General features: G+C 51.5%; 54 protein-coding genes, 3 tRNA genes, 2 pseudogenes and 1 riboswitch (1 of these 60 cut by a window edge). Of the genes and pseudogenes, 17 read left to right on the forward strand and 42 right to left on the reverse strand.

The annotated features are described in order from the left end of the window. The first annotated feature begins 27 nt into the window (after positions 1-27). Together AB1I67_RS20785 and AB1I67_RS20790 are read left to right on the forward strand one after the other, a co-directional pair. Positions 28-586 (forward strand): annotated as a pseudogene (locus AB1I67_RS20785) (manganese efflux pump MntP family protein). Positions 587-719: 133 nt separating this feature from the next. Continuing rightward, positions 720-1121 (forward strand): VOC family protein, encoded by a 402-nt coding sequence (locus tag AB1I67_RS20790; RefSeq protein ID WP_367032150.1) that lies wholly within the window; start codon positions 720-722, stop codon positions 1119-1121. 2 nt (positions 1122-1123) lie between these two features. On the opposite strand, the gene AB1I67_RS20795 is transcribed toward AB1I67_RS20790, so the two are convergent. From AB1I67_RS20795 to AB1I67_RS20820, 6 genes are all read right to left on the reverse strand, one after another. Continuing rightward, positions 1124-1843: a hypothetical protein gene (locus AB1I67_RS20795; protein WP_367032151.1), complete on the reverse strand. Its 720-nt coding sequence runs from the start codon at positions 1841-1843 to the stop codon at positions 1124-1126. Positions 1844-1863: 20 nt separating this feature from the next. Further along, complete coding sequence (locus tag AB1I67_RS20800) at positions 1864-2679, reverse strand: histidinol-phosphatase (protein WP_367032153.1); 816 nt, start codon at positions 2677-2679, stop codon at positions 1864-1866. 4 nt (positions 2680-2683) lie between these two features. Further along, positions 2684-3373 (reverse strand): hypothetical protein, encoded by a 690-nt coding sequence (locus tag AB1I67_RS20805; RefSeq protein WP_367032154.1) that lies wholly within the window; start codon positions 3371-3373, stop codon positions 2684-2686. Next, on the reverse strand, positions 3366-4403 hold the full coding sequence (locus AB1I67_RS20810; RefSeq protein ID WP_367032156.1) for a DUF1700 domain-containing protein: 1038 nt from the start codon (positions 4401-4403) through the stop codon (positions 3366-3368). Before AB1I67_RS20810 ends, AB1I67_RS20805 begins: the two co-directional genes overlap by 8 nt. Next, positions 4396-4716 carry a PadR family transcriptional regulator gene (locus AB1I67_RS20815; RefSeq protein WP_367032157.1) on the reverse strand — a complete coding sequence of 107 codons (321 nt, stop codon included), beginning with the start codon at positions 4714-4716 and terminating at the stop codon, positions 4396-4398. Before AB1I67_RS20815 ends, AB1I67_RS20810 begins: the two co-directional genes overlap by 8 nt. A 194-nt stretch (positions 4717-4910) precedes the next feature. Next, positions 4911-5585, reverse strand: a complete 675-nt coding sequence (locus AB1I67_RS20820) for a hypothetical protein (RefSeq protein ID WP_367032159.1) — start codon at positions 5583-5585, stop codon at positions 4911-4913. Positions 5586-5936: 351 nt separating this feature from the next. Between AB1I67_RS20820 and AB1I67_RS20825 the strand changes: the two genes are divergently transcribed. Continuing rightward, positions 5937-6596 (forward strand): type II secretion system protein, encoded by a 660-nt coding sequence (locus AB1I67_RS20825; RefSeq protein ID WP_367032160.1) that lies wholly within the window; start codon positions 5937-5939, stop codon positions 6594-6596. Between the two features lie 117 nt (positions 6597-6713). On the opposite strand, the gene AB1I67_RS20830 is transcribed toward AB1I67_RS20825, so the two are convergent. The 20 genes from AB1I67_RS20830 to AB1I67_RS20925 all read right to left on the reverse strand — a co-directional run bounded on the left by AB1I67_RS20830 (position 6714) and on the right by AB1I67_RS20925 (position 26249). Next, on the reverse strand, positions 6714-7121 hold the full coding sequence (locus tag AB1I67_RS20830) for a VOC family protein (protein WP_367032161.1): 408 nt from the start codon (positions 7119-7121) through the stop codon (positions 6714-6716). 2 nt (positions 7122-7123) lie between these two features. Further along, entirely contained in the window at positions 7124-8092 is a 969-nt protein-coding gene (locus AB1I67_RS20835) for an ABC transporter permease (RefSeq protein ID WP_367032162.1), read from the reverse strand. 3 nt (positions 8093-8095) lie between these two features. Beyond that, entirely contained in the window at positions 8096-9628 is a 1533-nt protein-coding gene (locus AB1I67_RS20840; protein ID WP_367032164.1) for a sugar ABC transporter ATP-binding protein, read from the reverse strand. A 105-nt stretch (positions 9629-9733) separates the two neighbouring features. Then, positions 9734-10870, reverse strand: a complete 1137-nt coding sequence (locus AB1I67_RS20845) for a substrate-binding domain-containing protein (RefSeq protein WP_367032165.1) — start codon at positions 10868-10870, stop codon at positions 9734-9736. 54 nt (positions 10871-10924) lie between these two features. Beyond that, a complete protein-coding gene (locus tag AB1I67_RS20850; RefSeq protein ID WP_367032167.1) occupies positions 10925-11794 on the reverse strand; it encodes a sugar phosphate isomerase/epimerase family protein in 870 nt (289 codons plus the stop codon). Positions 11795-11842: 48 nt separating this feature from the next. Beyond that, on the reverse strand, positions 11843-12532 hold the full coding sequence (gene deoC, locus AB1I67_RS20855; RefSeq protein ID WP_367032168.1) for a deoxyribose-phosphate aldolase: 690 nt from the start codon (positions 12530-12532) through the stop codon (positions 11843-11845). Positions 12533-12556: 24 nt separating this feature from the next. Continuing rightward, positions 12557-14077, reverse strand: a complete 1521-nt coding sequence (locus AB1I67_RS20860; RefSeq protein WP_367032170.1) for an FGGY-family carbohydrate kinase — start codon at positions 14075-14077, stop codon at positions 12557-12559. A gap of 29 nt (positions 14078-14106) precedes the next feature. After that, complete coding sequence (locus AB1I67_RS20865; RefSeq protein ID WP_367032171.1) at positions 14107-15093, reverse strand: aldo/keto reductase; 987 nt, start codon at positions 15091-15093, stop codon at positions 14107-14109. Positions 15094-15192: 99 nt separating this feature from the next. After that, positions 15193-16209 (reverse strand): LacI family DNA-binding transcriptional regulator, encoded by a 1017-nt coding sequence (locus AB1I67_RS20870; RefSeq protein ID WP_367032172.1) that lies wholly within the window; start codon positions 16207-16209, stop codon positions 15193-15195. A gap of 91 nt (positions 16210-16300) precedes the next feature. After that, a complete protein-coding gene (locus tag AB1I67_RS20875; RefSeq protein WP_367032173.1) occupies positions 16301-17167 on the reverse strand; it encodes an RDD family protein in 867 nt (288 codons plus the stop codon). 617 nt (positions 17168-17784) lie between these two features. Further along, positions 17785-18009, reverse strand: coding sequence for a helix-turn-helix transcriptional regulator (locus tag AB1I67_RS20880; RefSeq protein WP_367032174.1), 225 nt, complete (start codon positions 18007-18009; stop codon positions 17785-17787). A 419-nt stretch (positions 18010-18428) separates the two neighbouring features. Further along, positions 18429-18501, reverse strand: a tRNA-Gln gene (locus tag AB1I67_RS20885). Positions 18502-18560: 59 nt separating this feature from the next. Further along, positions 18561-18632 (reverse strand) — tRNA-Lys (locus tag AB1I67_RS20890). Between the two features lie 4 nt (positions 18633-18636). Continuing rightward, positions 18637-18709 (reverse strand) — tRNA-Lys (locus AB1I67_RS20895). Between the two features lie 170 nt (positions 18710-18879). Beyond that, entirely contained in the window at positions 18880-19017 is a 138-nt protein-coding gene (locus tag AB1I67_RS20900) for a hypothetical protein (protein ID WP_367032175.1), read from the reverse strand. A gap of 146 nt (positions 19018-19163) precedes the next feature. Next, positions 19164-20378, reverse strand: coding sequence for an amidohydrolase family protein (locus AB1I67_RS20905; protein ID WP_367032176.1), 1215 nt, complete (start codon positions 20376-20378; stop codon positions 19164-19166). A 19-nt stretch (positions 20379-20397) separates the two neighbouring features. Beyond that, positions 20398-22299, reverse strand: coding sequence for a TRAP transporter fused permease subunit (locus tag AB1I67_RS20910; RefSeq protein WP_367032177.1), 1902 nt, complete (start codon positions 22297-22299; stop codon positions 20398-20400). Between the two features lie 44 nt (positions 22300-22343). Next, entirely contained in the window at positions 22344-23429 is a 1086-nt protein-coding gene (locus AB1I67_RS20915; RefSeq protein ID WP_367032179.1) for a TAXI family TRAP transporter solute-binding subunit, read from the reverse strand. Between the two features lie 149 nt (positions 23430-23578). Beyond that, positions 23579-24844, reverse strand: coding sequence for a nickel-dependent lactate racemase (gene larA, locus AB1I67_RS20920; protein WP_367032180.1), 1266 nt, complete (start codon positions 24842-24844; stop codon positions 23579-23581). Beyond that, positions 24768-26249, reverse strand: a complete 1482-nt coding sequence (locus AB1I67_RS20925; protein WP_367032181.1) for an MmgE/PrpD family protein — start codon at positions 26247-26249, stop codon at positions 24768-24770. The genes larA and AB1I67_RS20925 overlap by 77 nt, the downstream gene beginning before the upstream one ends. A 218-nt stretch (positions 26250-26467) precedes the next feature. Here AB1I67_RS20925 and AB1I67_RS20930 point away from each other — a divergent pair, with 218 nt between their 5' ends. From AB1I67_RS20930 to AB1I67_RS20945, 4 genes are all read left to right on the forward strand, one after another. Then, complete coding sequence (locus AB1I67_RS20930) at positions 26468-27349, forward strand: LysR family transcriptional regulator (protein ID WP_367032183.1); 882 nt, start codon at positions 26468-26470, stop codon at positions 27347-27349. A gap of 39 nt (positions 27350-27388) precedes the next feature. Further along, a complete protein-coding gene (locus AB1I67_RS20935; protein ID WP_367032185.1) occupies positions 27389-28294 on the forward strand; it encodes a GNAT family N-acetyltransferase in 906 nt (301 codons plus the stop codon). A gap of 89 nt (positions 28295-28383) precedes the next feature. Then, positions 28384-28956: an N-acetyltransferase gene (locus AB1I67_RS20940; RefSeq protein WP_367032187.1), complete on the forward strand. Its 573-nt coding sequence runs from the start codon at positions 28384-28386 to the stop codon at positions 28954-28956. Positions 28957-29015: 59 nt separating this feature from the next. Next, positions 29016-29609: a sugar O-acetyltransferase gene (locus tag AB1I67_RS20945; RefSeq protein WP_367032188.1), complete on the forward strand. Its 594-nt coding sequence runs from the start codon at positions 29016-29018 to the stop codon at positions 29607-29609. A gap of 59 nt (positions 29610-29668) precedes the next feature. Here AB1I67_RS20945 and AB1I67_RS20950 read toward each other — a convergent pair whose 3' ends face one another. Then, positions 29669-31942 (reverse strand): hydratase, encoded by a 2274-nt coding sequence (locus AB1I67_RS20950; RefSeq protein WP_367032189.1) that lies wholly within the window; start codon positions 31940-31942, stop codon positions 29669-29671. 22 nt (positions 31943-31964) lie between these two features. After that, on the reverse strand, positions 31965-33089 hold the full coding sequence (locus AB1I67_RS20955) for a PrpF domain-containing protein (RefSeq protein ID WP_367032190.1): 1125 nt from the start codon (positions 33087-33089) through the stop codon (positions 31965-31967). Between the two features lie 315 nt (positions 33090-33404). On the opposite strand from AB1I67_RS20955, the gene AB1I67_RS20960 reads away from it, so the two are divergent. After that, positions 33405-34538: a DUF362 domain-containing protein gene (locus tag AB1I67_RS20960; protein WP_367032191.1), complete on the forward strand. Its 1134-nt coding sequence runs from the start codon at positions 33405-33407 to the stop codon at positions 34536-34538. A 199-nt stretch (positions 34539-34737) separates the two neighbouring features. On the opposite strand, the gene rsmH is transcribed toward AB1I67_RS20960, so the two are convergent. Together rsmH and dctP are read right to left on the reverse strand one after the other, a co-directional pair. Continuing rightward, on the reverse strand, positions 34738-35808 hold the full coding sequence (gene rsmH / locus AB1I67_RS20965) for a 16S rRNA (cytosine(1402)-N(4))-methyltransferase RsmH (RefSeq protein WP_367032193.1): 1071 nt from the start codon (positions 35806-35808) through the stop codon (positions 34738-34740). Between the two features lie 26 nt (positions 35809-35834). Next, a complete protein-coding gene (dctP, locus tag AB1I67_RS20970; RefSeq protein WP_367032194.1) occupies positions 35835-36857 on the reverse strand; it encodes a TRAP transporter substrate-binding protein DctP in 1023 nt (340 codons plus the stop codon). 117 nt (positions 36858-36974) lie between these two features. Here dctP and AB1I67_RS20975 point away from each other — a divergent pair, with 117 nt between their 5' ends. Beyond that, positions 36975-37544 carry a hypothetical protein gene (locus tag AB1I67_RS20975; RefSeq protein WP_367032196.1) on the forward strand — a complete coding sequence of 190 codons (570 nt, stop codon included), beginning with the start codon at positions 36975-36977 and terminating at the stop codon, positions 37542-37544. Here the strand turns inward: AB1I67_RS20975 and AB1I67_RS20980 are convergent. Further along, entirely contained in the window at positions 37529-38437 is a 909-nt protein-coding gene (locus AB1I67_RS20980) for an AraC family transcriptional regulator (protein ID WP_367032197.1), read from the reverse strand. The two genes, AB1I67_RS20975 and AB1I67_RS20980, sit on opposite strands and share 16 nt — an antisense overlap. Before the next feature lie 257 nt (positions 38438-38694). Here AB1I67_RS20980 and AB1I67_RS20985 point away from each other — a divergent pair, with 257 nt between their 5' ends. The 4 genes from AB1I67_RS20985 to AB1I67_RS21000 are packed head-to-tail and all read left to right on the forward strand — an operon-like array spanning position 38695 to position 42484. Beyond that, positions 38695-39789, forward strand: coding sequence for a TRAP transporter substrate-binding protein (locus AB1I67_RS20985; protein WP_367032198.1), 1095 nt, complete (start codon positions 38695-38697; stop codon positions 39787-39789). A 23-nt stretch (positions 39790-39812) separates the two neighbouring features. After that, a complete protein-coding gene (locus AB1I67_RS20990) occupies positions 39813-40322 on the forward strand; it encodes a TRAP transporter small permease (RefSeq protein ID WP_367032199.1) in 510 nt (169 codons plus the stop codon). Then, the gene (locus AB1I67_RS20995) at positions 40319-41626 is read left to right on the forward strand and encodes a TRAP transporter large permease (RefSeq protein WP_367032201.1); all 1308 of its coding nucleotides are present in this window, start codon (positions 40319-40321) and stop codon (positions 41624-41626) included. Before AB1I67_RS20990 ends, AB1I67_RS20995 begins: the two co-directional genes overlap by 4 nt. A gap of 18 nt (positions 41627-41644) precedes the next feature. Beyond that, positions 41645-42484: a creatininase family protein gene (locus AB1I67_RS21000; RefSeq protein ID WP_367032202.1), complete on the forward strand. Its 840-nt coding sequence runs from the start codon at positions 41645-41647 to the stop codon at positions 42482-42484. Positions 42485-42874: 390 nt separating this feature from the next. On the opposite strand, the gene AB1I67_RS21005 is transcribed toward AB1I67_RS21000, so the two are convergent. The 7 genes and pseudogenes from AB1I67_RS21005 to thiC form a co-directional block, all read right to left on the reverse strand. Continuing rightward, positions 42875-44605 carry an oleate hydratase gene (locus AB1I67_RS21005; protein ID WP_367032204.1) on the reverse strand — a complete coding sequence of 577 codons (1731 nt, stop codon included), beginning with the start codon at positions 44603-44605 and terminating at the stop codon, positions 42875-42877. 163 nt (positions 44606-44768) lie between these two features. After that, the gene (tyrS, locus tag AB1I67_RS21010; protein WP_367032205.1) at positions 44769-45992 is read right to left on the reverse strand and encodes a tyrosine--tRNA ligase; all 1224 of its coding nucleotides are present in this window, start codon (positions 45990-45992) and stop codon (positions 44769-44771) included. A gap of 183 nt (positions 45993-46175) precedes the next feature. Further along, positions 46176-46355, reverse strand: a complete 180-nt coding sequence (locus AB1I67_RS21015; protein WP_367032206.1) for a hypothetical protein — start codon at positions 46353-46355, stop codon at positions 46176-46178. A 123-nt stretch (positions 46356-46478) separates the two neighbouring features. Beyond that, on the reverse strand, positions 46479-47267 hold the full coding sequence (gene thiD / locus AB1I67_RS21020; RefSeq protein ID WP_367032675.1) for a bifunctional hydroxymethylpyrimidine kinase/phosphomethylpyrimidine kinase: 789 nt from the start codon (positions 47265-47267) through the stop codon (positions 46479-46481). Between the two features lie 60 nt (positions 47268-47327). Next, positions 47328-48770 (reverse strand): annotated as a pseudogene (thiM, locus tag AB1I67_RS21025) (hydroxyethylthiazole kinase); the annotation flags it as partial. After that, the gene (gene thiW / locus AB1I67_RS21030; RefSeq protein WP_367032207.1) at positions 48767-49303 is read right to left on the reverse strand and encodes an energy coupling factor transporter S component ThiW; all 537 of its coding nucleotides are present in this window, start codon (positions 49301-49303) and stop codon (positions 48767-48769) included. The pseudogene thiM and the gene thiW, both read right to left, overlap by 4 nt. Positions 49304-49365: 62 nt before the next feature. Next, on the reverse strand, positions 49366-50676 hold the full coding sequence (thiC, locus tag AB1I67_RS21035) for a phosphomethylpyrimidine synthase ThiC (RefSeq protein ID WP_367032208.1): 1311 nt from the start codon (positions 50674-50676) through the stop codon (positions 49366-49368). Between the two features lie 121 nt (positions 50677-50797). Next, positions 50798-50909, reverse strand: a riboswitch (TPP riboswitch). A gap of 224 nt (positions 50910-51133) precedes the next feature. Here thiC and AB1I67_RS21040 point away from each other — a divergent pair. The 4 genes from AB1I67_RS21040 to AB1I67_RS21055 all read left to right on the forward strand — a co-directional run bounded on the left by AB1I67_RS21040 (position 51134) and on the right by AB1I67_RS21055 (position 53648). Then, the gene (locus AB1I67_RS21040; RefSeq protein WP_367032210.1) at positions 51134-51418 is read left to right on the forward strand and encodes a type II toxin-antitoxin system RelB/DinJ family antitoxin; all 285 of its coding nucleotides are present in this window, start codon (positions 51134-51136) and stop codon (positions 51416-51418) included. Next, a complete protein-coding gene (locus AB1I67_RS21045) occupies positions 51411-51677 on the forward strand; it encodes a Txe/YoeB family addiction module toxin (protein ID WP_367032212.1) in 267 nt (88 codons plus the stop codon). Before AB1I67_RS21040 ends, AB1I67_RS21045 begins: the two co-directional genes overlap by 8 nt. Before the next feature lie 211 nt (positions 51678-51888). Next, positions 51889-52725: an AraC family transcriptional regulator gene (locus AB1I67_RS21050; protein WP_367032214.1), complete on the forward strand. Its 837-nt coding sequence runs from the start codon at positions 51889-51891 to the stop codon at positions 52723-52725. Next, a complete protein-coding gene (locus AB1I67_RS21055; RefSeq protein ID WP_367032216.1) occupies positions 52722-53648 on the forward strand; it encodes a DMT family transporter in 927 nt (308 codons plus the stop codon). The genes AB1I67_RS21050 and AB1I67_RS21055 overlap by 4 nt, the downstream gene beginning before the upstream one ends. Here the strand turns inward: AB1I67_RS21055 and mgtE are convergent. The 4 genes from mgtE to AB1I67_RS21075 all read right to left on the reverse strand — a co-directional run. Then, on the reverse strand, positions 53643-54986 hold the full coding sequence (gene mgtE / locus AB1I67_RS21060) for a magnesium transporter (protein WP_367032218.1): 1344 nt from the start codon (positions 54984-54986) through the stop codon (positions 53643-53645). The genes AB1I67_RS21055 and mgtE overlap by 6 nt on opposite strands. 85 nt (positions 54987-55071) lie before the next feature. Then, positions 55072-55485: a C-GCAxxG-C-C family protein gene (locus tag AB1I67_RS21065; protein ID WP_367032220.1), complete on the reverse strand. Its 414-nt coding sequence runs from the start codon at positions 55483-55485 to the stop codon at positions 55072-55074. Positions 55486-55598: 113 nt separating this feature from the next. Next, complete coding sequence (locus tag AB1I67_RS21070; protein ID WP_367032221.1) at positions 55599-56561, reverse strand: Gfo/Idh/MocA family oxidoreductase; 963 nt, start codon at positions 56559-56561, stop codon at positions 55599-55601. A 251-nt stretch (positions 56562-56812) separates the two neighbouring features. Then, positions 56813-57671, reverse strand: partial view of a hypothetical protein gene (locus tag AB1I67_RS21075; protein WP_367032223.1) — the 3' portion only. The gene runs 65 nt beyond the window's last position; 859 of the gene's 924 nt are visible here — the last part of the coding sequence; its start codon lies beyond the right edge, outside the window; the stop codon is at positions 56813-56815.

The raw sequence follows: 57671 nt of genomic DNA on the forward strand, positions 1-57671 counted from the left end.
AAACTATAATACACGGAGGAATTTCACATGTCATTACTGGAGTTGTTTATTATTGCGGTCGGACTTTCCATGGACGCGTTTGCCGTATCGATCTGCAAGGGGCTGTCCATGTGCCGTTGGCGCGGCAGGGATGCGCTGATCATCGGCCTGTACTTCGGAGGCTTCCAGGCGATGATGCCATTTGCCGGCTATCTGCTGGGCAGCCGGTTCAAGCAGGCGATCACTGCTTATGACCATTGGATCGCATTTATCCTGCTTGGGGTCATTGGAATCAATATGATAAAGGAATCCCTGGACAAGGAATCTGAATCCTGCGACGCCTCTGTCCGAATGAAAGACATGTTGATCCTCGCCATAGCTACCAGCATCGATGCTCTCGCCGTGGGAGTGACCTTTGCATTCCTGCAGGTGCGGATCATTCCTGCCATCTCTTTCATCGGTCTGCACGACCCTCCTGCTTTCTATGGTTGGGGTGAAGGTGGGTACTGTCTTTGGATGTAAGTACAAATCCAGGGCAGAGCTTGCAGGAGGACTTATCCTGGTGTTTATGGGGTGTAAGATCCTGATTGACCATCTGTTTTTCTGAAATGAAAACCGGCGGTTCTTTTCCTCGCGCGTTAAATTAGGGGAAAATATATGTTCCGAATGGAATAGACTGGTGATATCTGTTCATCCTAAAAGGAATAGACTGATTCTATAATTTAAGGAGGACTGACACCATGATATCACCCTGTATCAATTTCCAAGGAAATGCAAATGAAGCAATCTCATTTTATGAAACTGTTTTTAACGGCACCGGCAAACAGGTCATGAAGTACTCAGACCTGCCGCCAGACTCCAATCATCCAGTCTCTCACGGTATGGAGGACTGGATACTCCACGGCCGGCTGACCATCTTCGGGACCCTGTTCTGCTTCAGCGACTCCCAGGAACCCGCGCAGCCGGGGACCATGTTTTCCTTCTCTGTCTGGTGCAAAACGCCGGAGGAGGCAGCCGATATCTATCACAGACTGGCGGACAGCGGGGAAATCCTGATGAAACTGGCGCCGCAGCACTTTGCCAGGGCATACGCCTGGGTCAGGGACAGGTTCGGCATAAGCTGGCAGTTAATCTGTGAGTAGCCTCACTGTTTTCTGACCGTATAGTCTCCATCGCCGAAATAACAGATATAGCGGTCGCCTTTGCCGTCGGTAAACAGGATAATGTGGTCTTCACGGTTGTTTTCTGTATCGATCCACTCTGCCCGGGCAGCCGATGCGGTGGACAGATCTATATCCGTTTCTTTCAGGGCCTCGGCTATCTGCTCACCATTCGCCCGCAGATCATACTGATACGGCGTAGTTTCATGCAGGCTCCTCTTAGATATATAAGGCCCTTCTGCGCCTTCTCCATATGAGACGATAATATAACCGCTTCTTCCATCATCTGTGGAGAAGGTACAGGTATAAAGTCCCTTGTCCGGCTGTGCAACCGGCTTAAAATCGTGGTCCAGGAGCAGGACAGGCGCCAAAGTATCATAGTTCCAGTGAGCCTCCGTCTCCTCGCCGGTCTGTTCTTTAAACCACATATCAAAAAACCTGCGGATGCTTTTGTTCTGCAGATAGGAATAGACTGGATTCTCCCTGGGCAGATAATACGAGTTCAAAAGGAACACCGGAAGAGGCCCTTCTTTTTCCATCTCTGCCGGGGATTCTATGCCCGCTAATCCTGCCGCAGCATTGCCTGTGTCCAAGACCACTCCCTCAGTCCTGGCCTCATGGTCTGCTTCTCTCGCATGATTTGACGATCCACAACCCGAAATCAGGATGCCCGCTGCAGCCAGAATCAATATCGTCCTTCTCATAACCACTCCCTCCGCTGTACTTACAGCTCAAGCTCCCGGAAACCACCGCCGGGTTTTAATATAGTCAGCCTGCGAAAACCGCATGCTCCGGCAATACGCAGTGCCTGGTCAAAGTGAAAACCAATGGTATCCGCATGGTGGCTGTCCGAATTGATCATGATCCTTCCGCCCATGCTGTGCAGCTCTCTCAGCAATATCCTGTTAGGATACGGCTCCGAGCGGTACCCCCGGGATATGGCGCCTGTGTTGATCTCAAACGGCAGGCAGGCGTCGTTTAATCTCCGCATCGCAGCAAGAGCCGGCTCCAGGTAATCGTCCCTCGTCTCGTCAAAATACCGGAAACCTTCATTAAATTTGGTCAGCAGATCAAAATGCCCGATAAAATCGCATCCGGTCCTGTCATATACTGTGGCTTCCAGCTCAAAATAATCTCTGGCGAACGCATACCAGTCACCGTCCCAGAGGCGCATAACCCCATCCTCCAGCTTTTCTGCCGTGTCGTCAACAGATATGTACTCCCCGCCCTTTTCTACACAATGGACTGAACCGATCGCATATTCCGCCTTCTGCACCGGCCCTAAGCAGTCCAGTTCGATGCCTATATAAATATTCATCTTCCCGGCATACTCTTCCCTGAGAGCCAAAAGCTCCTGCTTATATTGTTCCAGAATATCATCGGACATGCCAAATCCCGGATCACAGAAGGAATAATCCGCATGCCCGGAAATCCCATAATCCGTTAATCCTTTATGAAAAGCAGACTCTACCATCTCCCTCGGGCTGCTCTTTCCGTCACACCAGGTTGTGTGGGTATGAAAATCTGCTCTCAGCTTCATCGTATCAATACTCCCTTATCTCCTTAATATGCTCCATCGATGCCGGATTTACAAAAACCTTTACTTCCGTAACCGTATCCGCACGGTAACTGGCAAGCCTGCCCTGCTTCAAATCGTTCAGGATCTCATCCTTATTCTCCATCCAAAGGCCGAAATCATCGCGGTAGTGGGACCTTAAGTGAAGCTCCCCCTGATACCTTACAGGCTTTTTCCTGGAATCCACAGCATCTATAACGTTTAACCGTGACTCGTGTTCCTCGCCGCCGGTCATGCTTGAACGTTCCAGGCTACCGCTTTCATCCGGACCATCCGTATCATCGTAACCTGGGCCCATGTTCTCTTCCATCAGTTCTTCTTCCTCGTCCTCATCATACTCCGAAAAATACAGGCTCGGTGTAACCATCTTTTCGTTGTAGGTTATCCGGTAACGGACCGTATTCTCCGGCACCGTCTCATCCGTTTCCACATAACTCACCTGTCCATCATCATACCAGACAGGCGCAACCTTTACAATCCCCCTCTCGGAATCAAAGGAAAAATCCAGTTCTTTTGTCACCATGCTGTCTTGTCCGATCTTCTTCTCTCCGGCATAGGTGATGGAGGAGTACTCTACAAAAGCAACTCCTGTACCAATTCCTCCCAGCAATACCCCGCCAAGGAATATTCCCAGCAAAATTTTCTGCAATCTACGCATGTTCTTCTCCCTCCAATCCCAAAACTTCCACTGTCTGATCCACTGCCTGATCCGCCTCCTGCTCTGTCTTTTGCTGGTTCCCGGAAATATCTGCCGTGCGCGGGGATTCTTTTTTGTTCCTCCATATAAGAGTCATACCAAATCCAGCCGCCGCAAACAGGCAGAGGTTCAGTCCCAGGCATCCTATCACCACACCTGCCAGCGGATATCCCTGAGTCAGCAATACCGCAATCATCCCCAGTCCAAACAGGCAGAACAGTCCCATCACTCCGCAGAAAATGGAGAACCCTGCCCAGCAGAGATTCCACGCAGCGCGGATGCACCAGCCTGCCGCTTTCCAGCAGAACCGAAAAGCGCCTTCAGCCACTCCCAGCATCCCGGATACTACAGACTTTGCCATGTTCCTGCCGCTTTTTCGTCTTGATCTGGTCCCTGCGGCATAGATCCTGTTCTGGGGCTGCCCGGCACGTCCGGCGTCTGCTTCCTGCTGCCGCAACCGCTTCATATCCGCCGTCTGCTCTTCTTCTGTCATCATCTTCTCCTCTTCCGTCTGTTCCCATTCACACGCCTGCATCTGCGCGCTTTCTTCCCTCTGGTCTCTGTATGCCTCCAGCTTCTGCTTCATCCAGGCGATCGGACGGGATATCTGTGCTTTCCAGAACAGCAGCACTCCCCACAGCCATACTCCAACCCGCTTTAGTCCCCTGACTGTCTGCCGCCCGGTCTTCGCGCACAACTCCCCTGTCTGCTCCAGGATCTCTTTGCTGGCTTTCTCTCCTTCAGCGAAAGAAAAACGTTTGCCCTTCTCCTTTTCCGCCGCATAATCCGCGCGCACATGATACGCTTCCAGGATCTCAGCAGACAGCTGGCTCAGGCTGCCAAAATCTGCGATCGCTTCCTCTTCGGTCAGCCCGCTCTGGACCTTCATATCGATATGCTGCTCATATTCCCCCACAATATCTCTTAACTCATCCTCCTGGAGTACGGATAATGACCGTTCCAGTTCCTTTATAAATGTTTTCTTATCCATTCCGGCACTCCTTTAAAAATCTCGCCACCTTTTCTGTCAACTGGTTCCACTCTACTTCCAGGCTGTCCCGGTACAGTACCCCGGCCGCCGTCAGATGATAATACTTCCTCGGAGGTCCCTCTGTAGACTCCCTCAGATACGTCTCAAAGTAATGCTCATTCGTCAGACGCTTGAGCAGCGGATAGATCGTGCCCTCATTCACGTCCACAACCTTGGACACTTCTTCGACCAGCTCATACCCGTACATGTCCTTCTGCCGGACAGACTCCAGAACGATCAACTCCAGGACCCCTTTCTTAAATTGTGCATTCATATATGTACCACGCCTTTCTCTGGTATTATGCGTTTCTTTAATACTATATTATACATACTACTGTGTAATGTCAAGTACTAAATTTAAAAAGTAGACAGCCACCGGGTTTTTACCGATATGCGGCTGTCTATTCCTGAGCTCACTTTATGATCCTGCATACTCTGCCTGCGGCGGCACACAAGCTCACACCTGCCTTACTGTGTATCTTCTGCAAAGAGTACCAGTTTCTGCACGTTGTTTTCCGCATCACTCCACACAAGCAGCTTACGGGATTCCGTCACATCCTGAAGAGTCACCATGTTACGTGTGAGATATGGGATCACCGGGCATTCGCCAGGGACCTGATAGGTCTCGCCTGCTTCTGTAACCAGAACCCAGTCTCCATTCTCCTGCCAGGTCATGGACTTTACCTCCACATAGGACGGAGCTTTAAAATCAGCAGGAATCTTGCAGATGATCATCTCGGCGGTAGTCATCGGCGGAAGGCTCATGGTCATCGCCGGCCCAATGTATGCGTAGATGGTCTCTCCCACCTGAATATCGGAAAGCTGCACCGGGAATCCATTCTCCGCATCCAGCACTCTGCTGTACTCATCGGAAACATTCAGCACGATCTCTCCCTGAAATGACGTGCCTGACTGATTGTCAATGTGGACTCTGCCGTCCTCAACACTGATCACGGTACCCCAGATCTGTAACATATCCAGCTTCACAGCCTCCTCACCTGCGGATGGTCCGCCTGCATTCTCTGTCTTAACTCCTCCGGCAATCACTGTCGGAGACTGAGCCAGGGCCATACCTGCACCGGCAACAGCCAGAAGTCCGGAACAACAGATAACTGCCAAAGCTTTTTTGTTCATCTTTTTCATATAATCAATCCTCTTATCTTTCTTACTGTTATTTGTGTGTATTTCACTTACAGGCACAGTATAGCAGATATTTCCTGTGATTACTATTGACGAATCCGTAAATTTCTCTTACGGTTCTCTAACGGCAAATTCCTGGAAAAATGCTAAACATATGTGACCGCGCCCGGTTTTTACTCTTATTTTAGGTATTGATTCGTTTTCACTTCGTATGTTTGTATTCCAACAAAATAAATGCTACCAAATACCTTCAGTGTATTATATGGTAGTGTTCATACGCCTTTTCAGGCATTCGCATTAGGGATTTTATACTTGATAACAAAACAATGACAGCGTATACAGATGATAAAATTGATGAATACAAACAAACGAAACAGCAGCGGTTATACCCTGGTAGAACTTATAACGGTACTCGTGATCCTTGCTGTGACGGCTGCCATGGTGATTCCGTCTTTTGCAGGATTTATAGAAAAAGTAAAAGAAGAGCAATATATACTGGAGGCGCAGGGTATGCGCCGTACAGTTGAACTGTATCTGATCGATAAGAATGATCCGGATATCGATACCATGATGCTCCTTTGGGAACTGACCTCGACCCGGCTGGATTCTCCGAAACATCCTCTGGCAAACTACATGACAGTGCGCTGTACGAAAGGGGCAGCCATTGAAGGTCTGACTATAAATACCGCCACCTATCAGGTGTTCGGCATCAGATACCGCGTAGCCGGCTACCTGATTGAAATTGATGGGAGCAGTGTTAAGATTAATCTGATACCAAAACAAAAAAACAAAGAAAGCCCCTCCAAATTCAGCACGGTTTCCGCTTTGTATTGGGTCCAGGCTTTCCGTCCCTCATATTTTCTGCCCCTGCAGGTTATACTAAGCCAGGAGGTGATAACATGTGCCACAGATTCGGTAAAAAAACAGATACAAAACCCAGCGCAAAACCGGATACCGACCGTTATGGTGACGGAGATGTGCCGGAGGTTGATACGGAGCCTTACAAAAATGTAGAGCCGCTTCCGGAATCCTCAAGAGAACGCCGCGACGGCCCCGGCGGGGACTGACGAATAAATGTAAAAAGCGCCCCCGCAGACCACATTTTTAAGGTCTGTAGGGCGCCTTTTATATTTACAGCCTCTGGTCAAACTCGATCCGCTCCCGGTTCGGTCCTTCTATCATGAAAAACCGGACCCCGTTTTCCCAAAACGGAAGCTCCTCAATCCCATCGCTCACTATTTTATAGCCCTGCCTGCTGGCCAGCTCATACGCCGCAGCCGCGTCCAGGCAGTCCACCGCGATATGGTCTACCGCCCCCGCTGCCAACACCGGCTCCGCCTCGTAGGCCTCTAACAGCAGATTCCCAGACTGCAGAAAGGCAACCTTTTGAGAACCCCGGAGCTCCGTTTCGAATACCCGCAGGAACCCAAGGCCCTCATAAAACCGGCAGGTTTCCTCCACATCCGCCGCCGGGATTCCGATGTGCTGTATCCCACTGCAGATATCCATCATTCTTATTTTTTCCGTGTTCTCTGTCATACCTATTTGCGCCCTCTCTTTTTCAGCTGGTCCACCACAATGGCGATGACGATCACGCAGCCGGTGATCACCTGCATCACGAATGCCCCGATACCAAACTGGGTGCCCACGTTATCGATCAGAATGATCAGGACAGTGCCCAAGAGGGTACCGAATACCGATCCGCAGCCGCCTGCAAGAGACGCTCCGCCCAGTACGCTGGCTGCGATGGCATTGGTCTCATACGCCTCGCCGGCCGTGGGGATCGCAGAGTTGATCCTTGCGCAGAGCAGGATACCCGCGATACCATAGAGCAGACCTGCAAAGGCGTAAGTGGAATATATGGTCTTCCGGATGGAGATACCGTTCAGCTTTGCGACCTCAGAGCCGGAACCGAGCACAAATAAGTTGCGCCCGAAGATCGTGTAACGCAGGATCAGAAAGCAAATAATGGCTATCACGAACCACACGATCGCCAGCTTGGGGATAAACAGCACCGAGCCGGACGCAAATGCGGAAAACGTCTTGTTGATGCCCGATACGGTTCCGCCGTTGGAGATCACCTTGATCAGTCCGCGTAAAATAGTCTGGGAGCCCAGTGTCGCCACGAATGCAGGCACATTGAACTCATGGACCAGCATGGCGTTGAACAGGCCCGCAGCCACCGCCACGATGATCGCAATGGTCATGGACGCCAGGATATTCATTCCCCATTTAGCCTGTGCCATGGCTACCATCAGCGTACTCATGCCCACGATAGCGCCGCAGCTGATATCGATCCCGCCGGTGATGATGACGTAGGTCTCAGCGATGGCGATAATGCCGATAATGGCGCACTGTTTCAAAATGTTGGTTAAGTTGTATGTAGTCAGGAAGTTCTCTGTGCCAAAGGTCGCCAAAAGGAAGATCAGGGCAATGATCACTCCCATGGATACCTCTGTCTTCATCAAAAGCGCTTTCATCCTGCCGTTGTCAGACTGTTTCGTCTTCATATCCTAAACTACCTCCTTCTGGTTTTCATCATAGTAAACAGTCGAGGCGAGACGGAGCACCTGCTCCTCCTCCACCTTACGCAGCTCGTCTGATTCCAGGCGGCCGGATACATGTCCCTCCGCCATAACGATCATCCTGTCGGACAATCCGATCGCCTCCGGCAGATAGGAGGATATGATAATGACTCCCTTGCCCTGCTTGGTCAGGCTTTCTATGATCTTAAAGATCTCATCCTTTGCGCCCACATCCACGCCGACCGTCGGTTCGTCGAAGATCAGCACGTCCGGGTCCCGGCACAGAAGCTTTGCGATAACAACCTTCTGCTGGTTCCCGCCGGACAGATTGTTCACGAGCTGATTGACCGTAGGCGTTTTGATGGCGATCTTCTTCTTGTAATCCTCCGCTCGTTGTGTTTCTTTCTTTAAGTCGATGATGCCGCCTTTGCTGATCGTGTCATAGGAGTACATATTCGTGTTGAGCTTTACGGTCTGTAAAAGAGCCAGCCCATCCTTGCGCCGGTCCTCTGTCAGAAAACCGATCCCCTTCATCATGGCGTCCTTGGGACACTGGATATGTACCTCCTGGCCTTTTACAAAAAGCTTCCCCGAATCGATCCGGTCCACTCCGAAGATAGCCCGCATGACCTCGCTCCGCCCGGCGCCCACCAGTCCAAAGAACCCCAGGATCTCCCCCTCGTGCAGGCTGAAGCTGACATCCTTAAACTTTTCACCCGTCAAATGCTCTGCGCGCAGCAGCTCTTTGCCCGGTTTCTGGTGCTCGATATTATAGATATCCACCATGGAACGTCCTACCATTTTGGATATCAGATAATCCTTGTCTACATCTGATACATCCTTCGTCTCCACATAGGTCCCGTCCTTCATGATGGTAACAGTGTCACAGATCTCCATGATCTCCTCCAGGCGGTGGGAGATGTAGATCACGCTGACACCACTTTCTTTCAATTCCCTGATATAGCGAAATAATGTGTCCACTTTTTCATTTTCAAGCAATGCGGTCGGCTCGTCAAAGATCACAAGCTTTATATTCTCATTGACCGAGATCTTGCTGATGGTGATCATGGCCTGCATGGCCACCGGCAGGGATGCGATGGTAGCTCTCGGGTCAACGTGCAGGTTGAATTTGTCGATGACCTTCTGGCTCTCCGAATAGATCTTGTTCCAGTCGATGATCATCCCTTTCATCGGCAGGCGTCCAAGAAAATAGTTTTCTGCAATACTTAGATTCTTTGCAATGTTTACATTCTGATAATTGGCATGCATCCCGCACCGTTTTGCGTCGATGGCATTTTTCGGCGACTCCCATTTTCCGTCTACATTGATCTCTACTTTCCCCTCGGTGGGAGTCTCTACTCCCATAATACATTTGATCAGTGTGGATTTCCCGGCGCCGTTTTCCCCAACCAGCGCACGTACCTCACCTTTTCTGATCGTCGTCGAAATCCCCTTCAGCGCCTGAACACCCGGATAAGTCTTCACGACGTTCTCTATTTTTAGCAAAATATCCTGCTCCATACGCTACTCCTTCCAGACTGTCTGGTCACGGCTTATCCGTGCACTGTCTTTTAAGACTCCGGCAGGACCATACGCCCTGCCGGAAAACTGCAAGTCAAATACCGCTTATCTCTTTAACAGGGTCGGGTCCAGCATAGCCGCATACTCCGGCTCATGCATGTTCTCGGTTGTAACTGCTACCGGCGGCATAGCGATCTTCTGCTCGCTCTCCGGATTCTTGCCCTGAAGCAGGGTCTCCACTGCGTTCTGCATGGATGCGTAGCCCTGCCCATATGCGTCCTGGATGATGATACAATCGATGTTGCCGGCTTCCAAAGCTGCGATCTCGGTCGGGTCGGAATCCACGCCGATGGTGATCACTTTGTCCGCGATGCCCGCGTTCTCAACTGCCAGCGCAATTCCGTCGCCGGATACATTGTTTGCGCCGTAGATACCGATCAGCTGCTCGCCGTAGGTAGCGATCTGGTTCTCAATATCAGCCTGTGCGCGTGCAAGGTCGTTATTATTGTAGAGAGTATCCAACACCTTGATGTCAGAATGAGATTCCACATAAGCTTTAAAGTTGTCCATACGCGGCTGCAGGGACGGGTTAACATTGGAGAATTCCATTGCGATCACGCCTTCCTTCGGCAGTCCTGCCTCCTCCAGCATCTCTAACATCACCTTGCCGGCCATGTCGCCGATGTCAGCGCTGACGGTCGTGTAATACTGGTTGTAGCAGTCCGCATACTCGGTGGAATCCAGGGTCTCCAGGCCACAGTTGGTAAAGTTCACCACAATCCCCTGATCCATCGCATCCTTGGCAACGGTCCTGGTGGAATCCGGAACCTGGGTTGCAGAGATGATCGCATCCGGCTTGGAAGCGATCGCATTCTCAAATGCGCGGATGTAGGCTTCGGTCTCGGCCTCGGTCGCCGGTCCTACCACTGCAAAGTTCACCGTAATACCGTACTTCTCTTCCATATCCTTCGCCGCATTCTCCATGCCGATCTGCTGATACTGCCAGAACTCGGACTCTGTAGAACAGGTCACCCAGGTGACATCAAACGCCTGGCCAGCGCGAGCCGCCTCTGTTTCCTTTGCTTCTGCTTCCGCCGGTTTTTCCGTCGATGCCGCTGCGGTGGTCTCCGCCGGTTTTTCTGCTGCCGTCGTCGCTGCGGTCTTGCTGCCGCCGCATGCTGTCAGCGATGCGCACATTGCCCCTGTCAGTACCATTGCTACCAGTTTTTGCCCTTTTTTCATATCTTTCTTCTCCTTTTCTTTTTCGGCGTCCCTTTTGGGAACGTCTTTTTTATGTTAACTAAATACTGCTCTTAAATAACGGACAGATTCTGCTGCCTCCTGATCCAGGATCTCCTCTGAACAGTCGGACTTTAAATCTCTCCAGATACGGATATCGCGGCCCACCTCACCGCCATGGATCACAAAGGGTTCCATAACCACAGGACCGTCATATCCCACTTCAGCAAGCGCCTTGCCAATCTTCTCCCAGGGGATCATATGCCCCTGGCCCGGAAGCTTCCGGTTGTTCTCCCCCACATGGAAATGCCCCAGCTTTTTGCCTGCGGTCAGGATCGCCTCCGCAAAATCGTCTTCTTCCATATTCATATGGTAGGTATCCAGCATGACCTTTACATTATCCGCCCCCACTGCATCCACATAGTCCACGCACTCTTTTGCAGAATTGATCAGATACCCTTCATGGCGGTTCAGAACCTCCATGCCGAGGGTGATATCATATTCCGCAGCCATAGCTGCCAGTTTCTTCATATTGATAATGCTGCGTTGTAAATCCCCTTCCTTGTCAACCGGCCCGGAATAGTCAGCCGGCCAGTAAGAATACAGTCCGCCGCCTACCAGGCGGATGCCCAGCTGATTTAAGACCGGAAAGGTATCTGCCCAGAACCGGAATGCAGATTCTACAATCTGCGGATCTGCGGAAGCGATATTCTCAGAAGCCTTCGGTCCGTATCCGCCGGTCAGCTCGATCTGGTTCTCCTGAGCGCATTCCTTCAGAGCGAGGATCTGCTCCTTTGGAACACTTTTAAGCCCCGCACAGGAGATTTCCAGGATATCAAATCCAAGGCGTTTCATCTTTTCAACGTACTTCCGGTAATCCGCCCCCCACTGCCGCTCCCAGTAAGCATAATAAATACCATATTTCATCGCAGACCTCCTTATCATTGATTCAACCTCTGAAACAGCGTGACGGCCCTATGCCTGCATCGCCTTAAAGCCTTCCACGATCTTCACCCCGGCGCTGGTCCCGATCCGGTCCGCGCCCGCCTCAATCATGGCGAGTGCGGTCTCGGCATCGCGGATTCCGCCTGCCGCCTTGATCTTTATGGCGTCTCCCACGCAGGTCTTCATCAGCCTTACATCCTCCACAGTCGCCCCTCCGGTTCCAAATCCCGTCGAGGTCTTTATAAAGGTCGGTTTCACTCTCAGTGCGATCTCGCAGAGCTTCTTTTTCTCGTCATCGGTCAGATAGCAGTTCTCAAAGATCACCTTGCTGGTGATCCCTTTTTCATTGCACGCCTCCACGATCCGGCGCATCTCATCTTCCACATAGTCCCAGTTGCCGCTCTTTAATTCTACCAGGTTCACCACGTAATCCACTTCCCCGGCGCCCTTCTCTATGACGTCGCGGGTTTCAAAGACCTTGGTTTCCACGGTGCACTGTCCAAGGGGGAAGCTGACTGCTGCATCACAGAGCACTCCTGTCCCTTCCAGTACCTTTTTGCAGAACGGTACCGGCGCATTGTTGATGGCGACGGTCTTAAAATGATACTGTGCCGCCGTCTCACAGTGCTGCCGCAGATCCTCCAGGGTAACGAACGGTTTTAACAGTGTCTGGTCGATCATTCCTGCCAGGACCTCCGGCGTCAGATTTGCAATATCCATACTATTTTCCTCTCCTTCTATTTTTTATTTCCACTGGGCCAGGTTGTCATAGGTTTTTTGGAGGCCCATGTAGCATTCATCAAAATACTGTTTCCATTCTCGATATCTTACATAGTTATACATGTCCGGCTCTATGACGTCGTCCACTTTCACAAACTGGTCAATCGCCGTAAAATCCCTTAAGACTCCCGCGCCAACCCCGGCGCAGACCGCGGCTCCCATAGAGGTCGCTTCATCCAGCCAGTTCAGGCGTTTTGCCCTCACTCCATAGATATCTGCAAGCATGTGGCGGATCGGGTCGCCTTTTGCCAGGCCGCCGATCACGTTTAATTCCGTGATCTCTTTATCTCCTCTAAATACATCCAGAATGATGCAGAGGTTCATGAGGATCCCTTCCACCGTCGCCCGCAGCATGTCTCCTCTGGTGTGCTCCATCTTAAGCCCTACAAATGCGCCTCTGGCGTTGGTATTCCAGCGCGGGCTTCTCTCTCCCAGAATATAGGGCAGGTACAAAAGCCCGTTGGCTCCGAGAGGAGACGCCGCCACTTCCTGGTTCATCAGCTCATAAACGCTGACGCCCAGCTTTGCCGCCTGTTCCTCCAGATCCTTGCAGAGAACCTTCCTTATAAACTGATAGGAATTCCCTGCCGCCTGCATCGTCCCGTTGGGAGAATACATCCCGGGAACCATATGCGCCCAGTTATAAGTCCGCAGCTGGGGGTCAAAAACCGGCTTGGCGCTGGTCATCGCCACCCAGGATGAGGAACCGAGATAGTTGAAGGTGTCCCCCTCCCTCACGCTGCCTGCGCCCACCGCTGCACATACCCCGTCTCCGCCGCCCATGATCACCGGCGTCCCCGGAGCCAGGCCGCAGATCCCAGCCATGGTTTCCGTGATCTCTCCTGCCACATGGGTGGATGGGCAGAGCCTGGGAAGCTTATCCTGGTCAATGCCTGCGATATCCAGGATCCGGCCGGACCACTCCAAACGGTTTAGATCCAGGCAGTTGGCTCCCGATGCATCGGTATACTCCGTCAAGAATTCTCCCGTCAGCCGGCAGATGATGTAGTCCTTTGGCTGCAGCATCTTATATGTATTCCGAAAAACCTCCGGCTCGTTGTCGCGTATCCACATCAGCTTCTCAATACTGTAGGATGCGCTGATCTTATGGCCAACGATCCTGTAAAATTCCTGTTCATCTATCCTTTCCCGGATATGCTTCTCCTGCTCCTGGCTCCTCTGATCCGCCCAGATGATCGCCGGACGAAGAGGTTTTCCCTCTCTGTCAACCACGACGCAGCCCATCATCTGTCCGCTGAAGGCCATCCCCGCCACCTGCTTTTTATCAAGCCCTTCTAAAAGCCTCCGGTTATTCTCACAGACCGCCTTCCACCAGTCCTCCGGGTCCTGCTCCGACCAGGTGCTGTTGAAAAAATGAGTATCATAGGTATAGGTAACGCTCCGTACCAGTTCGCCGTCCGCCGTGAACAGCGTAGCCTTATCCCCGGAGGTACCCAGATCATGGGCGATTAAGTAATTTGCCATGTGTTTCTCCTTCCTGCCTGACCTGGTGTTCAGCCCATGTTCTCAAAGGGCTCCAGGATCTTATTGATCTCGCACAGTTCTTCCTCTGTCAGATCCCAGCTGGTACAGTGGATATTCTTCTCAAGCTGCCCCACGGACGATGCGCCGCCGATGATGGAAGTCACTTCCTCTTTCTGCCGCAGCCAGTTAAGTGCCACTTCGTTCATCGGATGGCCCGCCTCGTCGGCAAATGCCTTCAGCTTCCTTGCCCCGTCCTGATAGACCTTAAACGCCTCCCCGGTCAGCTTCGGATTCTCGTTGCGGATATCCCGCTTGGAAAAATCGATGCCATCCAGGAATTTACCTGCTAAAAGTCCCTGGAACAGAGGGCTGTAGGGCAGGAACGCCTGCCCGTATTTCTTCACGTTAGGCAGCACTTCCTTCTCCGTCAAGTATTCTAACGGGATCCCGTGGTAGGAGGTGGGGTTTCGTTCCAGCATGTTGTATAAGGACTGCTGGCAGTCCACCGAAATATATTCCATCATGGTCTCCACATCCTTCTGTGAGAAATTGCTCAGGCCCACGTAGCGGATCTTTCCGGCCTTTTTCATGATGTTAAGCGCCTCCGCCGTCTCCTCTAAAGGTACGTTGGGATCCGGCCAGTGCATCTGATAGATGTCCACATGGTCCGTCTGCAGGCGGATCAGACTCGCGTCGATCTCCTTTAGCAGGCTTTCCTTTGACAGGTTGTTCTGGGTCTCATGCTTCTCATTCCACAAAAGCCCGCCCTTTGAAGCGATCAGTACTTTATTTCTTAAACCATCTGTCTTCAGCGCCTTTCCAAGAATCGTCTCTGACACGCCCCACCCGTAAACCGGAGCCACATCAAAGAAATTGATCCCCATGTCAATCGCCGCATGGATAATGCTGATGGAGTTCTTCTCCTCTGAGGAATCCCAGTCGCCGCCCATGTTCCAGCAGCCGATGCCTATGGATGAAATCTCCTCCTCAATCCTCGATACCTTCTTGTAGATCATTGTTTTCCCCTCTTTTCTATAGATTTGTTAATTTTGTAAATATTGTTTATTTCATCCTTTGATGTGTAACCGGTTACACATGCAATATAGAGCAACGCTCTATTGTTTCTTCTCAGACCCCCTAAGTCCTACCTTATACGGTATCATGCTGATGGTCCTGGTCCGGTCCGGGCTGTCCATCCGCTCCTGAAGCAGGCGCACTGCCGTCCGCCCCATCTCATAGTTGTCACGGTAGACACAGCTCATGGCGATCCCAAGAATATCCACGGTCTCGATCCGGTCGTTGCCGATCATGGCAATATCCCTGCCAATCTGCATCCCGCACTCATTGACTGCTTTCAAAAAACCAAGAGACGTGCGGTTGTTGCTGGTATAGACCGCATCCGGCAGATCCCCTCTGGTCAGCAGCTCCATGGAAAGCTCGTACGCCTTTTCCATCAGGAAATCTCCATACAGGATATCCTTCTTCTGGACAGTCAGCCCACAGTCTTCCGCGCCCCGGCAGAAACCGGCAAGACGGTCCCTGCCGATCTTTAAGTCCATATCCCCGGTGATAGTTGCGAGCCTGCGGTTCCCCGCCTTATAAAGCTCCACCGCCGCCGCATAGGAACTCTCATAGTTTTCATATAAAACCGCATCCCACGGCATATTGGTAAAATCACGGTCCACGATAACAATCGGAACTCCCAGGGTCTTCAGCTGTTCTAAGACCAGACGCCCCTCCCGGGTCTCCGGATAATCTACGGACGGTCCCAGGATGATCCCGCGGACCCGCAGATGCTGGAGTGCACGGATAGCCCGCTCCTCCTTCTCAAGGCTGTTCTGGGTATCGAAAAGCACCAGGGAAAGGTTTAAATCATCTGCAACCTCCGTGATCCCATGAACAATATCTCCGTAAAAGATGTTGTCAATCTCCGGTACCACCACGCCTACTGTGGAGGTCTCCTGCCTGGATAAATTTACTGCAGAAGCCGACGGGAGATAGTTGTACTCTCTCACAATATCTTCCACTTTCCTGCGCGCTTCCGCACTCACATAGCCGCTGTTATTGATCACGCGGGATACCGTAGCCTTGGATACTCCCGCTAATTCCGCCACTTCTTTAATCGTAATCATAGATTTTCTCACATTCTGTAACCGGTTTCACTTCTTATAATCCTATAGTATCTACATTTCTCACATTTGTCAAGCTGTTTTTACGCATTTTTTATCTATTTTGTATAATTCCTGATTTTTCATCACAATGCAGCTCAACCAGCAGTTGATCTGAAACTGTTTTCAGATAGACTGTGATCTTATATACCCCGTCTGATGAATCTTTCTTCAGAATCAGGACATTTTCCTGATATGCCTCTTCATCCGGAAAGCGGACAAAGCCTTCCTTGTCAGACAGGTATCCGGCATACTGTTCGGCAAGATCGCCGCCCTCTCTTTCTAAATCATACTGATATTTCAGTTTCACCGAATCTGTGGTGCTTGAACTGGAATATGAAGCCAGCCGATATCTGCCCAGAACAGAAGTGAGCGAAGCGACCTTCTCAGTCTTCAAGGAATAATGTGGCTGCAGAGCCATCCGCTGTAATATCAGTGTCAGACATACGATCAATATTGCCATGAAAGCCACTGCTGCCACACCAATTCTGGCAATCGTCTTCCATCCAGAATTTCTTCGTTCCCCAGTCTCTGCTTCACTCTCATACGCAATCCCAAGCCTTCGGTCATATGGCATTTTCCCGCCGCAGCACACGTACACGATCAGTCCAAGCGGCCAGAACGCTGCAAACAACCATTTTAAAAATGTGTGTGCCAAAGCCCAGCCCAAACGACCGGCTCCTTCTTTGGGATTTCGCACCGGTCGCATTCCCAGGAGCCGCTTGCCAATCGTCATCCCCTCGAAAAAATAATCTGCTGCTACAAAATAGCTCATCCACAACACCCATATAAACGGAAGTCCGGGCATCAGCGGGCTTCTATTGTGAGCCGCAGGGGAAATAAAGATGAATGGAATCGCAGCAAAGACCAGAACAAAACTCAAGATCGCATGATCAATAAGGAATGCAAAAATTCGTTTCATAGCTCCTCCATTATCATTCTTTTGTCTATTATATTGACGTCTGCCGCTGTAAAATCTCCTGTATGGCTTTGTTCAACACATTTTTATTATATAGCCGTGGCTTTGAAAAGTAAATAAGCTGGAAATTCGCATTTTAGAAGCATTTTAGAAAATGTATTCTTGCATAATCAATTTACTCGTGGCACAATATAGGAATGAATAAATAAATGCTATTTTTTTAAGAACCGCACCTGTATTTCGGAAACGAAACCAGAAGTATGAAAGGATTCCTATGCTGGAAAGAATCGTTAACAGACTGAGGATTTTATTTTCTATTGAGTTTATTTTAACACTGGCAGTCATCTCATTGCTTTTTAAAATCCCAGCAATAAACAGTTGGATTTCTCCACCGTTTACCATTGATACTACAAAGGAAATCGAGAGTATTATATACCAAGTAGAAATACATAAAACGATAGAAGGCATACGATCTTCTATGATTATTCTGATTTCAATGATCATAGTGTACAGTGTTGGTGAAATCATACGGAGAAAGCGGAAATACAAATCCCTTTTTCAAGCTTGGACATCAAAAAAGAAAAACACATAAAGGATTGATTCCGCCTATCTCCCAACCGCTAATGATACACAATCAAGTCATTCATTGAAACATCAAATAAAACACTTAACGCAAGAAAATTGTCCAGCGTAGGAAGCGACTCGCCCTTTAGCCACTTGTAAATTGCATTTGTTGTAGAAAGACCAAAATACTCTCTCAAGTATGCCACGCTTAGTCCTCTTTCCTTCCGGAACATATTAATCCGCTCACCGGTTGCCGCCGGATCGATCACAGGGTAATTCATCTCCAAATCCTCCAAGTAAGAAAGAATCACGCTCGCGGGATTCTCCGCCTGCGGCGGGTCGCTTTGGCGACATAATTCCCTACCGCTGCAATGCGATCCTCGCGGAGCGTTTTTTATTTCATAGTACGCACTTTCCTATGAAATAAAAAAATCCACCTGCCGTATGGCTGATGGACGGAGAATCTGGGATATTCTAAGGTTAAACCGGACTCCATTTTTCGTCATACCATAACGGCAACAAAACAAAACGCTGTTTATAAGCGTGTTTTTCCTGCTGCTTCTGGTATTTTTGAGAATCCATTCTTAACATCTTTTTGTCTCCCTCTCTTAATATTTATCTGTATCATACTACACTCCCTGCTTTTGTGCAAGGGATTCCCCGCTTGAGTTTCCTCCGGGAATAATCCACATTCCCGTAACTGCGGATAAAGGATTCGAACCTTTGACCTGCCGGGTCAGAACCGGCCGCGCTGCCAGCTGCGCCAATCCGCAAAAATAATCCAGAGGGGAGCTGGACTCCCTCCTTATCTGTTTGGCTATGAAACCTCAAATACAGGTGGCAGGACTCGAACCTGCGATATACCGGTTAAAAGCCGGTTGCCATACCACTTGGCTACACCTGCATACTGCGCATACCGGGCCTCGAACCCGGGACCTGCCGGTTAAGAGCCGGCTGCTCTTCCAACTGAGCTATATGCACAAAGAATCCCGCGAGCGGGATTCTCCGCCTGCGGCGGGTCGCTTCAGCGACATCATTCTACTCCGACGCAGCGCGATCCCGCCCGGAGGGCTTTTTTGTATAACAGGGCGAACTTTCCTGTTACACAAAAAAACCGCCTATCCATTACGAATAAGCGGCGAGACTGAAGATCAGTCAGTATAACCAGGAGGCGCAAATGACTTCCATCCTGTTCCACTCACCCATAATGGCATCACAAATATGCGCTGTTTTTTAGCACATTTTTTCTGCTGTTTCTGGCTGGATACATAATTCATCATGGCAGTCATGGCGTTTCTCCTTTCGCTTAATCTTTATGTGCTGATTATAACAGTCCGACGGTTTGTTGTAAATCTACTGGTAGTAGACAAAAAAAGAGCAGATCCTCAAACAGATCCACTCTTTTTCTATACCGGGATACTCCTCACTTACCTCATCAAAAATCAATCTGCCTGAACACCGGTACCCCATCCCGTATGGTCATCTGGGTTCTGATCAACTGGTTTCCTTTAAACAGGACTCCATGGGAATCGTTGAACTCCATATCCTTCCCAACCAGCTTTAAAACAGCAATATCAGCAGCAGCCCCCGGCTCCAGGGTTCCGATCTCATGGGCCATCCCCAGCTTTTGGGCCGGATTGCGGGTAACGATCCGGATCAATTCTTCCAGCCCGATGCCCATATTCAGAAACTTTGACATCACCATCCCCATAGAATAGAGTGGCGCCCGGTACATCGTTTTCAGCGAGATGTCCGATGTAATAAAATCAGGAAGGAATCCCTGGTCAAGAGCCGCTAAGGCCACCCGGTTTGAAAACTGGTTCCCTCCATGGGCGGCGTCAAACAATACGCCCCGCGCCCGTGCATCCAGCACTTCCGGAAGGATTTTTCCCTGTCCGTCCAGTATGGTCTTTCCTTTCCCGTGAAACACGTGACAGAACACATCCCCTTCCCGGAGAAGCTCCAGGGTCTCACGCACTTCCCCCGGAGAATCCGTCACATGCACTACAATATATGCCCCAAGCTCGTCTGCGATCTTTCTCAGCAGGCGCAGCGGCTCTAAGCCAAATTCTCTTGAGATATTGCGGGTCTGCCTCAGCTTCAGCGCCTGGATATTGTCCCGGTATTTCTGATAATAATACCTTATCTTCTCTGCGTCCACAGAAGACGGATCGATATTCTCCTGGTAGCTGACCGTCCCCAGTCCCAGAGAACACAGGTTTAAATCACTGAAAATACGAACCTTACTGGCGGCGATCACACTGTTTAAAAACAGCGGATAATTCGCCACCCCTGCGCTCCCTCCATCTACCGCCGTCGTCACGCCGTTTGGAAAACAGGTGGAATCAACATAGACTCCCCGTTCCGTTCCGTCCGTGTAGAGATGAGCATGAAAATCAATGATTCCCGGAGTTACATAACAGCCCTCCGCATCGATCACCTCTTCTCCTGAAAGCTCTGATCCCATTACTTCGGATCCCATCATTCCGGATCCCATCAGCCCCGTTCCGCTCAATCCAGATCCCGGATTTTGCGCATATTCAACAGCTGCGATCCTTCCGCGTTTTATGCCAATCGTCCCCTTCTGCGCAGTCCCGGAGGCCGGATCGATCAGAATGCCATTTTTAATCACGATATCAAACATTGCCATATTCATAAATCTCCCTTTCTCATTCATTTACCGCCAATTCCTTCTTTGACTTCAGATAAAGGAACACAAAGCAGCCCACGATCACACAGTAAGAAGGCAGATTCAAAAATGTAAACGGCGCAAAAATGCAGAGTGCAGAAGCAATCATAAGGGCGCGCATCCAGGCATGGATCCGTATCTTAAACCAGCCTCCGCCGACAGCTACCGCAATGGTAATGATCGTAAAGACGCTTCTCATGCAGGCAGTCAGGATATCGCCCGTGCTCCCCTGAAGAAGCACTCCCGGATACCACACAAATAAAAATGGCAGGATATAAGCCGCAATCCCGATACGGCTGGCTGTAGCCGCTGTTTTGATCGGATCGGATTTGGCAATGCCCGCTGCTACAAAGGCCGTAAGCGCCACCGGCGGCGTGATATTGGACACGATCGCAAAGTAAAACGAGAAGAAATGCGCCGCATACATATTGACACCTGCCGCGATCAGCGACGGAGCAACCATCGTCGCCACGATAATATAGCAGGCGACGGTAGGCAGCGCCATTCCCATGATCATGGATGCAAACGCCGCCATGATCAGCATAATGATCAAATGACCGCCGGACACCAGCATCATCATACTGGTCATCTTGATCGCCAGGCCGGAGCGGTCTACCACGCTTAAGATGATCCCTGCACAGGCGCAGGAGATCGCGATACTGGATGCTTTGCGGGTGCAGTCCACGAGATATGCCGCCAGTTCTTTCCAGTCCAGCTTCTTTTTCCTGACTGCACAGTTGATGAGTTCGCTGGCTGCCATCACTACCGTTGCCCAGAAACCTGCCGCCCCCGGCCCATATCCGAAAAATACCAGAAGAATGACCAGGACCGCCACCGAGATCATCAGATGCCAGTGCTCCCTCAGTACCGGTTTCAGTTCCGGAATCTCTTCTCTTGGAAGTCCCGTCAGATTCCGTTTCTGAGCCTCAATATCCACTGCCAGGAAGATTGCAAAATAATACAGGATCGCCGCAGGAAATGCACACAGCACCAGTTTTCCATAGCTGATTCCCAGATACTCCGCCATAATAAACGCTGAGGCGCCCATGATCGGAGGCATGATCTGCCCGCCTACACTGGCAGTCGCTTCCACAGCTCCGGCAAAATGCCCCTCGTATCCGTACTTTTTCATCATGGGGATCGTAAAGGCGCCTGTGGTGGCTGCATTGGCCGGGCCCGCGCCGGACAGCATGCCAAACAGGGCTGAGGCCAGTACCGAAACCTTGGCGATGCCGCCCCGGAACATGCCGAGGGCCTTCATGGCGAGTCCCATCAGCAGGCTGTCGCCGCCCAGTCCTACCATGATCCCGCCATACATCATCAGGGGAAAGATCTCACTTGCGCTGACCTGCAGGGAGGACCCGAAGATCCCCTCATTGGTCAGGTATACCGTGCTCAGCATCCTCTTAAGCGTGATCCCGTTGTGTGACAGGATTCCCGGAAGATACGGCCCCAGAAATGCATATGCCAGAAATACCAGCGCAACGATGACCATCGCCATGCCGATCGCCTGTTTTGTCATATAAAGCACCGCAGTCACAGCGAAGACGGCAAATATCATATCAAAGGTTGAGATGTTGGCTGTCATCTTGGCCGAGATGAATCCGCCCGTCGCCAGGATCCGGATATTAAATGCCAGCGCCATCAGAAGCATCACACTTAATAACACATCATGGCGCGTGAGCTTTTCACTGTCGCTTTTGGCAATGGCCGCACAGCACACCACACTCATGGCAAGTCCCAAGTGCACCGCTGTCTGCATGAATCCGGTCAGCGGCAGGGTTGCCGTCGTATATTCATGAAAGAGGACCATGCCAAAAGCAAATATCATCAACAGGATTCTGGCGGCTTTCCTAAAGCGTAAAACACCATTCTTATCCACGTAATCTTCTCCCTCCACTCTCCATCTGGCCCAGACACCAGTTCCTAGTTAATTCCCAGCTCCTGGAAATACCGCACTGCGCCCGGATGCAGATTGAACGCCGTATCTTTTACAGAGTTTTCTGCTGTGCAGACAGAGGCTCCCGGAGCCGCCGCGATCAGCTTGTCGTACTGCTCGAATAACGTCCTGGCCAGCCAGTAAACAAATTCTTCGTCCGTATCGGTCCTCACAAGCAGCTCTCCATACTGGGAAACCGACTGATAGCTTTCCGTCACTCCGCAATCCGGCACTACGTCCGGATCCACCTCGCAGATTTTGTAATACGGATACTCCTCTGCAAACTTTGCCAGGAAATCCGGATCCAGCTGCAGGATCCTGCAGTCAGAGGTTGCCGTCATCTGGGCAATGGCGCTTGCCGGCAGGCTGATAAAGGCAAATACAGCGTCCAGTTTTCCTTCCGCGAAGGCTTCGCTGGCATCTCCCTGAGACAGATACTCGCACTTAAAATCTTTTTCGCTGTAGCCCGCCGCTTTTAAAAGAGCCTGGTTAAACAGACACTGTCCGGAACCGGCAGCTCCCAGGTTGATCTTCTTCCCGACCAGGTCATCGATGCTCTGATGCGAGCTGTCCGCGTTCACCACGATCACAGATACCAGCTGGTTGAATACGCCGATGGAGCTGATATCCGCAGATTCTGTGGGAAGCTCCTCCATAACAAACACGTAATCAGGCGCGCCCGCCATGGCCATGATCGTCTCATTGTTGACTAACGCGGCAATATTGTCTGAGGTATTGGCGGCAGAAGCGCTGACTGTAACCCCGTTCATCCCGCTTGTAAAAAGCTCTGACATCGCCGTTCCGATCGTATAGTAGCTTCCGCCCATGGAGCCGGTGGGCATGGTAATGTTGTAATTGAACTCCGGCATCTGCTCCGAACCGGAACCTGCTCCTGCTGCTCCGCCAGAGCTTTTCGAATCCGTTTCAGCCGTTTTTCCCTCCTCAGACTTTGCTATCTCCGCCTGAACAGCCTCTGTCTTTGCCGCTTCCGCTCCCTGGCCCGCCTGCTGTCCACAGGCACTAAGTCCCATTGCCAATACGATACCTGCTGCCAATAAACTCATTTTTTTCATAAATGTTACCCCTTTCTCCTTTTGTTCCGGCAGTCATCTCACCCCCGCAAAATGCTACCAGATATGGTTGCCCACCTATACTATAGAATCTTTTAACAACCTTGTAAAATGGTCTTTTTTTATCTTGATCCATAAGACTTATTTATATTTTATTTTGGAAATGCCGGAATCAGGTTCACCGCCCGAGGAAGCACGATAATGCTCTGGTTTCCGGACTCATCCACGACCCGGTCCACTGCAGTCTGCAGATCCGGCGCCCAGGAGAGCATCATTTTTTCCAATTTTTCCGGATCCAGACGGTCGCTGACCACGATGACCTCTCCCTTCAGCATGGCCCGTGCGAACATAAACGCCTTGTTATTCCCGCCCTGGAATCCAACCTTACGAAAACGGTCGATCACCTCCTGCGGCCCGTCTGCCTCCTCCAGCCATTCTTCCAAAAGCTTCCCTCCGATCCCGTCCTCTGCTCTGGCGCAGAGAATGAATACTGCCCCTTCCTTTCTCGCAAACAGCTCCGCTGCGGAGATGGCCTTCTGGGACTGGTAAAGATTGCAGTCGCGCGGCGCTCCTCCCGGGCTGGTGATCACAATATCAGCAGGCTCCGGGACCTCTACGGAATTAAACCGGCGGCAGATCTCCATTCCTTTTTGATGGGCTTCTTCCATATCTCCAGCCACGCAGCCCACGTTTTGTTTGTGGGCGTCCTGGACCACATTGACGATAAACCCCACTTTTACGAATTTGGCCGCCTCAAGAGCGGTCTCATGGAATGGATTGCCCTCAGCGATCCCCATGGACGGCTCGTAAGGCCGGACCGGCAGAGAGTGGTGGATCCGCAGCGTCTCCATTCCGGCCACACCCGGGACAATGCTTTTTCTGCCGCCGCTGAATCCTGCTGTATGATGCGGTGCGATCAGTCCTGTTGCTATAACAAAATCCGCCTCTGCCACCTGCCTGTTGATCCACAGCGGCATTCCCGTTTTCGTTTCTCCCAGATAGACGTGGGAACCATCCCGGCAGTCGTGGATATGGACCGCTAGGGTACCATAAAAAACAGTTCCCATAATAGTCTTCAGTTCTTCTTCCTCAGGTGCACGGTGAGTTCCCGTAGCAATCACGACCAGCACATGGTCATCCGGCACGCCTGCCGTCTTAAGCCGTTTCATGATCTCCTCAAGGATCTCTCCATTGGGTCCCGGCCTGGTCTGATCGTTCATGATTATGGCGATCCGGTCCTGCGGTCCGACCAGCTGTTCCAATCCCGGCGTCCCGACCGGATGGTCAAGCGCCTCCCGGATCATCTCCTCCACCGGTCCCGCAGCCGGACTGACTGCCGCGTCAATGATCCTGACGCTGTGGTCCCCTCTGATCTCGGCTTCCTGGCTTCCATCTCCATATGGTACTGATATCCGCATGTTTTTTCTCCTTTCCTCCCGGTATCTGTGCCGCCTCTAAAACCTCCCCCAGTTGATCCAAAAGCATTTCCGCCTGGTCTCCGTACACCGGTCTCAGCGCAGCAAGCGCCTTATCTGTTTTCTGCTTTTGTGACGGCGGCATTTCCGGACTGCCGGAGGCGTCCGCGATCTCACGGCTATAGACGCTGCCGTCCTTCATCCGCAGCACCATTTTGCAGCCCCAGTGCTGTGGATACTTTTCCGTGAAATCTTCATCCGTGATCACCCTCACCTTATGCAGAAGATCCTGTATACGTCTGTCACTAATGACCTCTTCTGTAAAATACTCCTCCGTCACGCTCCCATAAAGCAATGCGCAGGCCACGGTAAATGGTGTGGAAAATTTTGCATCCACCACATTTTTCGGTTCTCTGCTCCCCTCGCTCATGCCGCACTGCTGGTTGCCGATGAGATAAGTAAAGACATCGATCTCGCCGACCGTATCCAGATCCGGCATACTTTCTTTTCCCAGACCGGCTCCCCCGCAAACGCCCGGTTCTTCTCTCAGGGCAAGGGCGGCGTCAATGGCGCAATGGGTACTTCTGCAGCATGGATACGGTTTTTTATCCATGTGGCAGATCTCCCAGCTTTCTCCCAGCTTCCAGTCCACCCAGGACAGCTCCGGTTCATCCGACATGGCGGCCAGCAGGCCTCCGTCTTTTGCCTCCAGTATATACCGGGAGCCGGTCATGCCCGCCTGGGCAAGCAGCGCCGCCTCTGTTCCATTTGCCGCAGCCCTTCCCGGATGCAGGATCTTGCAGTTGGCCCCGTCAGCCAGAAACGCCCAGACTCCAAAGGACTGGGTTCCCGCCAGGCCAAGGGCCGCCGCCATCTGATCCGCCGACAGCCCCAGCAGCTTTCCGCAGGCTGCCGCCGCTCCAAAAGTACCTGCGGTGGATGTGGCATGCCAGCCCTTTTTCCTGTGGGCGGATACGCCAAACGCCATGCCGATCCTCGCTGTCACCTCATACCCGCATATGACTGCCAGCAGAAGGTCCTCCGGTCCCTTTTGCAGATATTCCGCCATCCCCCATGCCGCCGGTATGACCACTGCCCCGATATGTGTCTTGGATCTGGTGTGTACGTCGTCCAGCTCCATCGAATGGGCCGCCATTCCATTCAGCAGGACCGCCTGAGATAATATGGCGGTCTCACCGGTCCCCCAAACCGATACCGCCTGTTCACATCCCCCGGTCTCCAGGGTGAGGACTTCCGCCACATCCCGGAGCAGGCCGCGTTTCCACGCCCCTGCTGCAACCGGAACCGTATCCAGAATACAGTCCGCAGCCGTGCATTTTACCTTATCCGGAACATCCTCCAGCTTCAACCGGACGATGAATTCCGCCAGACCAGTCAATTCATTCATTTTTTGTTCCCCCTCCTTTTCCTTTATTTTAGCAACATTGGATTTCTTTGTATAATCGTATGTTTTTATGATTTAGCATAACTTTTTTTTATCGTTTTTGTCATAATCAATATCTTTTTATAGCTTTTTGTGATAAACTTAAGATACTTACATTTCCTGATCCTACCTCGCTAAACAGGTTATAGACGGGTTGTAAACGAATTAAAAAAGGAGCCTCCATGAACTTAAAAGACGCGCAGATCATCCTGTCCCTGAATGAGACAAAGAACATTACCAAAACGGCTGAACGCCTTTTCATCACACAGCCGGCCCTCAGCAAGAGGATCCAGAATCTGGAGCATGACCTGGGAGCCCCGGTGCTGCTGCGGCACCAGAAGGGCATTGTTTTTACCCCTTTGGGCGAAAAAGTCATCGAATATGCCCGGGTCATCATAAGCGGTATGAACGAGCTTCAGGAGTTTGCAGACGTAAGCTTAAACCAGGTCTCCGGCACGCTGGAGGCCGGGATCGCCGTCAACTATGCCCGCTACTGCCTTCCTGCCATGCTCCAGAAATACGTGGCAGACTTCCCCTCCGTTTCAGTCAATATCACCACCGGATTCAGCCAGCGCCTCTACCAGATGCTAAGCTCCGAGGAACTGTCCCTCGCTGTCGTCCGCGGCGATTACCCCTGGTATGAGGGAAAAGTCCTTCTGGCTGAGGAACCGCTCTGCGTCGTCTACCACCGGGACATCCGCTGGGATGAACTGTCCGCGCTCCCTTATATCAACCGCCACACGGACCCGTCCCTGACCACCAGCATCCAGCGCTATCTCGCCGAGCAGGAGCTGATACAGACCAAAAAGAATATTCACATTGACGATATGGACATCTGCCTTGACATGGCTAAGAACGGGTTTGGATGGACGATCCTTCCAAGTATTGTACTAAAGGACGCGGACTGCAATATAAAGCCCATGTATTTAAAAGACGGTACTCCCATCACCCGGACCACCTTTTTATTGTACCGCAACGCCTACAAAAACCTGCCCCAGGCAGGCCTGTTCATCCAGTACCTGACCGATCTGGTCCCAGAGCATATACGGCCGGGGAACCGATAGGATGCGCTTTTCGTTAAATCCAGAATTACGGAGGAAGCTATGGAGCTTATTTTTGATTATATGGAAAATGCCGCATTGCGGCATAAGTTAAACACTTTGACACAGAAGATCTACGGGTTTGATTTTGAAAATTGGATGGCCGGTGGGTATTTTGAAGGAGATTATATTCCATATTCATTTATGGAAGATGGAAAAATCCTGGCAAATGTTTCGGCAAACAGGATGCATTTTATTCAAAACGGCGTCCCTAAGTATTACATACAGCTTGGAACCGTTATGACAGATGAACCATTCCGGAAAAAAGGGCTTGCAGAAAAGCTGATCAAACATGTATTAAAAGAATATGAAACCAAGTGCGATGGAATCTACCTGTTCAGCAATCCGGACGCCCTGGGCTTCTATCGGAAAACAGGCTTTAAGGAAAGCTGTCAATATCAATACAAATTGAAACAGGAATGGTCAGGCAGCGTGAATCGCAGTGCCGGATTTAAAAAAACGGATGGTCAGGACGAACAGGTCAGGCGGAAATATATGGATGCTGTAAAAAACTGTGCTGTAAATTCAGCTTTAGAACACGTCAACAAATTTGGACTACAGATGTTTTACACTGCTGATCTGCAAAATGTATATTACGCAGACGACCTGGACTGTTTTGCCGTTATGGAGCAGGAGGGAGATACGCTGATCCTCCAAAGTATTATAAGTAAACAGCAGATTTCACTGGAAGCTGTCATTTCGCATATTGATGCCAAGTATACTTCCCTGATCCCAGGTTTCCCGCCTGCTTCCAGGGACCTTCCTATGTTTGAAGCGTCTGTCTATGATGACAGAGAGGATACCCGCCTGTTCTATCGTGGAAAGGATTTAGAAAGTATTGAGAGAGAAAAGCTCTCTTTCCCCTGTTGTCACACGCATAAAAAAATAACAGGCTTTATTTTTGTCTGAAGGGAGTATTTTACATGAATGAGTCTATCAATGCTTTGAAGCAGAAAGATTTAGGAAAAAGAAAGCAGACCTGACAGAGGAGACGAACTATGGAAAATGTTTATGAAAATTATACTGAATATGAGAATGCCGACTATATTTTGAGGCTGGTCAGCCAGAAGGATAAATTGGATTTACTAAAAGTTTATTCAGACAAAAAGGCGGTACCTTTTTTCAACAGTGATAATTGTGGTGGGGATGATTTCTACTATACAACGGAAAGCAGAATGGCGCAGGCTATTGATTATTGGCTCTTTGAGTACAATAGGGCGGGATTTGTGCGGTGGACTATCATATCAAAAGAAACAGAGGAAGCAATCGGAACAATCGAGCTTTTTCACAGAGATTCTGATGATTATTTTACAAATTGCGGTTTACTCAGGCTGGACATCCGGAGTGACTATGAAATCTCGGATGAGATTATAAAAATATTAGAATTGATCATCAAACCTGCATACATCCTGTTTCTTTGTGATAAAATTGCCACAAAAGCAATCGCCTCAGCGACAGAACGGATCAGGGCATTGAAACAGTTAGGATTTGAACTCACGGAGGAAAAACTAACAGGACATGATGGGACAAAATACGATTCGTATTTTGTTTTGGAGCAGCAGGTGACGTAAGCGGCAGCTCAGAAAAAAGATAATTATGTTTCAAGCAGGATGTATATTGGAGGCAAATTATGACGGAAAGAGAAAAAATGTTGGCAGGGCAACTTTATGATTGTGGGGATGCTGAATTACTAACTCAATGGCATAAAGCAAAAGATTTAGCAAGGGATTATAATCAAACAGACTCTGCTGACGCCCCCAAAAAAGAAAGAATTTTAAATGAAATGTTAGGGGGAAAAGGGACTAATCTTTGGATTACTGCACCATTTTTCGTTGATTATGGTAATAATATTTATTTTGGCAACAATTGCGAAGTAAATATGAATTGTACATTTCTAGATGACAATATCATTCGTATTGGAGATAATGCTTTAATTGCTCCAAATGTACAGATATATACCGCATATCACCCTACAAATGCACTTGAACGCTTTGGTGCTCCTAAGGACGACGGTTCATTTGAGTTTTGTAAAACTCAAACGGCACCAGTTATAATAGGAGATAATGTTTGGATTGGCGGGGGTGCTATCATTATGCCAGGCGTTACGATCGGAAACAATGTTGTAATTGGGGCAGGAAGTATTGTTACAAAAGATATTCCGGACAATACCATTGCATATGGTAATCCCTGCCGGGTAGTAAGAGAAAACACCCCTAAAGAATAAGCCCCCGAAGAGCCAGCGGACTATACACATTCAGTACTATCCGCTGGCCGCAAAGCTCCCTATCTCTTCTCCTGCTTATAAAAATTGATCAGACTACCCGCCAGCAGCACCTGCTTCTCCGCCTCTGTGACGTCTTTAAGCTCCAATTCCATATGCCGCGTGCTTCCATCACGACCGATCACAACTGCATCCACCATCTGCGCACCTTCTGCCACTGCCCTGCGGATGCCCGGCAGGTACAGATACTCGCCCGGCTCTAAATCCACCTCCGCCACCGGGTACGTAAATGGTAAGATCCCCCAGTTCACACAGTTACTGCGGTAACGTTTGGTGGCATACTCGATGCAGATATTGGCGAGGCCGCCCAGCACCTTCTGGCAGCTTGCCGCATACTCCCTGGCAGAACCGTCGCCGGGACGTTTTGCGTAGAGGACGGAGCCGATCCCGGTGGTCTTCATCAGTTCTTCCACCGGTGCATCCACGCCTGCTGCTTTCAGAATCTGATAAAATTCACCGGTTGTCTCCCTGTCTCCGGCACGCCGCGCTTTCTCATAATCCTGGGCTGCTTTTGCATTCCCCACATAATCCGGGTCCTTCCTTATCAGGGTATACTCGGAAATCTTGTATGGGTTCGACCGGTAGGACGCCGTTTCCCCGGAGGGGATCAGCTCGTCGGTGGTCGTCACCTCATCACGTATCACGCTCGCCACCTTTAAGAGCAGGTTGTCGGTCAGCTCTGCCATCTCCGGCCAGTCCTTGATAGATGGGCCATATACCAGCTCAGTCTCCGGCTTTGCATGTCCAAAACCATTGTAGACTATATTATCATAGATTTTTTCATTAAAATGATATTCCGGAACTGCAAACTTCACCGGACAGTCCTCGGCAGAGGTCAGGTAACCGCCGTTAAATGCCGTCGCCGCGATCGACTTGGAGTCCATCAGCGCAACGGAAGCGATCTGTCCGGTTGCCGGGTTGGAGCCCTCCCGGTTCGGGAAGTTCCTGGTGCTGTGCCGGATACAGAAGTCATTGTTTCCCGGTGCGTCGGAGGCGCCGAAGCACGGCCCGCAAAATGCTGTTTTTACACGTACTCCAAAGGTCATCAGGTCATTCAGTACGCCGACACGGTTCAGCTCATGCATGATCGGCTGGGACGCCGGATAGATGTTGAGGGGGAAGGTGCCCAGGCCATGATCATAGTATTTTGCGATCTGGTCCACTGCATAGATATTCTCAAAAGAGCCTGCCGCGCATCCTGCGATTGCCGCCTGGTCCACCTTGATCCGGCCGTCATGGATCTTGGAGCGCAAATCCAGATGAATGTCTCTGTTGTTTTCAAATACTTTCTTTGCCTCTTCTTCCACCATGGCAAGGTATTTTTCCGGTTCTGCGATCACATCGGCCAGCGGATACGCATTGCTTGGATGGAATGGCAGAGCGATCATCGGAACGATGGTGTCCAGATTGATCTCCACAACGCCGTCATAGAGCGCAGTCTTTCCCGGCTCCATCCGCCGAAAGTCCTGGGGACGCTTGTGAACCGCAAAATACTCTTTTGTCCGGTCATCGGTCTGCCAGAGGGAGGACAGGCAGGCGGACTCGGTAGTCATGGTGTCGATCCCATTCCGAAAATCCATGGAAAGTCCCGCCACTCCAGGCCCCACAAACTCCAGGACCTTGTTCTTTACAAAGTTGTTCTTAAATACATTCCCGATCAGGCTTAAGGCGACATCCATCGGGCCGACCCACGGCTTCGGAGCACCCGTCAGGAATACGGCGATCACCTCCGGGTAATCGAGCTCGTAGTACTTGCCCAGCATAGCTTTCGCCAGCTCCGGCCCTCCCTCGCCGATCGAAAGGGACCCCTGGGTCCCATAACGGGTATGAGAATCGGAGACGATGGACATATCGCCGGATTTTACGATCATCTCCCTCATATACTGGTGGATGACAGCCTCATGGGGCGGGACGAATATACCGCCGGATTTTCTGCAGGCCGATTCCGCATATTTGTGCACATCCGTATTGATCGTACCTCCCACAGCGCACAGGCAGTTATGGCAGTTGGTAAATACGCACGGCATCGGAAATTCTTTCAGCCCGCTGGCATAAGCAGTCTGCAGGATTCCGACGTATGTATTGTCGTAGACGCCCATGGAATCAAACTGGATCTGTAAATGCTCCATGCTGCCGGAGTGATTGTGTTTCTCCAGCACCTGATACGTTATAGTCTGTTTTGCCGCACTCTCCGGGTCAATATCTACGGCCTCATGTTTCCCGGCGATCCGGCTGTTATCCAGAATAAAATGTTTTCCTTTATGAAGTGTTACCATGTTTTCTTTTCCTCCCTGTCTGTCAGTCTCTCACATACACCCAGCCGTCCATGATCCTTCTGGCGGTTCTGGTCACGCCGCCCTTTAAGACCCGCTCGCCGTCCATTTTCACATCCACCTCCGTCACGCCGCTGGAATGTCCGATCCGTATCATATCCTGGTCCGCAGCCGGTTTCGCTATATCATTCACGATCGTTCCCGGTATCCGCGCTGCTGCGCCGGTCCCCACAGCCACCGTCATCGGGTATGCCTTGTGGAGCGCTCCTACGGAAATGGCCCGGCAGCAGAGATCCATACTCCCGGCCTCCACCTGGTTCTTGTCCATGTCGGTATAATCCTGTGGCTCGGAGATAATGGAAACCTTCGGCGCTGAGGTGGATTTCGTCCTGGCATCCTCCCAATTTTCCACAAAGCCGCATTTTACGGCTGCCATGCAGCGGATCCGCTCAATATGTTCCATCACTGTTTTATTATTGTTCAGCTCCACCAGCTCAGTCCCCCTGATCCCCAGATCCTTTGCCCGGATAAATACCATCGGATTGGAGCAGTCCAGCACTGTGACCTCGATACTGCCATACCCCGGCACATCAAACATATCTTTTTTATTCCCGGTGGGGAACAGTTTTCCAGTTTTAGAGCCTGCCGGGTCCTCAAAATACATATCGATCCTGGAGCCTGTCCCCGGAACGCCTTTGATGGCCTCATCTCCGTGAACCATGGCTTTCCCGTCTTTTACGCGCACATGCTCCTCGATGATCTTGTTGGTATTGGTGTTGAGCACACGCACCACCGTCACCGGCTCCACCGCTTTTACCAGTCCTTCATCAATGGCAAACGGCCCCACAGCCGAGGATATGTTGCCGCAGTTGGCGCTTCCATCCACCCGCGGGATCACAATATCCACCTGGCGAAAGGTATAGTTCACGTCCACATCCTCGCGGTCCGACGGGGATATGACCGCAATCTTACTGGTGGAAGAAACGGTTCCCCCCATCCCGTCAATCTGCTTCACATCTGGCGTCCCCATAACCTTCATAAAGATCTCATCCCAGGTGTTTTTATCCTCCGGGAGATCCTTTTCATGGAAAAACACGGCCTTGCTGGTACCGCCCCTCATGTAGACACAGGGATATTTTTGCATGTACATCTTCATTTCCTCCTAAGACCTGCTGATTGTTTGTTGAGTTTACTATAGCGCATTGAGATCCATAATGTAAAATGGTATAATTTTATCATTGTCAATAATATTTTGGAATGTTTATTGAACTGATAAATTTTGCAGAACATCAGGAAAGCCGCGGCAAAATGCGGAAACACAAAGCAAACCCAAGATAAAAAGCGCTTGACTTGGAGCGCACTCCAGATGATATGCTCTTTATTGATTGATACTTTTTCTCATTTATTGTATAATAGGAACACTTAATGAGATGTGTCTATTTCACCAGGAAAAGGAGTATTACATATGGAAAAATCAAAAGTGTATTTTACAGATTTCCGCACCGTTGCATTTGGGGACGGACTCACAATGAAGCTTAAAAAGCTGATCAAAAAAGCCGGGATCGGCGATATTGACATGGACGGGAAGTTCGTCGCCATCAAGATGCATTTCGGCGAGCTGGGGAATATCAGTTTCCTGCGGCCCAACTATGCAAGGGCTGTGGTGGACGTGGTAAAGGAACTGGGCGGAAAGCCATTTTTAACCGACTGCAACACCATGTATCCAGGCAGCCGCAAGAATGCGCTGGAGCACCTGGAATGTGCATGGGAGAACGGATTTACCCCGCTGACCGTCGGCTGCCCGATCATCATCGGCGACGGCTTAAAGGGAACAGACGATATCGGAGTGCCGGTTGTCGGAGGCGAATATGTAAAGGAAGCAATGATCGGACGCGCCGTGATGGATGCAGATGTATTTATCAGCCTCACCCACTTTAAAGGACATGAGGCGACTGGTTTTGGCGGCGCCCTCAAGAATATCGGCATGGGCTGCGGTTCCCGTGCGGGCAAGAAAGAACAGCACTGCAGCGGCAAGCCCGTCATTGATGAAGCGTTATGCCGCGGCTGTACAAAATGCCAGCGGGAATGTGCCAACAGCGGTCTTGTCTTTGACGAGAGCACGAAAAAAATGCATGTGGATCTGGACAACTGCGTGGGCTGCGGACGCTGCCTGGGCGCCTGCAACTTCGACGCCATCAACTTCAGCGGAGATGACGCCGTGGAGCTGTTGGACCGCCGCATTGCGGAATACACCAAGGCTGTCGTGGACGGGCGCCCGAACTTCCACATCTCCCTGATCGTGGATGTGTCCCCCAACTGTGACTGCCATGGTGAGAATGACGCGCCGATCCTTCCGAACATCGGTATGTTCGCATCCTTTGACCCGCTGGCCTTAGACCAGGCCTGCGTGGACGCCTGCCTTGCAGCCGCTCCGATGCCGAACAGCCAGCTGTCCGACCATCTGGCGGACCCGCATTTCCACGACCACCACGACCATTTCAAGAATTCCACACCGGAATCCGAGTGGCGCGCCTGCTTAGAGCACGCCGAGAAGATCGGCCTGGGAAGCCGGGAGTATGAGCTGGTAGACTGCAGATAGGGACATATTTTAAAGCGCCGAAGAATCTTGATATCGCTGATTCTTCGGCGCTTTTTTATATAACAGGAAAGTTCGTCCTGTTATATAAAAAGCCCTCCGGGCAGGATCGCACTGCGGCGGAGATGAATGATGTCGCTGAAGCGACCTGCCGCAGGCGGAGAATCCTGCAAGCAGGATTCTTTGTTATTTGAGATAACAGTCACGCCCGTACCGCCCACCGCATCTTTGTAGATTTGGCCCGGCTGTTGCGCACGCATTCCTCGGCGGAAGGCCGGATGACCTCCTCCGCGATATCGCTGTAAAGCCCCGCTTTCTTATATTGTTTAAATGACTTTTTTACGAGACGGTCCTCACCGGAATGAAAGGTCAGGATCGCTGCGCGGCCCCCGGGAGCCAGCACATGGGGCAGCTTGTCCAGAAATGCATAAAGCACTTCAAACTCGCTGTTGATATCGATCCTCAGCGCCTGGAAAGTCCGGGCGCAGGACTTTTTCACCGCATCCTTCCTCTTATCCTCAGGTATAAATGACAGAGTCTTTTCAATGATCTCCCTGACCCTCGTGGTCGTATCCACCGGTTTCCCATGACGGACCTCTCTGACGATTGCCTCCGCGATCTCCGCCGCATAAGGCTCATCCGCATTCTCCAGGAGCATCCCCGTCAGCTCCTCCTGATCGATGGTCCGCAGCCTTTCTGCCGCCGTGATCCCCTTCTCCGGATTCAGACGAAGGTCCAGCGGCCCTTCAAACTTGTAGGAAAATCCGCGCTCCGGGTTGTCGATCTGCATGGACGACACGCCTAAGTCCGCCAGGACGAAATCAAACGGTCCTGCCTCCTGTGCGATCTGGTCGATATCCGCGAAATTCATCTGGCGGATCGTCAGGATCTCCTCCCCATACCCCAGATCTGCCAGACGCTTTTTCGTCTTCGCAGACTCGATCGGGTCTACGTCCAGAGCATAGATATGCCCATCGCCTTCCAGGCATTTTAACATGGCCTGGGTATGCCCGCCATATCCAAGCGTCGCGTCCAGCCCTTTCTGGCCCGGACGGATCTGTAAAAATCCCAGGATTTCATTGACACAGATAGAAATGTGCATCCCTGCCGGCGTGCTGCCCTTCTGGATGACCTTTTCTACGGTATCGGCGTATTTTTCCGGGTTCAGCTCCTTATATTTTTCTTTGTAATTTTTCGGATGGGTTCCTTTGTAGCGCACTCTGCGCTTGTGGGGCTGCCCGCCTCCTGCCTGATGCTGCTTATCCGTTTCCATATCTCTGCTCCTTATCTGTCAACTATTTACATTCTTCCGGCCGCTACGATCCGGTCGATCACGTCAAGATAGGCACCGCTCTCATAAGCCGACCATATGGGTTCACATGCCTTGCGGAACGCCAAAAGCTGCTCATCCGTCGGCACAATGATCGTAACCTGGCGTTTTTCCATCTCCTGCCGCGCCTTTACCTCGGCCTCATCCCACAGCTTCTGCTGATAGGCCCACGATTCCAGCGCAGTCTCGTCTATCATCTCCAGATCCTTCTCCTCCAGCTTCCCACGGCTCACCTCGCTCATGACCAGCATGTCTGCATTCCTGGTGTGGGCGTCCTCCACGAAATACGGCGCCACCCTTTCATATCCCTGTTCCAGATAATTCACCATGGAATTCTCCGCCGCTGACACCGCGCCTTCCTGAAGCGCCGCATACACATCGCCATATTCCAGCACCACCGGAATCCCGCCAAGCTCCTCTACCATGGACATCATCAGCCGCGATTCCTGCACACGCACCAGCATCCCTTCCATATCTGAAGGGCCATAAACCGGCTTCTTTGAGTAAAAGCACCTGGCTCCGCCGTCATAATAAGTCAGTCCATACATATGCAGCTTCTCCATGGACTCCCCCCGGAGCACTGCCATCCCGATATCGCCGCCGTGCACCTTCCGGAAATGCTCCGTATCCTCGTACACATAGGGCATCACAAATGCATGAAATTCCGGTACATAGTTGGTCATAACTGACACGTCGGTCTTTACCATGTCGATGCTGCCGTACTGGAGCTGTTCGAGACAGGAGAATGAATCCCCCAGCGCGCTGTCGTTATATACCTCAATGTGGATGCGTCCGTCGCTGCGCTCTTCCACCTGGTCCGCAAACCATTCAATGGCTGCGCTGGTGCAGCTGTCCGACGGAAGATTATTCGCAAGAGTCAGAACGACCGGCTCTGCTGTATCCGTATCCGCTTCTGCCTCCATCTCCGCCTGTTGGCATGCGGTAATCATCATGGCTGCTGCCGCCACGATCATCCAAATCCTTTTCTTCAATGCTGACGCCTCTCTTTTCAGATTGATTCTATCTGTTATTGTATATAAATCCAGAATATTTAGCAAGATAATTTTGTATAGCTGCAGTAACCTGTTCAGACCACCGGAGGTTTCCCTATGTTCATCAGTATCATTGCCTATTTTTTCATTCCTGCCTACACTATTTTTTTCGTGGAGGGCAGCGACTGGTTCACTACCAATTTTTCAGTGATCGGGAACCTTGCAGGACGCCAGGGCGAATTTGTCCTGTGGGGGCTATGCGTAGGCATCTATTTTTTCTGGTGCCTGCGAAAGATCGTCTCATGCATGGAGAAGCGCCCCAAGGGGATGTGGCTGATCCCGCTCTCCCTAGTGCTCCTCACCTTTGCCATCACAACCCCCTATCTGCCGGAAGCCCTGCCGTTTAAATCCTTTCTGCATATTGTATTTGCATTCATGGCGGCAGTCTGCCTGATGTGCAGCCTGTACCTGATCGTTATCGCACTCTGCCGTCAAAATGCATCTGCCTACCGGCGGTACCTTACGGGACTTATCGTTATCACCCTGGTCTCCGGGGCCTTACTCTGGCTGGCCGGGATCGTCAGCAGCGCACTGGAGATCTTTTTTACGATCTCCACAGTGATCCTTGTGAAGCGATTATATGAAAGGACACGGCGATCACGTGATGTATTTCAGGACTCCACATAACAGTTTGTTGAATAATCTGCCAGCTGTTTTCTGGCTGTATCACGAAATTCCTTGGGTGTGGTCCCATATACTTTTTTAAATGCTTTTAAAAAACTGGTATACTCGGAAAATCCGCATTTCATGCATACGTCCATGATCCCATTTCCAGTAAACAGCATCATTCTTGCATCCTCCAAACGCAGCCGCATAATGTAGGTATAAACGCTGATCCCCGTGTAGGTTTTGAATATCCGTGACAAATGCCCTTTACTCACATGGACCGCTTCTGCTACCTCCTCAATCTCCAGAGCCGGTTCCCTGTAATGACGGCTGATATAACGAATGGCAAGCGTTACTGTCTTATTAGCCATAGGCAGGATCACCGCTCTTTGCTTTGTGACAATATGCCGGAACAGGATCAGCATCTCCCGAAGCAGAGAAGCTGTCATAGCCTCCCGGTAAGGCTCCTCTAAAGACATGGCAAAATCCACCTTTTCCAGCATGGTCTCAAATCCCCATGCACGGACTGCCTCCTGGTTGATCACAAACGGCTTCTTTAAAAAATCAAACTGCCCCCGTTCCATCCCTTCCTTTTCCAGTGTAGACCAAAGATACTCGGGAAACACATGTAGTATAGTGCGGCTGTACCGGCTGTCCTCTGATAGTACGCTGGTAGAATGGGTCATCCCAAACGGAATCGATATCAGCGCTCCTTTCGACAGTGAGAACTGGTTTCCCTCTATAGAAATAGAGATCTGACCCTCTGTGATAAGTATAAATTCATAAAACACATGGCTGTGAAATATAATCTTTCCTTTTATCATATCGGAAAAATGTAGTAAATTCGCACGGTCCCATTCTAATGCATCATTCGGCAGCGGTATCGTAAAATCCGTATAAGAATTGAAATCCATACTCTCTCTCCCATATATCATTATTTGCAATATTTATCACCATTTTTGCAACCAGATGCTTCTTGTTTGAATGGCAATTTTTCATCATATCTCTCATATATTTCCGCCTATTATAGTTAAATTTAACATATTTCATCAATATTTGCAAGATATTCATCACAATTATCCTAGATATTAAATGGCAAAAAATGATATCCTGATTATATCAGTAAAGGTTCTGTGCGAACCATTTTATACAATACCCAAGGAGGAACATCATGAAAAAAACACTTTTACTCAGCGCAGCACTTGTCCTTGGCCTCACGGCATGTTCGGGAGGGGCCGCCAGTTCTGTAAAAAACGAGACTGTTCAAACACAAACCTCTGGCCAATACGACGTCTCCGGCGACGGTCCGGCATCCAGTGAAGCGGGCACAGACGCATTTGCAGACGCTCCCACTGTCAAAATGCAGTTTGCAGAAAATCAGCCGTCCACTTCCAGCGTCGGAATCAACGCTGAGGAATTTTGCAAAAAAGTGGCTGAACGTACAGCCAATACAGTCCAAATTGAATTCTACGGGGATGCACTTTTAGGCGACGAAGCTTCTGTTATCGGCGGGATCGAGGCCGGGACCATCGAGTTTACCAGAGTCAACGCATCCGCACTCCAGGCAACAGTACCGGAAGTCGGAGTCCTGACCCTGCCTTATCTTTATAAGGACAATGCACACTGCTACCGTGTTCTGAACAGTGATGTGGGCGATGATCTTCTTGCCAGGTGCCAGGATCACGGATTTGTGGGCCTGCGTTTCTCCGGCGGAAACAAAGACAATAAGCCCAGCGGCTTCCGCAGCTTTTATGCAGCAACACCGATTAATAGTGTTGCAGACTTAAAAGGCAAAAAAATCCGTGTTCAGGAATCAGAAGTCGTGATCAAAATGGTGGAAGCCCTCGGCGGTGTGGCTACTCCCATGGCATACGGAGAGGTATTCCAGGCACTGCAGACCGGCGTGATCGATATTGCAGAAAATGACCCGTCCAGCTATTACCAGTCCGGGCATTACGAAGTAGCCAAATATTACACCCGCGACAATCACCAGCTCAATGTCAGCATGTATATCATGAGCCAGAAAGCATACGATGCCATGACCGAGGCTCAGCGCACTGTCTTCCTGGAGTGCCTGGACGAATATCTTGAAAAGAATTCTGATGATGTAGCCGTGAATATTGAAGAGTTTGAGAAAAAAGCAGTTGAGTCGGGATGTGAGTTCATTGATGTAGATACCGCTTCGTTCCAGGAAGCCTGCCAGTCTGTCTACGATATGTTCCCGGACTATTCTGAAATGCTGGAGCGCATTAAAGCAATTGATTAATCCTGAGAGGAAGTGAGATTCTAGTGAAAAAATACCGAAAATTCCGGCGTGCCGTGGACCGGCTTCTGGTATGGGAGAAATATTACTGCATCGCCACGATGCTCATCATGCTGGTCCTGGCCTTTTGCCAGGTGGTCCTGCGCTATGTGTTCAATAAACCCTGGAGCTGGTCCGATGAGATCATCCTGATGGTCCTGGCATGGTTCTCGTATCCGGCCATCATGTTCAATGTGTGGAATGACAACCATTTCCATATCAGCAGTGTATACGATAAGTTTCCTCCTGCCCTAAAAAAGGCGGCAGACATCACCCGGCATATCCTTATGGGTGTGTTCCTGGCAATGATGGGCTACTACGGGCTGAAGCTTACCCAGCAGTACTGGCCCAAACCCATGCCTGCCAGTGGCTGGTCCCAGGGACTTAAATTCATCCCGGTCATGGCAGGAGGCATCTTAAGTGCATTCTTCTGCCTGGTCAATCTGATCGGCGTACTGATCGGCGCCGACCAACCAGAGAAAGGAGGCAACGCATGAGCGGAACAGACGCAATCGGCCTGATCATGCTGTTTGGCCTGATCATCTTTTTCATCCTCATCCGTATTCCCATAGCATTTTCACTGGGGCTATCCTCGTTCTTCACGGCCCTGTATCTGGGAGTACCGCTCTACAACCTGTTCTCCGCCGCGGCAACAGGGCTGAGCACCTTTACATTCATGGCTGTGCCGTTTTTTATGATCATGGGACAGATCATGTCCGACGGAGACATCTCCGCCCGGCTCATCCAGTTCTGCAACATTGTGGTGGGACGCATCCGCGGCGGCACCGCAATCGTGAATATCCTGGTAAGCATGCTGTTCGGCGGTATCTCCGGCTCCTCCGTGGCGGATGTCTCCTCCATTGGAGCCATGCTGATACCGGCCATGAAAGAGGAGGGCTATGACGACAGCTACTCAGTGGCAGTTACCGTCACTTCCTCCGTGCAGGGCGTCATCATCCCGCCCAGCCAGAATATGATATTTTACTGCATCTATGCCAACGCGGGACTGTCCATAACCACCATGTTCATCAGTGGTTATATCCCCGGCATCCTGCTGGGTCTGGCCCTAATGGTCCCGACCATCCTCATTGCACAGAAGCGGCGCTATCCGGTCAGCGAAAAGCGCTCATTACGAGAAAATATAAAAACGGTCAAGGATGCACTGTTCGGCCTGTTCGCCATGGTCATCATCATCGTGGGGACCACCTGCGGAATCTGCTCCGCCACGGAAGCCGCCGCCCTGGCTGCAGTATATGCGCTGTTTGTCACCATGGTGATCTACAAGAACATGAACTGGAAGAAATTTTTAAAGGGAATGTTAAACTGTGTGGACAGCATGACCATGGTCATGGCTGCGATCGCCACCGCCTCCTGCTTCCGCTACATGCTTTCCTACTTAAAAGGCCCGTCAAAACTGGCCGCCTGGCTTTTATCCCTGACCAGTAACGCAAACCTGCTGATCTTCCTGCTGGTCCTGATGGTCCTTGTGCTGGGCTGCTTTATCGATATGGGGCTGCTGCTCATCATGCTAACTCCGGTTCTCGTTCCGGTCGTCACCTCCCTGGGCGTGAACCCCTATCATTTCGGCATCGTCTTTATCATGGCATGCGCCATAGGGCTGGTGACGCCGCCTGTGGGAAACGCCATCATCCTGGGCTGCAACATAGGAAAGGTCAAAGCAGAGAAATGCATCCGGGATCTGCTGCCTTTTGTTGGCGCCATGGTCATCTGCACCCTGCTGTTTTTGGCATTCCCCCAAATTTCCCTGGGACTGCCTAAGCTGCTCGGGTACATCAAATAGAAAGGGGTACATACTACATTGAGAACCAGAATTTTATCAAAGCTCACCAATCACGAAGTGGAAGAATATTTAAAGAAAAACGACCTGATCATTGTAGCCGTCGGCACCGTGGAAATGCACGGAGGTCTGCCGCTTGACTGCGAGACCGTAGTATCCGAAGCCTTTGCACTCAAAATGGCAGAAAAGACCGACGCCCTGGTCCTGACCAATCTTCCTTATTTCTATGCCGGAGCAACCGCCTCCGGCCGGGGTACGGTCCAGGTAAGCGTCCGTTCCGGGATCGATTATCTGATGGAGATCGCAAAATCCCTGCTGCGTCAGGGCTTCAAGCGGCAGATCTATGTCAGCTTTCACGGCCCTGCACACATGACCTGTTCCCCGGTCATGCGTGATTTCTTCGATGAGACAAAAGTCCCGATCCTGTATCTGGACATGATCATGGGACTGTCAAAGGCGCTGTCCACCGCGGCCCCGCATGGTTTTGAAGTGATAAACAGCCTGTTCTACGCTGGCTACGATGTCATGGGCCGCCTTGAGGATATCCCGCTGACTCCGGAGATCGGCGAAGATTTCTCCATCCCGTGGGAATCCACGGTGAAACCCTTTGACAGCTTCTTATCCGGCCTCTCCTATCAGTCCGGCGGATATGGCTATTATTTCGGCGATCCCCGTGACCACGCTCCCACCCCCCGCGCAGACACTCCCGCGCAGAGAGCCGACCTGGCAGCCCAGGGCACCAGGCTCATGGATCAGATTATAGAATCATTGGACATCCCGCAGGTTGCAGAAAAAATGCGGGATGTAGAAGCCTTCGTTAAAGAAGTTGTAGTTCCCCGCTGCCAGGACTGGCTGCCGTAAAATGTTGTCAGTGTTTAATGGCCGAAGTAAAACTGAAGACAGAACATGTTTTTTGCTTTTTTGTGGTGGCAGAGAATGTCAGCGCACCGCACCGTTTTGGCGGGGGAGGGCGGGGGGCTGCAGAGACAGATGGCAGCGACTTTTTCAAGGCTCGTGGGCGCTTAGAAGAAAGAGGCGGATATGGTTGAGGTTGCGCAGGGTGTACAACACCCGGAGCAAAGCGAACGCGGAGGCGAAATCATCAAGATTTCGCTGTAGCTTTCGCGGTCCTCAATCATATCCGCCTCTTTCTTCTTAGCGCCCACCGCCGAGGAAACCGGAGCTGCCAGCTGTCCCTGCAGCCCCCGCCCTCCCCCGCCAAAACGGTGCGGTACGCGTACCCTTCTCAATCTACAGATAAGCCTTTTTCAATGCTCTCAAAAGTACCTTCGGATCCCGGTTATAAGGAGTCACCGGGCACACATTCCTGTCAATGCCCATCAGCCCGTAGACCGCCAGCCTTGCTGCACGCACCGAGTACTCTTCTGTAAATACCATATCGTCAGGGATCTCCACAAACTGGCTGACCATAGCAAAATTGGTGGAACCCTGCGGGATCACCTGCGGACGGTCGCTCATCTTGCGCGGCTCAAACTGTGCATCCACATATGGCATGTAGCATGGGATCACATTCACTACCGTCTCTAAAAGGTCGTCGATCTCCTCCTCCGGCAGATGCAGATGATGCAGGTACTCTACCAGGATCTCCCGGCCGGTACAGTCCTTCATGGGCTTCTTCACATAATCGCCGATGTGATCTGTATATAATCCGTAAGCCCAGAAGATCGTCTGATCCATAGGCTGGTTCACAAAATGCGGCTGCGCGGCAACCACGCTGCTCAGCCTCCAGCTGGAATCCTTGAAGGTCATCAGCGCGCCGCTACCAGGAACATTGCCCGTGAAGCGCTCGATACGTTTCAGAAGCTTATCTCCATTGCAGGTCACGGTGATGCTCTGCCAGTTGGTCTCATGCTCCTTACTGAAGAACGGTTCCGGATTACCAAGGCCCGGCTTCTTCGCCGCCACCTTCGCCCACAGCTCTCCGGATATGGGGCGCAGCTCAGGCGCCGGGGCCGGGGTATCCATATCGCCCAGCGTCGCACAGTCGGTCATACATGCATTGGTCATAATGCAGATGTCTCCCGGCACAAGCTCCACGGTCTCCTGACGGTCGCCGTAATCCAGATGAAGGGTCTTCACCGTGATCCCCTCCCCGTCCTCAAAATCAATATCCGTAACGGTGCAGTTCTCCACAAAATTCACACCAAAGTCACGCAGATACGCCTCCAACGGGCGGATCACGCTGTCATACTGGTTGTAGGGGCTTCTGGTCACACCCTCCAGGGTCTCAATCCGGCTGAACTCGAAGATCATCCGGTTCATATAACGGCGGAACTCAAAGAGGCTGCTCCATTTCTGGAAAGCAAAGGTGGTCTGCCACATATTCCAGAAGTTGGTCTCGAACATATGGGGATCGTCCGCAAACCACTGCTCGATGGTCATATCGTCCAACTTCCGCTCGTCCGTGGTCAGAAGCTTTAAGAGGGCCATCCGGTCCTGATGGTTAAAGCCCATGCTCTTTACATCCAGGATGTAGCCGTCCCGGTCCACCAGCCTGGCTTTCGCGCAGGTGGGATGGGCGTGGTCAAAGTTTAAGATCTCCTCGGTCACGCTGCGGTCCGGCTGCTCCAGCGACGGAATGCTCCGAAACAGCTCCCAGAAGTTCTCGTAGGTTTCCTCGTTGAGCATACGCCCGCCGCGGCACACAAATCCCTTCTCCGGCGTACCGATGCCGTCGTTGCTCCCACCAAGGATATGCATCCCCTCATACACGGTGATCTGCTCCCCCGGGAACCCGCAGTCCCGGATCAGATATGCCGCAGCAGCCAGGCAGGCCAGACCGCCGCCCACCAGATAAGCATGGTTGTCCGTATAATCCCGGTCGGTCAAAAGAAGCTTCTGGTCGTCCTGCTCCTTCTGCTCGGCATTCTGTTTCACCTTGTCATAAACCACCTTGCCCACAACCGCAGTACCGGCCAGGACTGCCCCGGCCTTAAGCGCCTTGTCCAATTTCTTTCCCATAAAAGTATCCCCTTTACTATATAGTTTTAATTACTACTTATTGTAATACAAACAGCCGCATATTTCCAGTCCAATCCATAAAAGTTTCTCTATATTTTTACGTTTTTCCCCGATCATGCTCCTAAAGCAAAAGCCCCGCTCTCCGGCAGGGCTTTCCTCATCTTTACAGAGTTACTTTCATAAAGTTTTTCTTGCCTCGTTTCACAACAACTCCGTCTCCTGCAAATACATCTTTTCCAAATACGGCCTTGATGTCTTTGATCTGGGTTCCATCCACGGAAACGCCGCCCTGCTCCACATTTCTCCTTGCCTCGGAGCGGGACGGAGCCAGGCCGGATTTCTGGAGGACAGACAGGATGTCGATGGTTCCGTCCGTGAAATCCTCCTCCACAAGCTGGTGGCCCGGCATGTTCTCCAGGCTGCCCTGACCGCTAAACAGCGCGCGGGCCGCGTTCTGCGCCTTCCCAGCTTCCTTCTCGCCGTGGATCAGCTTTGTCAGCTCATAGGCAAGGATCTCTTTTGCGGTGTTAAGCTGGCTTCCCTCCCACTTATCCATCTCATCGATCTGCTCAAGAGGCAGGAAGGTCAGCATACGCAGGCATTTCAGCACATCCGCATCGGCTACATTTCTCCAGTACTGATAGAACTCGAACGGGGAAGTCTTGTTCGGGTCCAGCCATACGGCGCCGGACTGGGTCTTGCCCATCTTCTTGCCCTCGGAATTGAGGAGCAGGGTGATGGTCATCGCGTGAGCGTCCTTGCCCAGCTTGCGGCGGATCAGCTCCGTACCGCCTAACATGTTGCTCCACTGGTCGTCACCGCCGAACTGCATATTGCAGCCGTATCTGCGGTACAGCTCCAGGAAATCGTAGCTCTGCATGATCATGTAGTTGAACTCTAAAAAGCTTAAGCCCTTTTCCATCCTCTGCTTGTAGCACTCGGCCCGCAGCATGTTGTTGACGGAAAAGCACGCGCCTACCTCTCTGAGGAATTCCACGTAATTTAAGTTCAGCAGCCAGTCCGCATTGTTCACCATCATCGCCTTGCCCTCGCCAAAGTCGATGAAACGGCTCATCTGCTCCTTGAAGCAGTCGCAGTTATGCTGGATCGTCTCCGGGGTCATCATCTGGCGCAGGTCGCTTCTTCCGGACGGATCGCCGATCATGCCGGTACCGCCGCCGATCAGGGCGATCGGCTTGTTCCCCGCCATCTGCAGGCGCTTCATCAGGCACAGGGCCATAAAATGCCCCACATGCAGGCTGTCCGCCGTCGGGTCAAAACCGATATAGAAGGTTGCCTTTCCTTCATTTACCAGCTTTTTGATCTCTTCTTCATTTGTAACCTGGGCGATCAGGCCGCGGGCTACCAGTTCTTCGTAGCAGTTCATCTTTCATTCTCCTTTTCGTTGATTGACCAGCCTGTCCTGGCCGGCTTAAGTTTTGATTCATCGGACATAATTTCCTACGAATCAAAAAACCTCATCCTCTGACATATCAATCGATATCTCAAAAGGACGAGGTTCTATCTCGTGTTACCACCTTAAGTTCACAGACGGCTCTCACCATCTGCCTTAGCGGGCATCCTGCTTCCGTCTGTCTTCACAGACCGGTACATGATGTTCCAGCAGGATAACGGGTGCTGCATAACCGTCACAGCCTACTTGGCCTGCTCTGTCAAAAATCTGCGCAGAGCACCGTTCGGTGTGAAGCTCCAGGAGGTATTCCCCGTCAGTCTTCCACGCGCCTCTCATCTGCCGGCTGCTTTCTGTGTGGGGCTCTGGCTGGTACTTGTTCCTGTCATCGCTAAGTCTATATTCATGTGTTATGGCTGATTATATAATCCAAAGATAAATTTGTCAAGCCTTAAAAACCCTTTAACCCTTTATTTTATAGCAGTGGTCCAGCGGTCCGCTCCCTTTGCCAAGGTCAAGCCCGGAAGCCAATGCCCCGGATAAATACGCTTTAGCCTGACGCACACTCTCCTCCACGCATCTTCCTTCCGCCAGCCCGCAGGCGATCGCAGAGGACAGGGTACAGCCTGTCCCGTGGGTATTGGGACTGTCAATGCGGTCCCCGTAAAACCAGGTCCATGTTCCGTCCCGGTACAGCACATCATTGGCGGTCCCGATCTGATGGCCGCCCTTGACCAGGACCGCACCGCCGTATTTTTCCGCGATAAGCTGCGCCGCCTGTTCCATTTCACGCTCTGTCTCCACCCGGATTCCCGAAAGCAGCTCCGCCTCCGGGATATTCGGCGTCATCACGACAGCAAGCGGAAGAAGCTGCGCCGCCAAAGCATCCATTGCGTCCTCCGCCAGCAGACGGCTTCCGCTGGTAGAGACCATCACCGGGTCCAGCACAATGTTTTTCGCATGATACTCCTTCAGTTTTGCGGCGATCGCTGTGATGATATCCTTCCTGGAAACCATGCCGATCTTGACCGCGTCCGGGCAGATGTCCGTGAAAACACAATCCAGCTGTTTTGCCACAAATTCCGGCGCAGCGTCTGCAATCCCGTAGACGCCGGTGGTATTCTGGGCCGTCAGGGCTGTGATTACACTCATGCCATACGCTCCCAATGCCGTCATGGTTTTTAAGTCCGCCTGGATGCCGGCTCCTCCGCTGCAGTCAGAACCGGCGATCGTAAGTACCTTTCTGCGCAAAGGATCCGTGGAGTTCCCGCCTATGATCTTATGGGCCACCGTTTCCTTCAGCTGTCTCACTGCCCCGGCTATATCCGCCTCGCCGAAGATCCCGGACACGACCGCAACGCCGGACACACCAGTGCCGGCAAGCTCCCCCGCATTCCCGGCATGGATGCCTCCGATCGCCACTACCGGTATGGACACAGCAGAGGTGATCTCTTTTAAGCGTTCCATCGTCATGGGTTTTGCATCTGATTTGGTGGATGAGCCAAATACCGCCCCGCACCCCAGATAGTCGGCTCCCGCAGCCTCAGCACGTTTCGCCTGCTCCACGGTTTTTGCCGTAACGCCGATGATCTTATCCGGACCAAGGATCTGCCTTACCTCACCAGTTTCCAGATCTTCCTGCCCCACATGGATACCGGCGGCTTTGCAGGCCAGTGCCACCTTCACATTGTCATTGATGATCAGAGGGACACCGTACTTATCTGTCAGCGCTTTTACCTGTTTCGCCTCTTCTATAAATTCTGCCTCATCCATATGCTTCTCCCGGAGCTGGACCAGGGTCACACCCGCTTTCAGCGCCGTTTCCAACTGCTGCAAAAGTGTCTTCTCTCCGGTCCATGCCCGGTCTGTCACTGCGTATACCTCCAGATCAAAGTCATGTTCCAGCCGTATCCGGCGGCTCACAGCCTCATCCGTGAGGCGGCTCATCTCATCGATAAAATGCATCCGGAAGCTGCCTGTCCCGCCTCCGGCCCGCACAGTCTTTTCTTCTGCAAGTTCCCCACAGATGCCGACGCCCGCCACCGCCTGAACCACCTGCCAGAATTGATCCCCGGCGCCTTCATGCATCCGCAACGCCGCCAGCGCCGCCGCCAGCACGCCATCCATCATGCAGCCTGCCCCGGTTATCCTCCCCATAAACGGAGTTCCGTTTTTTATAAAGCAAACCTGCTTTTCATCTGCCACAAGGTCCGCAGCCCCGGTCATAACGACCACCGCACGGGTCTGACGGGAGAGCTCCTTTACCATATCCACCGTTTCCCGTCGGTTCTTCCGCGTGAGAGCTTCCCGCTGGTCCACATCCACTCCGCGGGAAAAGCTGCGTTCCTGCACAAGCGCCCGGATCTCCGAGGCATTTCCACGTATGACGGTTACGGGAACCTCCCTTAAAATGCGAAGAGCCATTTCTTTCCGGAATGCGGACGCCCCTGCGCCAACCGGGTCCAGCACCACCGGATGTCCCAGCTCCACCGCCCGACGTCCGGCGGTCACCATCGTTTCCACGGCGCTCTCTTTTAACGTCCCCAGATTCAGCACCAGGCCATGGCTGATATCCGTGATATCCAGAGCCTCCTTGATTCCGTCCGCCATGATGGGAGAAGCGCCGGCTGCCAGGAGCATATTTGCCACATCATTTGCCGTGACATAGTTGGTTATACAGTGGATGACCGGCTGCTGTTTCTGGATCTGGGAAAACACATTCCACCAACGCCTGTTTCCTGTCCCCCCTTTCATCTCGCTTCTCCCCGCGCGCCATTCTCCAGCATATGCTCCAGATAATCCATCGCCCCGGATTTATAAAGCGCTCCGATCAGTACCACCGCCATGGCGGTTCCGCATACCGTACTCATCAGAAACGGCAGTACATAGGCAAACAGCGCGGCTTCCTTTCCCATGATCAGGGTCGCAACCGGAAAACACAGGATCCCGCCGATCACACCGGTCCCAAACACCTCGCCTGCATAGGCAAAGGCAAGCTTTTCTGTGTGTTTATACAGAATCCCGCAAAGATACGCCCCCACCATGCTTCCCGGAAACGCCAAAAGGCTCCCGGTCCCCATCAGATTGCGGATCAGGGAAGTGCAAAATGCCATGCACACACCGTATACCGGTCCTAAAAATACTCCGGCGACCACGTTGCAGAGATGCTGGATCGGAAAACATTTTGACGCTCCGATCGGAATGGAAAATGTGGATAATGATACCGCTAATGCGGTCAGCATACCGCTGACCACGATCTTCTTTGTATTGATCGTATTTATTTTCATGGGCTTGTCCTCCTGATTTTTATCTATCCTGTGCCTGGCCTTCTTTTATCTTTCTTGCCCCATCACTCGTCATAGATGCTCACGATCTCCCCCTCCAGGATCCGGTTCATATTCTTTACCGCGCAGAAATTCCCGCACATAGAGCAGGTATCCTCCTTCTCAGGCCTCGCGGACTCCCGGTAGGCGCGGGCTTTTTCCGGGTCAATGGATAAGCGGAACATTTCTTCCCAATCCAGCTTCTTTCTGGCTGTGCTCATGGCCTTATCCCACTCCCTGGCGCCCTTTACGCCTTTTGCGATATCCGCCGCATGGGCGGCGATCCTGGCTGCAATGATCCCTTCCTTCACATCGTTCACATCCGGCAGCCTCAGATGTTCCGCCGGAGTCACATAGCAGAGAAATGACGCGCCTGCCGCCGCAGCCACAGCCCCTCCAATGGCCGCCGTGATATGGTCGTAGCCCGGCGCAATGTCCGTCACCAGCGGGCCCAGCACATAGAAAGGCGCGCCCTTGCAGACGGTCTCCTGGATCTTCATATTGGCAGCGATCTGGTCAAGAGGCATATGACCCGGCCCTTCGATCATAACCTGGACATCTCTCTCCCACGCCCGCCTGGTCAACTCCGCTAAGGTGATCAGCTCCTCCATCTGGGAAATGTCGGAAGCGTCCTCTAAACATCCCGGGCGGCAGGCGTCCCCAAGGCTTAGGGTCACGTCATATTCCCGGCAGATATCCAGGATCCGGTCGTAATGCTCATAAAAAGGATTCTCCTGGCCTGTCATCTCCATCCAGGCAAAGATGATGGAGCCGCCCCGGGAGACAAGATTGGTCAGGCGCTTCGCTTCCTTAAACCTCTTTGCCGTATTCCGGTTGATGCCCACATGGATGGTCTGAAAGTCCACGCCGTCCTTCGCGTGCATTTCCACGATCTGAAGCCACTCCTCGGAGGTGATCTCTTTCAGCGGTTTGTGGTAATAGACCACCGCGTCATAGATCGGCACGGTGCCGATCATGGCCGGGCATTCTGCCGTCAGCTTTTTCCGGAATGTCCGGGTATCCCCAAAGGAGCTTAGGTCCATAATGGATTCCGCCCCCATTAAAACCGCGTCGCGGACCTTCGTCAGCTCCATGTCCATGTCCTTCCAGTCCCGCGAGGTCCCCAGGTTCACATTGATCTTTGTCTTTAGCATGGAACCGATCGCATTCGGCTCTATGCAGGTGTGAAGGCGGTTGCAGGGGATGATGGCCTTTCCCTCCGCCATCAGTTTCATCAGTTCCTGCGGATCCATCTGCTCTTTCTCTGCCGCCGCTTTCATTTCCGGCGTAAGGATGTGTTTCCTGGCGGCGTCCATCTGTGTGGTGTACTCTCTCATGTTGTTCTCCCTTCTTTGCTCATGCAGCCTGAACGGGCAGCAAAAAAACGGCGGCATCCTGTGTACGAACCTTACGCTCACACAGGACGCCGCCGGGTACGTTTAAAACGATCCGTCAAAGACGCCTTCTTCGCATATGATCCCTACGTTGGCATTACCCAAATCAGGTTATAAAGGTCGAAGTTCGATTACTTCCTCTCAGCCCGCTGTCACGAGCTCCCTCATTTTGCATGTATAAAAATCTTCTTTACCAGTATAGCACTGAGGATGGAATCCGTCCAGAGTAATTTTTATAAGTCCGAATTTTTCAGCGGTAATGGGACATCGGCATGGGACATCGGCACCGTAATGAACCGTAATGAAAATCTCATTTTTGTATGTACAATGTAATGCTTTTATATTGACATTGATATCAGTATGTCATATACTAAAAGAAAGAAAAGGAGGAGGTGTTTCCATGGCATCCAAAACTGATACCATTAATATTCGCGTAGATGCTGAACTGAAACAACAGGCAGAAAAGATTTTTTCCAGTCTTGGCATCCCCACGTCAACTGCCATTACCATGTTTTTAAAATCCACGGTCCGGTGCAACGGGTTTCCGTTCAGCCTGACCCTTGATCCGTTTTACTCTGCTGAAAACCAGGCGCGCCTGCAAAAGACCATAGCAGCATATGAGCATGGTGTTTCCCAGACGATCAGGAAGAATATGGATGAACTGGAGGAACTGTCTGATGACTAATCTGCTATTTCTCCAGGAAGGCTGGGATGACTATCTATTCTGGCAAACCCAGGACAAGCGGATATTAAAACGCATTAATCTCCTGTTACAGGATATCTCAAGGAATCACTATACCGGCCTTGGCAAGCCGGAACCGCTGAAAGGTAATTTTTCCGGTTGGTGGAGCCGCAGGATTGACAGCGCCAACCGGATTGTCTACAAAATAGAAGCTGACTGCATTGTCATTGCCCAGTGCCGTTCGCATTATGGCAATCATTGAATTTTCTTTATTGGTAATCTCACACTTTTTGGTCTTTGATCTGACCACCCTTTCAAGTCCAGTGTTACATTTTACAAGAAAATTGTTTTCAGTTATGGTATACTATGAACACTTAGCAAGGCCAAGCCGCAAGTGCAGGGCGAGGTTAGTGACCATGGTGTACTGGTTCTCATCCATCCTATAAATAAACCATTCAGAAAGCAGGAATTTTATGCCATCCATTCAGGAACAGCGTCATGTATACTATGACCGGGATTTGCAGATTGAAGCATACAACTTAAGCGGGATCGTCCAGAAATTCCCCAACCACTTCCATGAGTATTATGTGATCGGGTTCGTGGAGGGCGGGAGCAGGCATCTCTGGTGCAGGAACCAGGAGTATGACTTGACTGCCGGGGATATGATCCTTTTTAACCCTCGTGATAATCACTGCTGCGCTCCGGTAAACGGGGAAATCCTGGATTACCGGGCCGTCAATATCGATGTCGATATTATGATCCAGGCCGCACGGGAGATCACCGGGCAGGATTACACGCCCCGCTTCACCCAGAATGTAGTGCGCCAGAGTGAGATCGCCGGCTCCATCGGGGAGTTGTACGACGCCATCCTGCACCGGGAAGCGCGGCTGAAAAAGGAGGAGGCGTTCTACTTCCTTCTCGAACAGATCCTCCAGGATTTCTCTACCCCCTTTGAGCATCTGGCTCCGCCTGAACCGGACGCCCAGGTAAAGATGCTGTGCGGTTATATGGAGGAGCATTTTGCGGAAAATATTTCCCTGGATGAGTTGCTGACCATGGCGAACTTCGGAAAATCCTATCTTTTACGGGCTTTTACAAGACAGGTGGGCGTGTCCCCCTACCGCTACCTGCAGACCATCCGCTTGGGCCGCGCCAGAAAATTCCTGGAACAGGGCATGGCTCCGGTGGATGCCGCCGTCAATACGGGCTTCTCCGACCAGAGCCATTTTACCAACTTCTTTAAGGAATATACGGGACTGACGCCGAAACAGTATCAGAAAATTTTTACAGAAAAAGGAGCATCATTATGACCACCGACACCTCCACGGCTGCTTCGGCATCCCCTGCCCGCACAAAAACCGCAGGCCATCTGTCCGCCATCTTCACCATCGTGGTCTGGGGGACCACGTTCATTTCTACCAAAGTGCTGCTGGATGCATTTTCCCCAATTGAGATCCTGTTCATCCGCTTTGTCATCGGCTATCTTGCCCTGTGGTGCGTCTGCCCACGGGTCCTGCACGTAAAAGACCGGCGGCAGGACTGGTGCTTCGCTGCCGCCGGCTTATGCGGCGTAACCCTGTATTATCTGTTTGAAAATATCGCCCTGACCTATACGCTGACCTCCCATGTCAGTGTCATGGTCTCCATGGCCCCGTTCTTCACTTCCCTGTTAAGCTGCCTGGTCCTCCGGGAAAGATATCCGGGCGCAAGGTTCTATCTGGGCTTCCTGGTAGCCATGTGCGGGATCTGCCTGATCAGCTTCCAGGGCAGTTCCGACTTGAAATTAAGCCTGACCGGGGATTTGTTAGCCATAGCCGCGGCGGGCCTCTGGGCGCTTTACTCCATCCTGACGAAAATGATCGGCAACTTCGGATACTCTGTGATCCAGAGCACCCGGCGGACCTTTTTCTTTGGTATCCTTTTTATGCTGCCGGTGATCTGGAGGATGGGATTTGACGTACAGCCGTCCGACATGTTCCAGACCACCAACCTGCTCAACCTGGTATTCTTAGGCTTTGGAGCCTCCGCCCTCTGCTTCGTAACCTGGAACTATGCGGTGCGCAGCTTAGGCTCTGTGAAAACCAGCGTATATATCTACGCTGTCCCGGTCATCACTACGGTCACCTCCGGGCTGATCTTAAAAGAGTCCGTTACGCCGGCAGCTGTCTGCGGCATTGCGCTGACCCTGGCCGGTCTGCTGCTGTCCCAAAAGGAGAAAGGTAAACCATCATAAATTCAGCAATCTGCACGCCAGCTGGAAATAGATGACCAGGCTGAACGCATCTACAATGGTTGTGATCAGCGGAGCAGCCATAATGGCCGGGTCCAGTCTCAGCACCTTTGCGGCGATCGGCAGCACGCAGCCGATGGTCTTCGCCAGCAAAACTGTGGCAAACAGGCTTAAGACCACGGTCAGACAGATCATCTCGCTGCCCGGATACATGATGACAAGGCGCACATAGTTTACCATACCGAGGATGATTCCGACCACTACGCCGACCCGCAGTTCTTTCCAGATCACCCGGAAGATATCCGCCGTCTCGATCTCACCGACCGCCATACCACGGATGATCAGGGTGCTGCTCTGGCTTCCCGCATTGCCGCCGGTGTCTGTCAGCATTGGGATAAAGGTAACTAACAGCGGGATCACCGCAAATGCATTCTCATATTTGGCAAGGATGCCTCCTGTCACCATACTGCTGATCATCAGGATCAGCAGCCAGAGGATCCGGTTTTTAGCAAGCTGGAGCACACTGGTCTTTAGATAGGGCTTTTCACTGGGCGCCATAGCCGCCATCTTTTCAAAGTCCTCCGTGGCCTCCTGTTCCATAACATCCACGATATCGTCAACCGTAACGATACCCACCAGCCGGTTCTCATGATCCACCACCGGAAGGCTCAAAAGGTCATAGCGCTGGAACATGTCCATGACCTCCTCCTGGTCGTCGGTGGTCACCGCCTTGATCACATGGGTGTCCATAATGTCCCGGATCACCGTCTCATAGGGATTCATCAGCAGGTCTTTGACCGTCACGACTCCCTCTAAAGCCCGCTTGGAGTCCATCACATAGCAGGTGTATATGGTCTCCTTGTCCACGCCGTTCTTACGGATATAGGCAAATGCCTCCTCCACCGTCATCCGCTGCTTCAGCCCCACGTACTCCGCCGTCATAATGCTTCCGGCGCTGTTTTCCGGATAGTTTAAAAACTGGTTGATCAGATTCCGGGTATCGGGCGTGGCGATCTTTAAGACACGCTTTACCACATTGGCAGGCAGTTCCTCCAGCATATCTACCGCATCATCGACGAATAAGTCCTCAACGATGTATTTCAGTTCATAGTCCCCGATGCTGTTGATAATGTGTTCCTGATCCTCCGGTTCCAGACAGGCAAATACATCGCTGCTCAGTTCTTTGGGAAGCATGCGGAATACAACGACCTTTTTCTCCACATCCAGTTCCCCGATCAGCTCCGCGATATCTGCCTCATTCGCCTCCGCCAACTGTTCTTTCACCCTTCGGAACTGCTTTTCATTAACCAGCTCCAGGAGTTTTTCCATCTCCTCTTTCATGGGCGCCCCCTTCCTCTGACCCCTCTCTTCCGGGAGGCTTCAGTATTCTTTATCTGCAACTGTTCAGTTTCTCCTACAGTCACTTTTATTCTTCTTCAAATAGCACCTTCTCCGCGATCCCGGCCGCATCTTTAATGCAGTCTGCGCAGGAATGAAGCACCTTTCCGGTTTCAATTCCCTTTAACTCTCTGCAGATCACACTTCCGGTCCTCTCCTCAAACTGGCGGACAATCTCCCTCGACAGTTTATAGGACGCCGCTTTGCTGTCCGGCTTGTCCAGATGGCCGCTGCTTCGCTTCATACCTGCCAGCACACAGGCCCCGGTCACCGCTCCGCAGGTACCCTCCATGCCGCCCATGCCAAGCCCCAGGGCTTCCGTTAAGCGGAACATGGTCTCTTCCTCCACGCCCACCAGGTCGCAGTAGGTGCAGGCCACAGCCTGGGCGCAGTTGTAGCCTTTATTGTGACGTTTCTCTGTCTCTTCTATTCTGGATTCCATTGTTGTCTCCTCTTTCTGTTCTCTATATTTTAAGTCTTTTTTGCATTCCTTCCCACATCAATTTCTGTTCATATCAATTCCTGTCCACATCATAAGCTTATGGCACCAGAAGACTACATATCCTTTACCGCCTCATCCACCACTTCCATCATGATCACACTGTGATCCAGCATCTTATAGCAGGATTCCAGATCTCCCTCATGAAGCTGTTTTGCAAACTCCCTGAACTCCCCGGTCAGTACGCCATTCTCCGGGTCATCCGCCAGACGCCTGGTTTCTTTCGCCGTGATCAGTTCCACATACGGCGCCGAGCTGACCGCGCCCTCCACCCGGATACAGCCCTCGGTTCCCTGTACCAGGCCGTAGCAGGGGCTGGAAGAATCCTTCGCTCCCGTGCAGACTGCATGGAACCCGTCGTATTCCAGGATCGCTGTCCCTGAGGTATCGATCCCATTGTACCCGCGGTTGGCAAAATAATGAACCTTCGCAGGCTTTCCAAACAGCCCCGTCACAAAATGCAGGTTATAAAGGTTGATGTCGTACAGGCATCCGCCTGCGCACTCCGGATCAAAGGCAGGCAGGACCTCTCCAGCCTGGTAACGCCCATAACGGCTGGAGATCCGGGAATAATTGCACTGCGCCATCTTGATCTCCCCAATATCGGAAAGATGCTCCTGCACGGCCTGAAAGATCGGGGAATAAGGGATCTTAAACGCCTCCCACAAAAATAACCGCTTTGCCCTGGCAAGGTCTGACAGCTCTCTCGTCTCCTGCGCCGTGACCGTAAACGGTTTTTCACAGATCACATGCTTTCCTGCCTCCAAAGCCTGCTTCACATAGGCATAATGCATATGGTTTGCAATCCCGATATAGACCGTGTCAAAATCTCCTTTTTCCAAAAATACCCCATAATCAGTATATACGTCTTTCACTCCGTTCTTATCCGCCAGTTCCCTGCCCTTTTCCAGGCTTTTTTCCCTGACACAGATGGCCTCCGCCGTCACATCCGGCAGCGCCTTAATATCCCGGAACATCCATTCCACGATCATTCCATTGCCCACAACACCTATACGCATCCCTGTTCCCTCCTTATCTGCCTTTCAAATCGTTCTTCCGCTTCACTTCTCTGCCAGTCTATTATACTTTTTTATTGCCGGTTTGCCAACCTTACTTTCAATATTTCGCAGAATTATGCCGGCCGCCTGATCAGACTTCAGATAATCAGTAAAAGAAGGAGCAGGTCATCGTACCGCACGATAGCGATGACCTGCTCCTTCTTAATCATTGCTGCTGCCAAACATTTGACAAATGCTCCCATACTGAACTGCTATGCCTTTATCCCATACTCGCCATATAAAGCCGCACGGTAGTTCTTATCCTTCGCCGCCTTCGCCAGATCTTCCATCCTGGAATCCTCAATAAGCCGCTCCGTCAGAGCCGCAAAGTTTTCCTCGCCAATCTCTTTTCCAAGTTCTTTTCCAATCTCCTTTCCGATCTCCTTTCCGATTGCCTCTCCTTCTGCTTTTCCGGCAATCACTCCGTCTTCAAAAATCATCTGACCAATCTGTGTCATCCTCATTTCCTCCTTTATTCGGTTCTTGTATGCCTCATCAATTACCTTATCAGAGAATGTCAGGATCCCTGCAAGGGCTCTTAAGGTCTGATCCCGCTCCGGGATCCGGCGGGCAAGCTCTACGGACCGCTCGATCATGACCTGCTTATCCTGCCTGCCTTTTACAGTAAGCGGCAGGATCATAAGCTGCATCAGGTCTTCCTCGTCAAGCCGCTCTCCCGCAAGAAGCTTCTTGTCCAGCCTCCGGTAGATCTCTTCTGTGTCCTGGCGGACCAGATATGCGGATTCCACCTGCAGTGTCAGTCCGCCCAGGTCATACACCTCTTCCGCCCGCTCCACATCCGCCGTATAGAACACCAGCATCTTGATCTTCCACACCTCGCTTAACCGGTTCTGGCCTGCATAGCGTTTCAACACCCTGGCAATGTAATTTAAGTATTTGATAAAATTCTCCCGGTCGAATCTGGACTCATAGTCCATGATCGCCAGAGAACCTTCCTCCAGCTGAAACAGGTTGTCTATCCGCAGCTCATTACTCTCGATCGCCGGCAGATTCGTCGGCAGGATGCCTGCAATGGACAAATGCGGCAGACCAAACACAGCCAGGTTCTTT

Source organism: Clostridium sp. AN503 (genome assembly GCF_040719375.1).
Taxonomy (GTDB): Bacteria; Bacillota; Clostridia; order Lachnospirales; family Lachnospiraceae; genus Brotaphodocola.

Coding starts and splice junctions, on each gene's coding strand:
- AB1I67_RS20975 (WP_367032196.1), top strand. CDS start 36,975: ATGTTCATCAGTATCATTGCCTATTTTTTCATTCCTGCCTACACTATT.
- AB1I67_RS20950 (WP_367032189.1), bottom strand. CDS start 31,942: ATGGTAACACTTCATAAAGGAAAACATTTTATTCTGGATAACAGCCGG.
- AB1I67_RS20830 (WP_367032161.1), bottom strand. CDS start 7,121: ATGACAGAGAACACGGAAAAAATAAGAATGATGGATATCTGCAGTGGG.
- AB1I67_RS20800 (WP_367032153.1), bottom strand. CDS start 2,679: ATGAAGCTGAGAGCAGATTTTCATACCCACACAACCTGGTGTGACGGA.
- AB1I67_RS20870 (WP_367032172.1), bottom strand. CDS start 16,209: ATGATTACGATTAAAGAAGTGGCGGAATTAGCGGGAGTATCCAAGGCT.
- AB1I67_RS20930 (WP_367032183.1), top strand. CDS start 26,468: ATGAACTTAAAAGACGCGCAGATCATCCTGTCCCTGAATGAGACAAAG.
- thiW (WP_367032207.1), bottom strand. CDS start 49,303: ATGAAAATAAATACGATCAATACAAAGAAGATCGTGGTCAGCGGTATG.
- AB1I67_RS21065 (WP_367032220.1), bottom strand. CDS start 55,485: ATGGAATCCAGAATAGAAGAGACAGAGAAACGTCACAATAAAGGCTAC.
- AB1I67_RS20810 (WP_367032156.1), bottom strand. CDS start 4,403: ATGGATAAGAAAACATTTATAAAGGAACTGGAACGGTCATTATCCGTA.
- AB1I67_RS20915 (WP_367032179.1), bottom strand. CDS start 23,429: ATGAAAAAAATGAGTTTATTGGCAGCAGGTATCGTATTGGCAATGGGA.
- AB1I67_RS20940 (WP_367032187.1), top strand. CDS start 28,384: ATGGAAAATGTTTATGAAAATTATACTGAATATGAGAATGCCGACTAT.
- AB1I67_RS20960 (WP_367032191.1), top strand. CDS start 33,405: ATGGAAAAATCAAAAGTGTATTTTACAGATTTCCGCACCGTTGCATTT.
- AB1I67_RS20835 (WP_367032162.1), bottom strand. CDS start 8,092: ATGAAGACGAAACAGTCTGACAACGGCAGGATGAAAGCGCTTTTGATG.
- AB1I67_RS20820 (WP_367032159.1), bottom strand. CDS start 5,585: ATGAAAAAGATGAACAAAAAAGCTTTGGCAGTTATCTGTTGTTCCGGA.
- AB1I67_RS20815 (WP_367032157.1), bottom strand. CDS start 4,716: ATGAATGCACAATTTAAGAAAGGGGTCCTGGAGTTGATCGTTCTGGAG.
- mgtE (WP_367032218.1), bottom strand. CDS start 54,986: ATGAAAGAGGAGATGGAAAAACTCCTGGAGCTGGTTAATGAAAAGCAG.
- AB1I67_RS20880 (WP_367032174.1), bottom strand. CDS start 18,009: ATGAATTACCCTGTGATCGATCCGGCGGCAACCGGTGAGCGGATTAAT.
- AB1I67_RS20995 (WP_367032201.1), top strand. CDS start 40,319: ATGAGCGGAACAGACGCAATCGGCCTGATCATGCTGTTTGGCCTGATC.
- AB1I67_RS20825 (WP_367032160.1), top strand. CDS start 5,937: ATGAATACAAACAAACGAAACAGCAGCGGTTATACCCTGGTAGAACTT.
- AB1I67_RS20805 (WP_367032154.1), bottom strand. CDS start 3,373: ATGCGTAGATTGCAGAAAATTTTGCTGGGAATATTCCTTGGCGGGGTA.
- AB1I67_RS20985 (WP_367032198.1), top strand. CDS start 38,695: ATGAAAAAAACACTTTTACTCAGCGCAGCACTTGTCCTTGGCCTCACG.
- AB1I67_RS20875 (WP_367032173.1), bottom strand. CDS start 17,167: ATGAAACGAATTTTTGCATTCCTTATTGATCATGCGATCTTGAGTTTT.
- AB1I67_RS20935 (WP_367032185.1), top strand. CDS start 27,389: ATGGAGCTTATTTTTGATTATATGGAAAATGCCGCATTGCGGCATAAG.
- AB1I67_RS20955 (WP_367032190.1), bottom strand. CDS start 33,089: ATGTACATGCAAAAATATCCCTGTGTCTACATGAGGGGCGGTACCAGC.
- AB1I67_RS20850 (WP_367032167.1), bottom strand. CDS start 11,794: ATGAAATATGGTATTTATTATGCTTACTGGGAGCGGCAGTGGGGGGCG.
- AB1I67_RS20865 (WP_367032171.1), bottom strand. CDS start 15,093: ATGATCTACAAGAAGGTATCGAGGATTGAGGAGGAGATTTCATCCATA.
- AB1I67_RS21070 (WP_367032221.1), bottom strand. CDS start 56,561: ATGCGTATAGGTGTTGTGGGCAATGGAATGATCGTGGAATGGATGTTC.
- AB1I67_RS20790 (WP_367032150.1), top strand. CDS start 720: ATGATATCACCCTGTATCAATTTCCAAGGAAATGCAAATGAAGCAATC.
- AB1I67_RS21055 (WP_367032216.1), top strand. CDS start 52,722: ATGACCACCGACACCTCCACGGCTGCTTCGGCATCCCCTGCCCGCACA.
- AB1I67_RS20795 (WP_367032151.1), bottom strand. CDS start 1,843: ATGAGAAGGACGATATTGATTCTGGCTGCAGCGGGCATCCTGATTTCG.
- AB1I67_RS20845 (WP_367032165.1), bottom strand. CDS start 10,870: ATGAAAAAAGGGCAAAAACTGGTAGCAATGGTACTGACAGGGGCAATG.
- AB1I67_RS20980 (WP_367032197.1), bottom strand. CDS start 38,437: ATGGATTTCAATTCTTATACGGATTTTACGATACCGCTGCCGAATGAT.
- AB1I67_RS21015 (WP_367032206.1), bottom strand. CDS start 46,355: ATGAGAGGCGCGTGGAAGACTGACGGGGAATACCTCCTGGAGCTTCAC.
- larA (WP_367032180.1), bottom strand. CDS start 24,844: ATGCGGATATCAGTACCATATGGAGATGGAAGCCAGGAAGCCGAGATC.
- AB1I67_RS20900 (WP_367032175.1), bottom strand. CDS start 19,017: ATGACTGCCATGATGAATTATGTATCCAGCCAGAAACAGCAGAAAAAA.
- AB1I67_RS21040 (WP_367032210.1), top strand. CDS start 51,134: ATGGCATCCAAAACTGATACCATTAATATTCGCGTAGATGCTGAACTG.
- AB1I67_RS20945 (WP_367032188.1), top strand. CDS start 29,016: ATGACGGAAAGAGAAAAAATGTTGGCAGGGCAACTTTATGATTGTGGG.
- deoC (WP_367032168.1), bottom strand. CDS start 12,532: ATGGATATTGCAAATCTGACGCCGGAGGTCCTGGCAGGAATGATCGAC.
- rsmH (WP_367032193.1), bottom strand. CDS start 35,808: ATGGAAACGGATAAGCAGCATCAGGCAGGAGGCGGGCAGCCCCACAAG.
- AB1I67_RS20925 (WP_367032181.1), bottom strand. CDS start 26,249: ATGAATGAATTGACTGGTCTGGCGGAATTCATCGTCCGGTTGAAGCTG.
- thiC (WP_367032208.1), bottom strand. CDS start 50,676: ATGAGAGAGTACACCACACAGATGGACGCCGCCAGGAAACACATCCTT.
- AB1I67_RS20860 (WP_367032170.1), bottom strand. CDS start 14,077: ATGGCAAATTACTTAATCGCCCATGATCTGGGTACCTCCGGGGATAAG.
- AB1I67_RS21005 (WP_367032204.1), bottom strand. CDS start 44,605: ATGGGAAAGAAATTGGACAAGGCGCTTAAGGCCGGGGCAGTCCTGGCC.
- tyrS (WP_367032205.1), bottom strand. CDS start 45,992: ATGAACTGCTACGAAGAACTGGTAGCCCGCGGCCTGATCGCCCAGGTT.
- AB1I67_RS21050 (WP_367032214.1), top strand. CDS start 51,889: ATGCCATCCATTCAGGAACAGCGTCATGTATACTATGACCGGGATTTG.
- AB1I67_RS20840 (WP_367032164.1), bottom strand. CDS start 9,628: ATGGAGCAGGATATTTTGCTAAAAATAGAGAACGTCGTGAAGACTTAT.
- AB1I67_RS21045 (WP_367032212.1), top strand. CDS start 51,411: ATGACTAATCTGCTATTTCTCCAGGAAGGCTGGGATGACTATCTATTC.
- AB1I67_RS20905 (WP_367032176.1), bottom strand. CDS start 20,378: ATGGCAATGTTTGATATCGTGATTAAAAATGGCATTCTGATCGATCCG.